Here is a 57,671-nt window from a genome sequence, read left to right as displayed (position 1 = left end):
GCAGCATGGTCGCCTTCCTGTTCAACCAGGAAACGGCGAACGAAAACAACCGCAAGGCCTTCAACGACGTGAAGTTCCGCCGTGCCGCCTCGATGGCGCTCGACCGCGGCACCATGGTCGACGTCGCCGGCTACGGCTACCCGACGCTCAACGAAGACCCGGCAGGAATGGGCGAGCTCTACAAGAGCTGGGCCGATCCGTCGGTCGCCGCCGATTTCGGCAAGTACGGCAGGTACGATGCGGATGCCGCCAAGGCGCTGCTCGACGAGGCCGGCTACGCCGACAAGGACGGCGACGGCTTCCGCGACAACCCGGATGGCAGCAAGATCTCGTTCTCGATCATCGTTCCGAGCTCCTGGACCGACTGGATCGACACGGTGACGATCGCCGTCGAGGGCCTGCAGGCCGTCGGCCTCGACGGCAAGATCGAGACGCCCGAGGAAGCGGTCTGGACCGGCAACCTCATCAACGGCACCTTCGATGCGGCGATCAACAGCCTGCCGGCATCGGCCTCGCCCTACTACCCCTACAAGCGCGCCTTCAGCGCGTCGGACAAGGGCAAGACCCGCTTTACCTCGCAACGCTGGTTCAATCCGGATGTCGAAGCGCTTCTGACCGAGTTCACCCAGACCGCCGACCCGGCCAAGCAGAAGGAAGCGATGAACAAGGCACAGCGCATCGTCGCCGAAAACATGCCGATGATCCCGGTGTTCAACAACCCGAACTGGTACCAGTACAACACCAAGCGCTTCAAGGGCTGGGCGACGGCGGAAAACCCCTTCGTCAACCCGTCGATCACCCGCAACAACCCGGCGCGTCTTCTGCACCTGCTGGCGCTTGAACCGGTGAAGTGATCCCTGATCGAAGGCGCGGCGCCCTTTCGGACGACGATCCGGGAGGGCGCCGCATCTCGATCGGCAACGGTGGCGGGCGCTTTTCGTCCGCCACGCAATCGTCCTTGGGGTCAGTCTCCACGGGCGGTTCGATAAGAAGACAGCCCTGCCGCCTGACGCGCTCTTGCGGCAGCCGCAGTCGATGGAGTTCCCGATGGCCTTTTTGCTTCGCCGCCTCTGCTTCTATCTGGCGGCCTTCGTCGCAGCGGCGACGATCAACTTCTTCCTGCCGCGGCTGATGCCCGGTGATCCGGTGCAGATCATGTTTTCGAGCGCCGGCGCTGAACTGCCGCCCGAAAGCCTGCAGGCCCTGAAACTCACCTTCGGCTTCGTCGATGGCCCGCTTTGGCAGCAGTACCTCACCTATCTCGGCAGCATCTTCAGCGGCGACCTCGGCCGTTCCATCAAGTATTTCCCGCTGCCGGTGACCACCGTGCTCGGCAACGCACTCGTCTGGACCGTCGGTCTGATGGGAACTGCCACCATCGTCAGTTTCGCGCTCGGCACCTTCCTCGGCATTCTCGCGGCCTGGCGCCGTGGCAGCCTGTTCGACGTCATCGTTTCCGTCGGCGCGATCTTCGCGACCTCGGTTCCCGCCGTCGTCACCTCGCTGATCGTCGTCTTCACCTTCGGCTTCACGCTTGGCTGGTTCCCGACCGGCTATGCCGCCGATCCGGCGCTCGATCCCGCCTTCACGTTCGAATATATCGGCAGCATCCTCTACCACGGCATCCTGCCGATGCTGACGCTTTGCGCGGTTCTGACCGGCGGCTTCGCCGTGACCATGCGCAACAACATGATCAACCTGCTCGGCGAAGACTACATCGTCATGGCCCGCGCGAAGGGGCTCTCCGACACCCGCGTGATGATCTGGTATGCGGCGCGCAACGCCCTGCTGCCGACCGTCTCGAGCCTTGCCATCGCCATCGGCACTGTGCTCGGCGGCTCGCTGGTGACCGAGGTGGTGTTCAACTATCCGGGCCTCGGCAACATTCTCTACCAGGCGATCCTCGCCCGCGATTACCCCGTCATCCAGGGACAGCTCTTGATCATGACCGCCACCATGCTCATTGCCAATTTCATCGTCGACGTCAGCTACGTGCTGCTCGACCCGCGACTGAAGAGGGCGTGATATGAAAACCTCCTCCTTTCCGCTCATCCACAACCGCAAGGAGATGGTCGGCGCGCTGATCGTCGCCTTCATCCTGGCTGTCGCGATCGCAGCCCCCTTGCTGACCTCCTATGACCCGGGCGCGCGCGTCGGACGGCCGCATCAGTCACCGTCGCTCGAGCACTGGCTCGGTACCACCCGTATCGGCCAGGACGTCTTCGCCCGCCTCATCTACGGCGCACGCACGTCGCTCGCCGTCGGCTTCGGCGCCGGGCTTCTCATCACCATTGTTGGCACAGCACTCGGCATCATCGCCGGCTATCGCGGCGGCAAGATCGACGAGGTCATCAGCTTCTTCACCAACATGGTGCTGGTCGTGCCGAACCTGCCGCTGCTGCTCGTGCTCGCCGCCTTCATCGGCCAGGCAAGTCCGTGGGTCATCGCGCTCATTCTCGGCTGCACGTCCTGGGCCTGGGGTGCCCGTGTCACCCGCGCAGAGACGCTGTCGGTCAAACAGAAGGACTATGTGAAATCCGCCGAGATGATGGGCGAGCCACGCTGGCGCATCATGACCTTCGAAATCTTCCCCAACCTCATCTCGATCGTCGGCATCAACTTCATCGGCAGTGTGATTTTCGCGATCATCACCCAGGCGACGCTCGAGTTCCTGGGCCTCGGCGATCCCAAGGTCGTTTCCTGGGGCACGATGCTCTATGCGGCGCAGAAGGCCTCCGCCCTTTCGGTCGGCGCCTGGTGGGACATCCTGACGCCCTGCTTCGCGCTCGCCTTCCTCGGCATTGGCCTGTCGCTGCTCAACTTCGCCGTCGACGAAATCGCCAATCCGCGGCTTCGCACCGGCAACCGGCTCGGCCGCTGGTCCGCGCTCATCCGTTCCGGGGAGGGCCGCCTGTGACCGCACCTTTGCTTTCGGTCAAGAACCTAACCATCGATTACATTGGCGAGACCAACGATTTCCGCGCCGTCGACAATGTCAGCTTCGACGTTGCCCCCGGTGAGGTCTTCGGCCTTGCCGGCGAATCCGGCTGCGGCAAGAGCACGATCGCCTTTGCCATCAGCCGGCTGCACAAGCCGCCGGCGCTGATCCGCAAGGAAAGCGCCATCCTGCTCGACGGCCGCGACGTGCTCGACCTCGACCAGAAGGATCTCGCCGACTTCCGCTGGCGCGAAGTGGCGATGGTGTTCCAGAGCGCAATGAACTCACTGAACCCGGTGTTGCGCATCGAACAGCAGTTCTACGACGTCTTGAAGACGCACAAGCGCATCACCCGCGCACAGGCGCGTGATCGCACCGCCGAGATGCTCAAGCTCGTCGATATCTCGCCGGACCGGATGCGCGATTATCCGCACCAGTTTTCCGGCGGCATGCGCCAGCGCATCGTCATCGCCATCTGCCTCGCGCTCGATCCGCGGCTGATCGTCATGGACGAGCCGACGACGGCGCTCGACGTGGTGGTGCAGCGCGAAATCCTGCAGCGGATCAACGAACTCCGGCGCAAGCTCGGTTTTGCCGTACTCTTCATTACCCACGACCTCGGGCTGATGGTGCAGTTCTGCGACCGCATCGGCATCATGCTCGGCGGCAAGCTGGTCGAACAGGGCACCGCCGACGCCATCTACCGGACACCGGAGCACGACTATACCAAGAAGCTCTGGGCCTCCTTCCCCTCGCTGCACGGAGGCGTTCTTCGATGACCGGCATGTCCGCACCCATTCTTACCCTGGACAAGGTCAGCAAGACCTTCGGCAATGGCCCCGCCGCCGTGCGCGCGGCGAGGGCTATCTCGTTCTCATTGCATGCGGGCCGGGCGCTTGCCGTCGTTGGCGAATCCGGCAGCGGCAAGACCACCTGCGCCCGCATCGCCATGCGCGAATACGAGCCGAGCGAAGGACGGCTGCTCTATAAGGGCAAGCCCGTCGACGCGGCCGGATCCAAGGAAATCGCCGACTATCGCCGCTCGGTGCAGATGATCTTCCAGGATCCCTTCGCTTCGCTCAATCCGGCCCACACCATCGCCTACCACCTGAAGCGGCCGCTGATGCTGCACCGTTCTGACATCAGGGGTGCGGCGGTCGACGAAGAGATCAAGGGCCTGCTTCGGCAGGTGAAGCTCGATCCTGAGATCGTCGCGCCGAAATACCCGCACGAACTTTCCGGTGGCCAGCGCCAGCGCGTCAACATCGCCCGGGCGCTCGCGGCCAAGCCTGAAGTCATCGTCGCCGACGAGCCGACCTCGATGCTCGACGTTTCCGTGCGGCTCGGCGTGCTCAATCTCTTGAGCGAAATGAAGCGCGAGATGAATCTCGGCCTGCTCTACATCACCCACGACATCGCGACGGCCCGCTACGTCGCCGAGGATATCGCGGTGATGTATGCAGGCCAGATCGTCGAATGGGGCAACACCGGCAAGGTCATCGACAACCCGGCCCATCCCTATACCAAGCTGCTGCTCTCGGCAGTGCCGGATCCGGACATCCGCTTCGACGATCCGAACGCGCAGGTGAGCTCAGCCGAAGCCGATGAAACGCGCCGGCGTTCGGCAGCGACCCAGGAGACAATCCGCGAAGTCGAGCCCGATCATTTCGTGCGCGCGGCCTGAGCCGCCCACCGACTGGCTAAAACAAAAACGCCCCGCTTACCCCGGGGCGTTTTTGTTTGGTCGCGAAAAGCGCAACCCCGTCGATTTTTGGCCCGGCGCCCTCGTGCGCCGGGCCATAAAATCAGGCGGCTTCGCGCTTTTCGACGTCGGTCGGAACGGTGGAGATCGTCTTCAGGATCTGCGAAGCGATCTGGTAGGGGTCGCCCTTGGAGTTCGGGCGGCGATCTTCGAGATAGCCCTTGTAGTCGTTGTTGACGAAGCTGTGCGGAACGCGGATCGACGCACCACGGTCAGCAACACCGTAGCTGAACTGGTGGATCGAAGCGGTTTCGTGCTTGCCGGTCAGGCGCATGTGGTTGTCCGGGCCGTAGACGGCGATGTGGTCGGCACGAGCTTCGGCGAAAGCAGCCATCAGCTCTTCGAAGTATTCCTTGCCACCGACTTCGCGCATGTAGGCGGTCGAGAAGTTGGCGTGCATGCCCGAGCCGTTCCAGTCGGTGTCGCCGAGCGGCTTGCAGTGGTATTCGACGTCGATGCCGTACTTTTCGGTCAGGCGCTGCAGCAGGTAGCGGGCAAGCCAGATTTCGTCGGCAGCCTTGCGCGAGCCCTTGCCGAACACCTGGAATTCCCACTGGCCCTTGGCGACTTCCGCGTTGATGCCTTCATGGTTGATACCGGCAGCCAGGCAGATGTCGAGATGCTCTTCGACGATCTTGCGGGCCACGTCGCCAACGTTGCTGAAGCCGACGCCGCAGTAGTAGGGGCCCTGCGGCGCGGGGTAACCGGCATCCGGGAAGCCGAGCGGGCGGCCGTTCTGATAGAAGAAGTATTCCTGCTCGAAACCGAACCAGGCGCCGTCGTCATCCAGAACCGTAGCGCGGGTGTTGGACGGATGCGGCGTCTTGGCATCCGGCATCATGACTTCGCAAAGGACGAGAACGCCGTTCTTGCGCTCCGGATCCGGATAGACGGCGACCGGCTTCAGCACGCAGTCCGAGCTGCTGCCTTCGGCCTGCATCGTCGACGAACCGTCGAAGCCCCAGAAGGGCAGCTGTTCCAGCGTCGGGAAAGCATCGAATTCCTTGATCAGGGTCTTGCCGCGCAGGTTCGGGGTGGGCTTGCAACCGTCGAGCCAGATGTATTCGAGCTTAAACTTTGTCATTTCGTTCTCTCACATGACGCCAGGAATGGCTTGGTTCCGAAGCGGTTGGGCAATCCAGACTGGCTGCCCGACGACCGATGAGCGTTAAGAAGCATTAATCGTGCCAACTCGGATTAAGCGTCGAGAATCCAGAAAAAGGGGTCGCTAGAAGCAGGTGCGAGCGCGGCCGAACCGATGGCACAGCGCAAGGAAGCAGCGATTCGCACAAAAAATAGGCAAAACCTGCCCGACTCCGCGGCAAAGCAGGGCGGCAAGTCTGCGATCAAAGATCCAGCGTCAGTAGATGCCGGCGATTGCCTGCAAAACGTGCAGTGGCGCAATGAACCGGACAGGTCAACTTCAGCGCCCGACGACGCATTGGCGCATGATCGCGGGCAGGACCTTGAACAGCCGCGCGTCCTCGCACTGGGAAACATTGAAGCGCATGAAGCCGTTGGCGGTTCCGGCGTGAGAAAAGACGTTGCCGGGCGCCAGCACGATTTCCTGCTGCAGTGATTTCTGCGCCACCTCGGCCGCGTCGATGCCATCGGGCAAACGGCACCAGAGAAACATGCCGGCCTGCGGCTCGATCCATGGCGTGATGCCGATCTCCCCGAGCCGCGCCGCCGTCTCGTTCATCGACCGTGCCAGGCGCTCGCGCAGTGCCTCCATGTGCTTGCGGTAGCTGCCGTCCTTGAGCATCGCAAAAACCAGCTCCGCCGCAAGGCTCGGCCCACCGAACGTGGTGGCGATCTTCAGGTCGACCAGCCCCTCGATCCACCCCCGCGGCGCGGCGATGAAGCCGCAGCGGATGGAGGCCGAGAGAGTCTTGGAGAAGCTGCCGATCTGCACGACACGCTCGAGCCCGTCGAAGGCGGCAAGCCGCGGCGCCGGCGTATGCTCGAAATCGGCGAAGATATCGTCCTCGACGATCGTCAGCCCGGCCTGTTCGGCGAGCTTCAGCAGACGATGGGCAACGACCGGCGAGAGCGTGGCGCTTGTCGGATTGTGAAGCCCGGAATTGGTGATGTAGAGCCGCGGCCGGTGGGTTGCGAGAACCTCAGCGAATTTCTCGAGATCGGGCCCCGAAGGCGTATAGGGCACGCTTACGACCTCTGCCCGATGGGCGCGCAGCAGAGCATGGAAATTGAAATAGCAGGGGTCGTCGACCACGACCGTATCGCCTGGCTCAATCAGGAAGCGGCAGAGCAGATCGATCGCCTGCGTCCCGGATTCCGTCAGGATGATCTGGTCGGGCGATGCCTCGACACCGTGCTCGCCGAGACGCCGCGCCAGAAGCTGGCGTAAGGGCCGATGGCCAAGCGGCGTTCCGTAGTCCGTCAGCCCGCTCGCCTCCAGCTTGGATGCCGATTTAAGAGCACGGCGGATTGCAGTTTCCGGCATCCAGCTCGGCGGCAGCCAGCCGCAGCCGGGCTTCAGCACGCTATCGCCCGTTTCCAGCGCCTGGCGCGACACCCACAGCGGATCGACGGCCCGGTCGAGCCGCGGACCGATCTCGGCCAAAGACAGAGGCGCCAGCGGCGCCGCCACGAAGAAGCCGGCGCCGGGCTTCGAGCGAATGACACCTTCGGCCACCAGCCGTTCATAGGCTTCGACGACGGTGGATTTCGAAACGCGCATGGTGTTGGCGAAGGCGCGGATCGACGGAAGCTTCGCCCCCGGCGTTAGGACACGCCCGGCGATCCGCTGCCGGATCGTCGACATCACGCCTTCGAGCAGCGTTTCGCTGCCGAGCTCCAACTCCTGAACCGTCATCCGTACTGCTCATACATCCAATACAGTTTTGCAAAACTGTACCGCATTGTCTCTGGCAGAGCCAGTCCGTTCGACGGATACAGACGAAAAAGGAGAATGCTATGGACAAGACGGCAGACGGTTGGATGAGCGGTTTTCTCGGGGTGCTGATCTTCAGCGGATCATTGCCAGCGACCCGCGTCGCAGTGATGGACTTTGATCCGGTGTTTCTGACAGTCGCGCGCGCGGCGATCGCCGGCCTGCTCGGCCTCTTGCTGCTTCTCATCTTCCGCCAGCCGCGACCGGCGAAGGCCGATCTCGTTTCGCTGGCAATCGTCGCCTTCGGCGTCGTGCTCGGCTTTCCGCTGCTAACCGCGCTGGCCTTGCAGCACGTCACCTCGGCGCATCTGATCGTCTTCGTCGGACTTCTGCCATTGGCAACCGCGATCTTCGGCGTGCTTCGTGCCGGCGAGCGGCCGCGCCCAGCCTTCTGGTTCTTTTCCTCGCTCGGCAGCGCCGCGGTCGTCGGTTTCGCGCTGGTGCAGGGCTTTGCCGCATCGCCCGTCGGCGACCTCCTGATGCTCGGCGCCATCATTGTCTGCGGCCTCGGCTATGCCGAAGGCGCCAGCCTTTCGCGCAAGCTTGGCGGCTGGCAGGTGATCTGCTGGGCGCTGGTCCTGTCCTTGCCGATCATGCTGGCGCTGACGCTCTTCACGCTGCCGGCCTCCTTCGCAGCCGTCACCAACGGCGCCTGGGCGGGCCTTGCCTATGTCTCGCTCTTCAGCATGCTCGTCGGCTTTGTCTTCTGGTATCGCGGCCTTGCGCTCGGCGGCGTCGCCGGCGTCGGACAGTTGCAGTTGCTGCAGCCCTTCTTCGGCCTGGCACTCGCTGCAACACTTCTCGGCGAGCCGGTCAGCTGGAGCATGCTGGCCGCGACCGGCGCGATCGTGCTCTGCGTTGCCGGCGCCAAGAAATTCGCGAAATAGGCGGCTTTTCACGGGGCGGCGCAGCCCAAGCCCTTCAGAGGCGGTCGAGCTTCAACCGCGCGCCGAGCAGATCGAGAAAGCGGCGGATCTTTGCAGATGGGGTCCGCCCTTCCAACCACAGCGCATGGATCGGCACCGGGGCCGGCTCGAAGTCTTCAAGCACGGTTTCGACCTTGTCGGCATCGATCAGATGTTTGATCTGCCAGAGCGGCGAAAAGCCAAGGCCGAGGCCCTGCTCCACCGCCGCATAGATCGCATTCATCGAGTTGGTGCGAAACCCGCCGCTCACCTTGACGGCGCGAGCCCGCCCGTCGATGCTGAACATCCAGACGCCGGGTCGCTCGTCGCCCGTGCGCGTGACGCAACGATGCGCAGCGAGTTCCTGCGGATGAGACGGCCGGCCGAAGCTCGCAAAATAGGCGGGCGAGCCGAAGACGACGCGGCGAAGCGCGCCCAGGCGCTTGCCGGTCAGGCCAGAATCCTGCAGATCGCCGATCCGCAAGACCAGATCGAGTCCGCTCGCTGCCAGATCGACGAAGGCATCGGAGAGGTCGAGATCGACCTCGACTTCCGGATATTTCGCCATGTACTCGGCGATCACAGGTATCAGGAACCGCGGCGCAAACAGATTGGGCGCCCCAAGGCGCAGCACGCCTGACGGCTCGGAGCGCCGCTGTGCGGCCTCCTCGCGCGCGTCGTGTATCTCCTCCACCGCAGGCTTGATGCGCAGATAAAAGCTCTCGCCCGCCTCGCTCGGCATTGAGCGGCGGGTCGTGCGATGCACCAGCTCGACACCGACATCGGCTTCGAGCATGGCGAGCGACCGGCTGATGGTCTGGAGCGGTCTGCCCAGGCGTTTCGCCGCGGCCGTCAGGCTCCCCTGCTCGACGATGGCCAGAAAGGCCTCCAGATCTTCGATGCGGCTCATTCGATAATCCCGTTTTGCTGGAGAATAAATCACATTTTGCGTCGATTGTCCGCATTGTTGTGCAGCACTAGCTTGAGATCGTCACATCACGACGGCTCGAAAGGCAGACCCCATGAACCAGCGCTCCAACACGATCCTTGTCGTCGGTGCCACCGGCCGCTTCGCCGGCCTTGTCCTTCCCGAACTGGCGCGGCGCGGCGCCAGGGTCCGTGCCCTCATCCGCGACGAAGCGCAGGGCACGATTGCGAAATCGCTCGGTGCATCGGAGATCGCGATCGGCGATCTGCGCGAGCGCACCAGCCTTGACCGGGCACTTGAGGGCGCTGACGGCGTCTTCCACATCGGCCCGGCCTTTGCGCCGGACGAGGCGGCGATGGGCGTATCGATGGTCGAAGCCGCCGTTCGCGCCAGCGTCCGGAAGTTCGTTTTCTCCTCGGTCATCCAGCCAACCCATGTGCGGCTGAAGAACCATGCAGCCAAGATCCCGGTGGAGGACGCGCTCTATTCCTCGCCGCTCGAATACACCATTTTGCATCCGGCAAACTTCATGCAGAACCTGCGGTCGGCCTGGGCGAGCGTGCTTGCCACCGGCAGCTTCGCCGAGCCGTTTCCGACAGCAACGCGCATCGCCCGTGTCGACTACCGTGATGTCGCCGAAGTCGCGGCCATTGCCCTCACGGAGGACCGGCTCGCCTATGCGACGCTGGAACTTAGCGCCGAGGGCCGGCACAACCGCGAGGAAATCGCCCGAATGATGAGCGCCGCGCTCGGTCGGCCGATCGTTGCGGCAACCATCGGCTTTCACGAATGGGCAAAACCGATCGCCGCGAAATACACCGACCACCAGCTGGAGCTGCTGTCCAAGGTTCACGCCCACTATGCCGAAGTCGGACTTGGCGGAAACAGCCTGACGCTGCGCGCCGCTCTTCAGCGCGAACCGCGCAATCTCGAGAGTTTCATTCGCGAGCTGGCGCAGGCCTAACGGTCGGCGGCCACACCTATTCCCTTACCCCCCGGAGTTCACCTCATGTCAAAAAAGCTTCCGCATCGATACCAGGCCATCGTCATGCCGCTTGTTCTTTCCGTCCTGATGTCGGGCATCGTCTCCTTCGTCTCGACGGCCATCGGCAACGGCATCCATCCCGATATTCTCGCACTATGGATCAAGGCCTGGGCTTTCTCCTGGCTGGTCGCCTTTCCGAGCCTGCTCGTGGTTCTTCCGCTCGTGCGCCGCATCGTGGCGGCGACCGTCGAACAGCCGCGCAGCAACTGACCGATCTCGCGCTATTCACCCCGAGCCGACCTTTCGGGCGCAACCGATATTTTTAGGATATCTAAAAACGATTGACAGGAAATCGGGCCGCGCCCTAGCTTGAGGAGAGACGAGAAGGGGACAGACAGTGACGACGGACCATGCCAGCGGCGCTTCGACCGGCGAGGCAGAAACGCCGCCGCTCGGCGATCGCCTGCGCCAACGGCGAAAGGCCCTGAAGATGACGCTTCAAGAGGTCGCCGACGAGGCCGGTTTTTCCGTCGGCTTCATCTCGCAGATCGAGCGCGGCATCACCGTCCCGTCGCTGACCTCGCTGATCGCTGTCTGCCGGACCTTGAAAGTCGAGGCCGGCAGCTTCCTCAATCCGCCGAAGGTGGCGACGCCATTTACCCGGCGCGAACACCGTCCGGTCTATGGGCTCGGCGGAGAAAGCGGCAAGGCCGTCTCCTATGAGCGGCTCTCCGCCTCCTTTCCCGGCAACGTGCTCAGAAGCACTATTATCCACGAGCCGCCCGGCCATCGCAGCGAGCCAATGTCGCATGAGGGAGAGGAAATCTTCTTCATCCTGAAGGGAGCGTTGACGCTGGAGGTGGACGGCGAAGCGATGGTTCTCGAAGCGGGCGATTCCGCTCATTTCCCGTCGCTGCGCACCCATACGATGTGGAACCACACCAGTGAGCCGACCACGATCCTGCACACCTGCACCATGGACGTCTTCGGCGACGGAGCGCCCTCAGGAAGCCCCACCGACAGCCTCGCCGTGACCCGGGCCGAGAACCGGCTCGAGGGGATCGCCGAAGGCAAGTGACGGGCGCCACAGCCAGCGCCGCCACGAGTTCTTAGAACATATCGCCCCATCGCTGGCCTTACGGCAGGAGCACCAAGGCGCCTGTCGTCTGGCGTCCTTCGAGCCGGCGATGCGCCTCGGCTGCCTCGGCCAATGGCAGTCGCGCGTGCACGCGGATATTGACCGCGCCGCGCGCGACAACGTCGAAGAGATCCTTGCTCATCGCCAGCACGTCCTCGCGTCGCGATAGATGCGCCGGTAACAGCGGCCAGGTGGCATAAAGCGATCCCTTCTGCGCCAGCGTCGTGATGTCGAAGGGAGGGATCGAGCCGGAAGCGGCGCCGAAACTGACGAAATGACCGAGGGGGCGCAGGCTGTCGAGCGAACCTTCGAACGTCGCCTTGCCGATGCTGTCGTAGACGACGTCGACCCCCTCGCCTTCGGTGATTTCGAGCACGCGCGTTGCAAAGTTCTCCTTGCCGTAGTCGATCACGTAGTCCGCACCATTGGCCCGCGCCAGTTCGGCCTTCTCCGGCGAACCGACGGTGCCAATGACCTTTGCCCCAAGATGTTTCGCCCATTGCGTCAGGATCAGGCCGACACCGCCCGCGGCCGCATGAACGAGGAGGGTGTGGCCGGCCTCGACCCGGAAGGTGCGACGCAACAGATATTGCGCCGTCAGCCCTTTCAGCATCATCGCCGCACCCGTCTCGAAGTCGATATCCTCAGGCAGATGCACGAGGACACGGGCCGGCACATTGTGTTCCTCGGCATAGGCTCCGAGCGCCTCGGCATAGGCAACGCGGTCACCCGGCTTGAAGCCCTCGACATCGGGCCCGACAGAGACCACCTCTCCGGCTCCCTCCTTACCTGGGATGAATGGAAGCTGCGGCGGCGGGTAGGCGCCGCTGCGCAAATAGATGTCGACGAAGTTGACGCCGATCGCCCGGTTGCGCACGCGCACTTCCCCCGGGCCGGGTTCGCCGAGTTCGAAATTTTCGTAGGCGAGCACATCGGGCCCGCCGTGCTGATGCACGCGGATAGCTTTCATGGATCTGGTCCTCTGGTTGAGTTGGCTGGTCCTGGCAGCCTCCAGGCGGCGGCCGATGCCGATCTGCCTGATGCTGCCTCGCCTTCGTCGCTGATCACATCTGACAGATAGCCATGCGTGAGTTACCCGTGTAGACTGATATCAATGACAACAGAGTTCAAACTTCATGATATCTGACCAGATTGGCATCGACCTCCTTCGCAGCTTCGTCGCGGTCTGCCGGCAGGGTAGCCTGAACCGCGTCGCCACCCAGACCGGCCGCACGCAATCGGCGCTGAGCATGCAGATGCGCCGGCTCGAAGATCTGCTCGGCCGACAGCTCTTCACCCGCACCGGTCGCGGCGTCGTGCCGACACCCGAAGGCGAATTGTTCCTCGGATACGCCACGCGCATGCTGGCGCTCGGCGACGAAGCGGCGGCGCGGCTGCGGCAGGCCGACCTGAGCGGTGGCGTGCGGGTCGGCCTGGCCGAGGAAGTGGCAACGACGGCGCTGCCCGAAGCGCTCGGTCGACTGCGGCGCGGCTACCAGGAGATCCGGCTCGACGTGGTGGTCGAGCAATGCGTGGCGCTTGGAAAGACCTGGCCCGAAGGCGACCTCGATATCATGGTCGTGCCGACCTCCGTGGTCGCCGCCGACGCCCTCACCACCTGGAATGTGGAGCTGCAATGGGTCTGCGCGACGGACTACGCCTTCGACGAGACCCGACCGATCGACCTTGTTGCCTTCGCCGCACCCTGCCTCTGGCGCCGCCGCATGATCGAGACCTTGGCCGACCAGGGCCGGGAACACCGGATCACTTTTACCAGCCAGAGCATCACGGCGCTGCAGGCCGCGATCGAGAACGGGCTCGGCATTGGTTTGCTTCCGCCGGAAGCGATACGCGCGGGCACGATGCGGGCACTGCCCGCCTCGCCAGCCGTACCGAAGCCGTTTGCCGTCCAGTATGGGCTTTTTGCCCGGGATCGGCGATCGGCCGTCGTCGATTGCGCGATCAGCGTGCTGCTCGAAGGCTTGCCGATCGCTTCAAGGACCTAACGTCCTTCGCGGCTGAGCGCGGCGCTCACCCGCCCCAGGTTGTCTCCAGCACGCGGATCCAGTTGCCGTGGCAGATCTTTGCGAGGGCCGCATCGTCATAGCCGCGGGTGCGCAGCAGGTCGACGAGCAGCGGCAGATCGGCCGCGCTGCGCATCGCAGCAGGGATGGCCGTACCGTCGAAGTCAGAGCCGAGCGCCACATGATCGATACCGATACGCTCGACGATATAGTCGATGTGGTCGACAAGGAGCGAGAGCGGCGTATCCGTGTTCCTGGTCCCGTCCGCGCGCAGGAAAAGGACGCCGAAGTTGATGCCGGCCAAACCGCCGGTGTCCCTGATCGCGTCGAGCTGACGGTCCGTCAGGTTGCGGCTATGCGGGCAGAGCGCGTGCACGTTGGAATGGGAGGCGACGAGCGGCGCCTGCGACAGCGCGGCGATGTCCCAGAAGCCCTGCTCGTTCATGTGCGAGAGATCAAGCATGATCTTCAGCTCGTTGCAGGCGCGCACGAGATCCTTGCCGGCCTCGCTGAGGCCTGGACCGATATCGGGTGAAGAGGGAAAGCGGAAGGGAACGCCATAGGCAAAGAGGTTCGGCCGGCTCCAGACGGGGCCGAGCGTGCGCAGACCCGCGGCGTGAAGCACATAGAGCACGTCGAGATCGGCGCCGACCGCCTCGATACCCTCGATGTGCAGCACCGAGGCAAAGGCACCCTTGTCCATGGCGGCGCGGATATCGGCAGCACTGCGGCAAATCTTCAGCCGGCCCTCCGACTGGCGTTCGATCCGCATCAGCAGGCTCGTCATGCCGAGCGTGGCTTCGAGTGCGCTTTGTTGATCGGGCGTTGCAAACTCGCCGCTGCCATCCTTGGCAAGGCCCGGCGAGGCGACGTAGACGGCGGAGAGGCCGCCGGCAAGGCCACCCGCCGCGGCCTTGTCGAGATCGATATGCCCGGTATCGACGCCATCGAGGAAGCGGCGCTCGGCAGCGCCGCCCGGCGAACGCCAGAGTCGCGACAGCACGTCGTTATGTCCGTCAAAGACCGGGATTTTCGCTTGCGTCGCCAATTCTGGATCGCCTTCTCAACCTGTTGTCCTCAAGTGCGACTCATGGATAGTCGCCGACGGACCATAGACATTGGGTGCGGGAACCGCACCCTTTTCCCCGCCGGCCTAACGCAATGCAGGCGGACCGGGCAAATGCAAACCGTGCATAGGCCCTGCCGGAATCGGAATTGGCGGCACGAGGTTCTGTCGTGCTTAGTCGGAGATACGCGTGGGAAACCACTGCGACCAGAATTGGAGAATGGACATGACGATGCCGGCACCGCTGGATTGGCAAGCCGCCGAAGCGGCTGCGAGACGCCTGACCGCACAATGGGTGGCAGACGAACCGGGCGGCGCGGTCATCGGCTTCGATGAATCCGGACCGCGCTTCTCGCATGCGGCCGGCGTCGAGAGCCTCGCGACATCCGCGCCGTTCACGCTCGACAGCGTCGTGCGCTATGCGTCCCTCACCAAGCACGTCTTCTCAGCGATGGTGCTCGCCCATGCCGACCTTATCGGTCTCGACGATCCGCTCGGCCAGCATCTTCCGGAACTGCGGTCGCCACTTGCGGACGTGACGGTCGGGCAGGCGCTCGACATGAGTGGCGGCCTGCCGGATACCCGCGAATGCCTGTCGTTGCTCGGCCTTTCCGTCTACACGGAGACCACGGCCGGACCGCTGCTGGAGTACCTCTCGCGCCTGGAGCGGCTGAACTTTGACGCCGGCACCGAGGTCTCATACTCCAACACCGGCTATCGCCTCATCGAAGCGGCTTTGGAGCGCAAGGGCTTCCGCTTCGACGATTTCGTCCAACGGGAAATCGCGGCCCCGCTTGGCATCGCGCTGAAGGCGCCGGATGTCTGGAACGATCCGGTGAGCGACCTCGTTCCCGGCTACTGGCACTCGGGCGAAACCTGGCAGCTATCTGCCGCTGGCCTGCACATTTCCGCATCGGGCAGCCTCACCGGCAGCGCCGGGGCGCTTGCCACCTGGCTGCAGGCGCTGCTCGGTGGCGAAGGCCGCTTCGCCGGTCTTCTGCAGAAGTTGCAGGCGCCCCGATATCTCGCCGACGGGCGACCAACAGGATACGGGCTCGGCCTGCGCAACTCGTCGCTCGGCGGCCGCGAATTCGTTGGCCATGGCGGTTCACATCCCGGCTACAAGACCTATTTCCTCCTCGATCCCGAAACGCGCGCCGGCTTCGTCGTGGTCTCCAACCGCGAGGACACCAACGGTTACAAGATCGCGCTCGAAAGCATGGCAGCGCTCACCGGCATTCCTCTGCCGACCCCGGCAACCGATCTCGGCGACGGTCTCTACGTGACGGAGGCCGGTCCCTGGTGGGTCGAGGTCAAGGGCAGCACCTGCACCTATCTCGATGCGGATGAGACGCTCTATGACGACGGCGACGGCTGGGCCTCGTCGCGCTCGGCCTCATCCCCTGTCCGGCTGCGCCGCGACGGCTCCGCCCTTGTCGGCGAGGTCGGCCATGCGGCACGGTGCTTCCTTCCAGCGGCGACGCATGAGCCGCTGCCGGCGTCGCTCTCCGGGGTCTGGCGCTCCGACGAAAGGGCGGAATTCACGGTCGAGAACGGCGCGGTCCTGATGGGCGTCGGCCCCGTACGTCAGACCATGAAGCTCACTCCCCTTGGCAATGGTCGCTTCCTGTTCACGCTGAGCGATGGGCCCTGGGTCAAGCGCATCTGCCTGCATCTCCTCGGGCCCGATCACCTCGAACTGGTGACAAGCCGAGCCCGGATGATCGAATATCGCCGCCGCGCCTGATTTTTCTTGATGACGCGCGGGCGCTGCCACAAAAGAAGTCCGGTCGCCGGCGAATGACGGACCGGACTTCAGGAGTGCATGCCCGTGGAAATCAAATGGCTTGAGGACTTTCTGGCGCTCGCCAGCACGCTGAACTTCTCAAAGGCGGCGGACGAGCGCCATGTCACCCAATCCGCGTTCAGCCGCCGCATCCGGCAGTTGGAGGCCTGGCTCGGCGCCACGCTCGTCGACCGCGCGACCTATCCTTCACGCCTGACGGAGGCGGGGTCGAAATTCGTGCCGGTGGCGCAGGAGACTCTGAAACAGCTCTACCAGGCAAGGCGCAATCTGCAGCAGGAGGAAGGCTCCGACGCCCGCACCATCAAGCTGACAGCGCTGCATACGCTCTCCTTCACCTTCTTTCCCGCATGGATGACACGGGTCAACGCCCGGAGCGGGCCGCTCTTCTCCCGACTTCGCCCCGATTCCGGCAGCATGGAGGAAAACCTCAACTCGCTTGTCGACGGCGAATGCGACTTCCTGCTGACCTACGCCCATACCCAGGTCCCGCACCTGCTCGACCCGCAGGCCTTCGAACATCGCGTGCTCGGCCACGAACGCATCATCCCCGTTTCGGCGGCGAATGAAGCGGGGGAGCCCCTGCACCGGCTGGAAGGCGGCACGAAGCCGTTCCCGCATCTGAGCTACGAAAAATCGTCGTTCTTCGGCCAGCTTCTGGATGATCTGATCGGGCGCGAGCTACCGCCGGCGCAAAGGGTGCACGAAGGCAGTATGTCGGTGGGGCTGAAAGCCATGGCCGAATCCGGCTGGGGCATCGCCTGGGTGCCCGAAAGCCTGATGACGGATGAGCTGGCGAACGGCTCGCTGGTCAGGGCCGCCGACCCGCGCTGGGACGTCAGTGTCGAGATCCGGCTCTATCGCGCCAAGGAAAACCGCCGCCCGATCGTCGGCCGCGTCTGGCAGAGCCTGGAAGCTGTCGCCTAAGCGACAGCCCTGGCCCGCACGGGCGAGCTAGATCGCCGTCTGTCGTGCGCGCTCCAGATAGAGTTCGCGCAGGCGCTTGACCACCGGGCCAGGCTCACCGCTACCGACGGCCTTGCCGTCGATGCGGGTGATCGGCGCAACGAAGTTCGAAGCGCTGGTGAGGCACGCTTCGCGGGCGTTGAGCGCCTCTTCGAGCGTGAAGGGGCGTTCTTCCAGCGTCATTCCCTGTTCGGCGGCGAGCGCGAGAGCGGCGAGCCGGGTGCAGCCGGGCAGCGTCTTTTGGCTGTTGCCGCGCGTGACGATGCGGTTGTCCGCGGTGACGATGTAGGCGGTGGAGGAAGCACCTTCCGTCACGAACCCGTCCTCGATCATCCACGCCTCATCGCAGCCTTCAGCCTTGGCGATGCGCTTGGCGATCACCTGCGGCAGCAGGCACACACTCTTGATGTCGCGGCGCGCCCAGCGCTGGTCGGGCACGGTCTTGACCGACAGCCCCTTGATGGGGGCAGTCACCAGCGTCTTTGCCTGGGTGAAGAGCACCAGCGTCGGCTTGATATCCTCGGAGAACAGAAAGTTCCGGTCCTCGGCGCCCCGGGTGAGCTGCAGATAGACCATGCCTTCGACAAGGCCGTTCTCTTCGATCAGCCGCTTTTCGATCGCGACGATCTCGTCGGTCGATACAGGCAAAGGCACATCGATTTCACGCGCGCAGCGCTCCAGGCGCGCCATATGCGATGCGCTGTCGATCAGCTTGCCCTCAAGCACGGCGGTGACCTCGTAAATGCCATCACCGAAGAGGAAGCCGCGATCGAAGATCGAGAGACGCGCCTCGTTCTCGGGCAAAAACTCGCCGTTGAGATAGACGGTGCGGATGGACGGCTGGGACATGTAGGCTCCGTAAAAATTGGTTTGGCAGAGGCGCATGGACCGCAACACCGAACGCGATCCAGGGGCACAAATCAGTGTTCGCTGAGCGCGCGAAGCCGTTCGAGCGAGATCGCCTCGACCGTGCTCGGCTTGCCGTTCGCGGCATTGAAACCATGCGTCGTGCGGGCCATGGTCAGCGAATTGAGGATGGCCTCCTCCGTCGCCTCGATGGCCGCTTCGAAGAGCGGCGATATTAGGTCGTTTGGAAGATCGGGATAGTCGGCAATCGCGGCCCGGCGCGCCTTGGTGCGACGAACGGCGGCAGCCGTCGAGAAGGCGAGCGCATAATCGCCGGAACCATTGCTGAGCGCGGCGCCGGTGCGGGCCAGGCCGCCGAAGGCGCGTTCGGCCAGACGCTTGAGGTTGCGGGAAGAGAGCGGCGCATCGGTCGCGATCACGATGACGATCGAACCGTCGCGGTCGTGTGCCGCCGGCGCCTCATAGGCACGACCGCAGACGGTGAGCCGGCCGCCATAATTGGATTGGACGAGCACGCCGAGCGTAAAGACCTCGCCTGCCGCCTTCACAAGTCGCGAGCTCGTACCGATGCCGCCCTTCAGCCCGAAGGCCACCGTGCCGGTTCCGGCACCGACAGCCCCCTCCTCGACGGCACCGGTCTTCGCGGCGGCAAGGGCAGCGCCGATCTCGTCGATCGTCGGGCGACCGGCGCGGATATCGTTGAGGCGGGAGTCGTTAGTCTCGCCGACGACCGCGTTCAGCGACACGACCTTCTCGTTGCCCGGCTGCGCCAGCGTCCAGCGATTGACGACCTCGATGGCGCGTCCCGTCGCCAGCGTGTTGGTGAGAACGACGGGCGTTTCCAGCTCGCCGAGCTCCTCTACCTGGGTGGAGCCCGCAAACTTGCCGAAGCCGTTGAGCACAGCGAAGCCGGCCGGCACCTTGTCCTGAAAGAGGTTGCCGTCATGAGGCAGTATGGCGGTGGCGCCGGTGCGGATGCAGTCGGCCTCGACAACGGTGGCATGGCCCACCGCGACACCCATCACATCGGTGATCGCATTGAGCGGTCCGGGTTCGTAAGCACCCGGGCGGAAACCGATGTCGCGAAGCCGTAAGCGCTTGATATTTGTCATTTTTCGCCGTTTTCCTCACCCATCACCGCGGTCGCGAAGCAGTCATTTCGTCGCAGGCGACCCTACCTGTATCGGCGGCAAAACGGCATCGCAAAAATGGAATAGTTTCATGAGAAGCCTGCAACGCCGCCCTTCGCGGTCGGTCGTGGAGCTATGAGCCGAATGCGACTTTTCCGCATGGGCCCATGGGTCAGCGCGGCGACTGATAGTCGAGTGAAATAAAGCAGTTGCAACCATAAGAAACAGTTCATAAGTTCGCCTCGTCTTTGGCAAGGGAGCCTCCCATCCATGACGAAGCCGCTTGATGCAACCTCAGGCAGGTCTCAGCAGACGACGCCCGAAATGGCGACACGGCCGAGCCTCGGCATCTGGGCTTGCTCCGCGCTCGTCGTCGGCAACATCATCGGCTCCGGCTTCTATCTCTCTCCCGCCGCACTCGCGCCCTACGGCGCCGCAGCCCTCGTCGGCTGGGTCGGCAGTTGCCGCCATGTGCCTCGGCCTTGTGTTTGCGCGGCTCGCAGGCGTCAGGCCCGCGACCGGCGGCCCCTACGCCTACAGTCGCATGGCTTTCGGTGCGTTTGCCGGCTTTCTGGTCGCCTGGGCCTACTGGATCTCGATCTGGGCGTCGCTGCCGGCGATCGCCATGGCCTTCACCGGTTATCTCGGCGTGTTCTTCCCGAACCTTCAGCATATGCCGGGCGGCTTCACGGCGGTTTCGCTCGCCGCCATGTGGCTGGTTGCCGCCATCAACATGTTCGGCGTCAGGAGCGCCGGGCGTTTCCAGATCGTGACCGTCGGATTGAAACTCCTTCCCTTCATCGCGATCGCGCTTCTCGGCCTCTTTTGGATCGAGCCGCAGAACCTGATACCCATCAACCCGAGCGGGCTGTCCATGCTCGGCCTGATCTCCGCGACCGCACCGTTGACGATGTTCGCCTTTCTCGGCATCGAGTCTGCCACCGTTCCGGCCGGCGATGTCGACGATCCGAAACGCACGATCCCGCGGGCGACCGTGCTCGGCACGCTCTGCTGCGGCCTGATCTTCATTCTCGGCACGCTCGTGGTCATGGGCACGGTCCCGCGCGAAACGCTTGCGCGTTCCGCCGCTCCCTTCTCCGATGCGGCCTTCGTGATGTGGGGCTGGTGGGGGAGCACGCTGGTTGCGGCCGCCCTTGGCGCGCTCAACGGCTGGACGCTGCTGATGGCTCAGGTCCCGATGGCAGCGGCCCGCGATGGGCTGTTCCCTCCAGTTTTCGGGCGCCTTTCCAGCCGTGGCGTGCCGCAGTGGGGTATCGTCCTGTCGATGCTACTTGCTTCGGCCCTTCTCGTTCTGCAGACCTCGGGCGTGTCGGGACTGATGGTCGTCTATAGGTTCGCCGTCGACCTTTCGACCACCGCAGCCATGGTGCCTTACGTCTTCTGCAGCCTCGTCGAGGGCGCGCTGTTCCTGGCACTCACACGTCCGCGTGACGGGGAATGGGGCGGCTTCCGCCTTGGCCCCTACAAGCCTTATGCCCTGGTCGCCTTCATCTTTTCGCTTTGGACGGTCTACGTCAGCGGACCTCAGGCGGGCCTCTGGTGCCTGCTGCTGCTGCTCGTGGCACTGCCCGTCTACCTGTCAGTCGAAAGGAAGGAGCCGTCCACTGGCTGACGTCAAAAAGAGTACCCCCACCTGCACCTAGCACCGAACTAGAGAGAGGATTGGATATGAGCATGTTAAACAGGGGTCACCGCCGTCTCGGCATGAAAGCACTCGTCCTGGATGACGAAATCAGCGAGGAAAGTGCTGCAGGCCGCGCCGTCCGGTCGCTGATCGCAGAACTCGAACGCCGCCAGATCGAAGTAGTCACCGCGGAAAGCGCCGATGATGGCATCGCGGTGATCCGGTCGGACCCCGCTCTCCAATGCGTATTGGTCGACTGGGATCTCGGGTCGGACGGCCACGAACAATCGATCGGCGTCGTCGAAGCGCTGCGCAAGCGCAACGGCACCGTTCCGCTGCTGCTGCTCGCCGACCGCAGCGTCGCCTCGTCGGTTCCGGCCGATATCATGGCGAAGGTCGACGATTTCGTCTGGATGCTCGAAGACACGATGGATTTCGTCGGCGGCCGCATCCAGGCGGCAATCGAGCGCTATCGTTCGACCGTGCTGCCGCCGATGTTCAAGGCGCTCGCCCAGTTCTCCCAAGTGCACGAATATTCCTGGCACACGCCCGGACACACCGGCGGCACGGGTTTCCTGAAGTCGCCGCCCGGCCGCGCCTTCTTCGAGTTCTTCGGCGAACCGCTGCTGCGCTCGGATCTCTCGATCTCGGTCGGTGAACTCGGATCTCTGCTCGACCATTCCGGCCCGATCGGCGCCAGTGAAAAATACGCTGCCCGCGTCTTCGGCTCGCACCGCAGCTATCACATCACCAACGGCTCCTCGACCTCCAACCGCGTCATCCTGATGGCGAGCGTCAGCCGCGACCAGATCGCGCTGTGCGACCGCAATTGCCACAAGTCGGCCGAACACGCGATGACCATGTCGGGCGCCGTGCCGACCTATCTGGTGCCGACCCGGAACCACTACGGCATCATCGGGCCGATCCCGCCGGAACGGCTGACCGCGGTCGCGATCCGCAAGGCGATCGACCAGAACCCGCTTGCCGCGGACCTTTCGGACAAGGAGCCAAAGCACGCCATCATCACCAACTCGACCTATGACGGTCTTTGCTACAACGTGACCCGCGTCGAGGAACTGCTCGGAGCCAGCGTCGACCGCCTGCATTTCGACGAGGCCTGGTACGGCTACGCCCGCTTCAACCCGATCTATCGCGACCGCCACGCAATGCACGGTGATCCGAAGGCGCATACGGCCGACAAGCCGACGGTCTTTGCCACCCAGTCGACGCACAAGCTGCTGGCGGCCCTTTCTCAGGCGTCCTTCATTCACGTACGCGACGGCCGCAAGCCGATCCCGCATGGCATTTTCAACGAGACGTTCATGATGCACGCCTCGACCTCGCCGAACTACGCGATCATTGCCTCGAACGACGTCTCGGCGGCGATGATGGACGGGCCCGGCGGCGCGGCGCTCACCAACGAGTCGATCGAGGAAGCCGTGGCGTTCCGCCTGATGATGTCGCGGCTGGCCAACGACGCGGCAGAGCGCGGTGACTGGTTCTTCGATTGCTGGCAGCCGGATACGGTGCGCGACCCGAAAACCGGCCGCACAAGCCCCTTCCATGAAGCCTCGCCGGAATCCCTCGCGACCGATCCGTCCTGCTGGGTGCTGAAGCCCGGGGCAGCGTGGCACGGCTTCGGCGAGATCGAGGACGGCTATTGCATGCTCGATCCGATCAAGGTCTCGATCGTCACACCGGGTGTTGCGCCCGGCGGCGGGCTGATGCCGGTCGGCATACCCGCAAGCCTCGTCACCGCCTATCTCGATGTCCGCGGCATCGTTGTCGAGAAGACGACCGACTTCACCATCCTCTTCCTCTTCTCGCTCGGCATCACCAAGGGCAAATGGGGCTCGCTTGTCAGCGCGCTTTGCGACTTCAAGCGCGACTACGACGCCAACCTCACGCTCGAAGTGGCCATCCCGTCGCTGATCGAGGACCACCCGGAACGCTACGCCGGCATGGGTCTCAAGGATCTCGCCGACACAATGTTCCAGGCGATGGACCAACTGAAGACCACCGCCTCCATGGCCGCCGGCTTCTCTGTCCTGCCACATCCGGACCTGAGCCCGGTGCGCGCCTACGAGCGGCTGGTGCGCGGCGAGGTGGAACAGGTGACGCTCGACCATCTGGCCGGCCGCACGGTCGCAACGGGCGTCGTGCCCTATCCGCCCGGCATCCCGCTTCTAATGCCGGGCGAAAACGCTGGGCCCGCCGATGGTCCAGTCCTCGGCTACCTCAAGGCGCTGGAGGCCTATGATCTCCGGTTCCCGGGCTTCACCCATGACACGCACGGGGTGGAGGTCGAGGACGGCCTCTATCGCGTCTATGTGTTGACCCGCTGACCCGGCTTCAGGAGCGAGAACAATGGCTGCTGTCGATACGGCTTCCAAAACCACATCCGCGGGCGTCGCGGAATCCGCCAAGATCGGCCTCGTGCCCGCGACCCTGATGGTCGCGGGCAACATGATGGGCTCGGGCGTCTTCATGCTGCCGGCGAACCTCGCCGCGGTCGGGTCCATCGCCGTCTTCGGATGGCTGATCACCATTGCCGGCGCGATCGCGCTGGCGCTGACCTTCGCCAAGCTCGCGGCGATCGATCCCGCCGCCGGCGGGCCTTACGCCTACACGCGCAAGGCCTTCGGCGACTACATGGGTTACCAGACCAACCTGATCTACTGGCTCGCCAATGTGGTTGGTAACGTCGGCCTTGCGGTCGCCGGTCTCGGCTACCTCACGGCCTTCTTCCCGATGTTGCGCGACCCGCTGGTCTCGGCGCTGGCGCAGGTGGCGCTGATCTGGTTCTTCACCTACGCCAACATCCTCGGCCCGAACGTCGTCGGACGGCTGCAATCCTTTACCACCTCCTTCGCGCTGGTGCCGATCCTCGGCATGGCGATCTTCGGCTGGTTCTGGTTCTCGCCGGCGACCTTCTCCGAAGGCTGGAACGTGTCGGGCAAGGACAGTTGGGCGGCGATCATGGCGACGCTCAACTTCACCCTCTGGGCCTTCATCGGGGTGGAAAGCGCGTCAGTTTCGGCCGGAGTCGTTCGCGACCCGCAGCGCAACGTCCCGATCGCCACCGTCGGCGGCGTCATCCTCGCCGCCGTCGCCTATATCCTGTCTTCGACGGTGATCATGGGCATGATCCCGAACAAGGAGCTGATCGCGTCTTCGGCACCTTTCGCAGACGCCGCGCGGTTGGCGCTCGGCGATACCGCGGGTGCGGTGGTCGCAATCTGCGCAGCACTCGGTTGCCTCGGCTCGCTTGCCGGCTGGACGCTGCTCGTCGGGCAGACCGCGAAAGCTGCGGCCGACGACGGCCTCTTCGGCTCGATCTTCGCCAAGGTCAATTCCAAGGGCGTGCCCTCGGCCGGCCTTGCGATCGTCGCCGTCATCATGACCGTGCAGGTCTTCGCCACGATGTCGCCGACCGCCAGCGAGCAGTTCGGCAAGATCGCCTCGATCGCAGTGATCATGACGCTGCTGCCCTATATCTACTCGGCGATCTCCATCAAGGTGCTCGGCTACAAGAAGATGCCGGCAAGCACCTACAATTGGTACGTCATCATCGGCCTTGCGGCGGCGATCTACAGCCTGGTGGCGCTCATCGGCTCCGACGGCGAACAGACGCGCTGGTCGCTGATCTTCGTGATCTCGACGATCGTGTTCTACTCGGCAGCGATCACCCGCAAGCGCGAGATCGACGAGAAGCACATCGATCCGGGTGGGCACGCCCCGACCTGGATCCGCTACGTTACCGTCACCGTGACCATTGCCGCGCTCGTCGCGCTCTTCTGGGTCTCGGTCGGCCGTCACCGCGCCGAAACGCTGCGCACCCGCTCGCCGGTTCCGCCTGTCGAAAGCACCGTCCAGCCCGCGGCCGGTTCGCCGGCGGCCGTGCTTCCGGCCGAGAGCCAGCCGGCGCAATAGCCAAAAGGAGGGGTGGTGGATGCAGCCACCGCCCCTTCTTGCATCGATGTCGTCGAGAACGCGCGACCTCGGCCGCGCGTGTTTCAGGTGCCCTCATCGCTGTCGCCGCGGCTTCTTCGACGAACCGCCTGTTGCCTGCCGCGATCCACCAACACAAATATCGGTTTCGGGCGACGAAATACGTCACCTGCCGTATTTTCCAAAGCAGGGTGCGCGACTAGCTTTCGCGCGCCCGCCTTGTGAATTTCCGTTTTTCTTCAATACCCTGCGCCACGGATGCGCCGCGATGCCGGGCATTGGGGAACTGCCTTGCAAAAGAACCGCCGAACCGCCGCTCACATCGCCACGCTCGTCGTGTCGACCGCGCTGTCATCCTCCGGGTTCGCACAGGATGCGGGCGACCCCGGCGATCTGGCAACGTGGCGTACACCAGAGTTCAACGCCCAGTGGGGACTGGCAACTATCCACGCTGAATATGCCTACATGCTGGGCTACGACGGCAGCGGCATCAAGGTCGGCGTGGTCGACAGCGGCCTCGACATTACCCACCCGGAGTTTGCCGGACGCTATGTAGAGGGTATCACCTATGATCCGGAGAAGCCTTGGACGTTCGTAGGGGAGGGTCACGGCACAACGGTCGCCTCGGTCATCGCCGCCAATCGCGATGGGGTCGGCATGCACGGTGTTGCCCCGCGCGCGACCATCGTTCAGGCAGGGGCATCCGACATACCGGGCTACATCAACAATGCTGCCGCCAACTACGGAATCCGTACACTCGTCGACCGCGGCGTGAAGATCATCAACAACAGTTATGGCGACGGCTTCATTACAGAAATGACGGCCGACCGGGCCGAAGCGACGCTCTCAAACAATCTGTCCGCCTATCGCTACGCGGTTTCGCGTGGTGCACTTCTCGTCTTCGCAGCGATGAACGACGGCGCGGCACAGCCGTCCATCGATGCGGGTCTCCCCTATCTTTTCCCGGAGCTGGAACAGGGCTGGCTCGCCGTGGTGGCGACCAGTCCTACACACATGCCCGATTGGTCGAACAGGTGTGGCGTTGCATTAAATTGGTGTCTTGCCGCACCTGGTGGAGACGACGCCACGCGCTGGGACCCGGAAAGAGGCGAATGGGTCTGGACCAATCCTCAGGACAACATCATGGTCGCCGTCCCCGGTGGAGGATACAGCAGGGAAAACGGCACATCCCTGGCTGCACCGTTCGTGGCCGGAACGGCCGCGCTGGTCGCGCAGGCATTCCCGTACATGACGATGGACCAGGTCCGCCAAGTCCTGTTGGGAACGGCCATCGACTATGGCGACCGGGGCGTCGATCCCGTGTTTGGCTATGGCATGGTCAACGCCGGGCGGGCAGTGCGAGGTCCGGGCAAGTTCGACTGGGGTGATTTCCACGCCGTGATCGAGGACGGCGAAAGCGCATGGTCCAATAACATCACCGGCGCGGGAGGGCTGATCAAGTCGGGCGACGGCATATTGATCTTGGCCGGTGACAGCACCTATCACGGCTCCACACGCGTCGATGGTGGCTTCCTGGCGATTGCCGGCAGCATTGCCTCCGAGACCTTTGCTGACGGAAACGGCATACTCTCCGGCAACGGTACCATCTACGGCAATGTCGACAACAACGGCGCCGTCAATCCGGGCTGGGGCCGCAGGGGCGGCACGCTGACCGTGGCCGGCAACTATCGCCAGTCGGGCGACGGCTGGTTCCTCGTCAATCTCGACGCACCCGATGGCACGAGCCGGCTCGACGTCACCGGCACGGCCGAAATCGCCGGTGCAGTCGACGTCAGGGTCCGGCCCGAAAATTACAAGGGCGACGGCCGCCACACCATTCTCTCCGCGGTCGGCGGCGTGACCGGGCGGTTCGAGGACGACTGCGGCTGCTACGCCTTCCTCGACCTCTCGCTCGCCTACGAGCCGAGCGCGGTCTACCTCGACGTCGCCCGCAACGGCGTTGCCTTCGCGGACTTTGCCGAGACCCGCAACGCCGCCGCGGCTGCCTTTGCCGTCGAGCGGCTCGGTATCGGCGGGACGCTCCACGATCTCGCCGTCACCCTCGACGGACAAACCGCAGCCGACCTCTTCGGACAGCTGCCGGGCGACGTTCACAGCTCGACCGTCACGGGCCTCATCGAAAACAGCCAGCTCATCGGCAACCGGATGAACGACCGGCTGCGTGCAGCCTTTGAGACTGTCGGCGCCACGGCGCGGCCGATCGTTAACACCGACGAGATCACCACGGCATCGATTTCTTCGCCAGAAACCATGGGCGCGTGGGGCTCGGCGTTCGGGTCCTGGGGGGATACCGACGGCGACGGCAATGCAGCCGACCTGTCGCGGTCCATAGGCGGCTTCGTCGCCGGTCTCGATGGCGACATCGGTAGCGACTGGCGGCTCGGCTTCCTCGGCGGCTACAGCCATTCCAGCTTCAAGGTCGACGACCGCCGCTCGCGGGCCTCGAGCGACAACTACCACCTCGGTGTCTATGGCGGTGGGACCTGGGGCGGTTTGTCGTTCCGATCCGGCCTTGCCTACACCTTTAGCGAGATCGACAGCAGCCGGCTCGTCGTTTCGCCAGCGCTCGTCGACAGCCTGACTGCGGATTACCGCGCCGGCACCACGCAGGTGTTTGGCGAACTCGGATATGATTTCAGGGCCGGCGATTTCGCGTTCGAGCCCTTCGCCAACCTCGCCTATGTCAACGTGCACACCAATGGGTTCAAGGAGAAGGGCGGTGCGGCAGCGCTCTCCGTCCATGGCGGTTCCAGCGACATGGCCTTCACCACATCAGGGCTTCGCGCGTCAGCCGATTTCGAACTCGGCGCGGCAAAGGCAACGGCGCGCGGTCTCATCGGCTGGCGGCATGCCTATGGCGACGTTACCCCTGCTCTCGCCCAGGCGTTCTCCGGCAGCCAGGCCTTCTCGGTCGCCGGTGCCCCGATCGCGCGGGATAGCGTCATTCTCGAGGCCGGTATCGATTTCGCGCTGACACCGGCATCGACGCTCGGCGTTTCCTACCAGGGGCAGATCGCCTCGACGGCGCGGGAACACGGGGTCCGGGCCGATCTCAACGTCAAGTTCTGAGGGTTCGCGACCGAAAGCGGATCACGATGCCAGCTGATCCGCTGACATCGTCAGGCTGCGCGAATGGCTTGGCGGCGCGCCCATGATCTTGCGGAAGGCGCGGCTGAACGACGCTTCCGAATCGTAGCCGAGGCGGTTTGCGACATGGGCGACGCGTTTGCCCTCGCGCAGCCACTGATGCGCCTGGTGCATACGCATGCGCGCCACGTAACGGGCCGGCGTCTCGCCGACCGTATCGGCGAACCGCTGGGCGAAACCGGAGCGCGACGCACCCATGAGCTTGGCCAGTTCCGGTACGGTCCAGTCCTTGGTCGGATCGAGGTGAATGGCGGCAAGCACGCGGCCGACCTCCGGGTGACGTACGGCCGCCAGCCAGCCGGTCGACGTGCCGCAGCCATGCTCCACCCAGGCGCGGATGATCGTGGCCGTCAACACGTCGGCAAGCCGTGCCAGGATGCCACCCGCACCGACGCGCTGCATCGCAGCCTCTCGCGTCATGGTATCGAGAAGCGACGGGATCGACGGCTCGCTCTTGGCAAGGTCGCTGGTACGCATGACCGACGGCATCAGCTGCAAGAGCGGATGCAGGCGGTCGACGTTGAATTGCATCACCGCGAAAAACAGAAGGTTCTGGCTGTCCGAGTTTGGGCATTGCACGTCGACGATCCCGTCGCAAAGCTGCCGTTTCGGCAGGTCGCGGATCGAGATCGTCGGCAGGCCGGGCTTGCTCGCAAGCACATGTGCGTCGCCCCGCGGCAACAGCACGGCATCTCCAGGCGTCAACTCCATCCACGACCCGTCAGGCGATTGCAGATGGGCGGAACCGGAGGCGAGAAAATGAAATCGTGCCGGTTCCTGCTCGGGATAGGCGGTCGCCCATGGCGCACAGGGCTGGCAGCGCCCATATTCGACACCGTCGAGCCTGAGGCCGCGCAGGATCTCGGTCAGCGCATCGCTCATCTTACATCTCACCTTTGGACAAACGGCACAGTGTTTTGGATTTTCTAGCATAGAAACTCCAATTGGCCATGCATATTTTCATCACCACATGCAATGGAGATGAAAATTATGGATGGTATTGTCGCCAAGCCCACGGGACAGGCGGATGAACGGGACAAGCCCTTGTGGGCGGCTGTCGTTTCCCTGTCGCTCGGGGTCTTCGGCCTGGTCACGGCAGAGTTTCTGCCGGCAAGTCTGCTGACGCCGATGTCGGCGGATCTCGGCGTGACCGTCGGCGCCGCCGGCCAGTCGGTCACCACTACGGCCGTGGTCGCGGCCATCGCCGGCCCGGCGATCGTCGTCTATACCGGACGTTTCGACCGCCGCAACGTGCTCTTGTCCCTAACCGCGCTGCTCATCGTTTCCAGCCTGATCGCCGGTTTCGCGTCCAGCCTTTCGATGCTGCTCGTCGCCCGTTTCCTCCTCGGCATCGGCCTTGGCGGTTTCTGGGCGCTGTCTTTGGCGCTCGCCATGCGGCTCGTTCCCGGCCGGCTGATGCCGCGGGCGATGGCAATCGTGATGTCCGGCGTCTCGATCGCAACCGTCTGCGCGGCCCCGGTCGGCGCCTGGATCGGCGCGACGCTCGGCTGGCGCTACGCCTTCCTGCTTGCCGCCGCCGTCGGCATCGTCACCTTCATCGTCCAGGCGCTAACGGTTCCGCGCCTGCCTCCCATCGGCACAACCGGCCTCGACACGATCCTCAACGTCCTGAAGCGCCCGGCGATCCGGCTCGGCCTTGCGACCATCCTCTTGGTCGTCACCGGCCACTTTGCCGGCTTCACCTATGTCCGCCCGTTCCTTGAACAGGTGCCGCAGTTCGGCGTCGAGGCGATAACCGCGATCCTGCTCGCCTTCGGCATCGGCGGCTTCTTCGGCAACATTGCCGGCGGCTTCCTCGCCGAGCGCAGCACGCGGCTCTCGATGATGTCGGCGGCCGCCGGCGTCGCTGCCACCACGCTGGTCCTGGCCCTGGCGGGCGCGCTGCCGGCCGTCGCCATCGTCGCCACGGCGGCCTGGGGCTTCGCCTTCGGCGCCCTGCCGGTCAGCGTCCAGTCGTTCTTAAGCCGTGCGGCCGGCGACGAGGCCGAAGGCGCGGGTGCCGCAACGCTCACCACCTTCCAGATCGCCATTTCCACCGGTGCGATCCTCGGCGGCCTCCTTGTCGAACTGCAGGGCCCGGCCGGCGTCTTCCTCTTTGCGGCGGTTGCCGCAATGCTCGGCACCTCACTGGTTTCGGTCTATCGCGAGCGGGCTCTTCAACCGGCGGAGTAACAACATCCGCGCCAGCTTGGTGCGAGAGTGGCAACTCGCACTCGCGCCTGCCGGGCTCGGAAGAGTCCGGCAGGCAAGAATGTTTTAGGTGCAGCGCGGCGATCCGTGACGTCTGGCAACAGGCGCTGCACGCAGTGGGGCGCTGTTGCGGAAGGGGGTTTGGTCAGGACAACGACATGCCCCCATCCGTGTCGGAAGGATCAATTCCCCGGAAGCCGCCGCTCCTTCCAGGCAGCTTTCGGCACTTCGCCACCGATGGCAATGCTGAAGGAGGTCACTTCGGTCGCATCTTCATTGACGACGCAATTGAAGTCGACGTCGTACCAGTTCGATTTATTCTGGTAGGCCCCACCGCTGGCGTCCATACGGTTTTTGGCGATAAAGCCACCCCGCGGCCCGAAGGGCACCAGTCCTTCGGGCGGGGTATCCGGCCGCTGGCTGCGGATCTGCTCCAGCGCCTCGAGATTGCACAGTTGCAGGATCCGCCTCTTGACCGGCAGGTTGATCAGGGCCTGTTTCACCCGCGGATCGGCAATCGACTTTGCAGAATAAAGTTCTTTTGCTTTCGTCAATTTGCTTGGAACGGGCTTGAGTTCGACCTTTGCCGCAGCATCGGCCGGCTTTGCCTTTGCCGTCCCGTCTTCCGATTTGACCGTCTGCGGCTTGGCGTCAGGCTTGGCTTCGGCCACCGTCGCCGCTGGCTTTTCATCCGCCTTCTGTGTGGCGCTGTCAGTGGCTCTCGCAGGCACGGCAAGCGTTGACGGGGGTTTCGGTTCCTTGACCGGTTCTTTTTTCTCGGTCGAGGACACCGTTGCCGGCGCATCCGCCGGCTTTGCCTTGTCATCCACGGCCTTTGCCGGCTCGGACGCCTCCGTCTTTTTCTCCGTCTCGCGCGCAGCCGGCGGAAGCTCTGCCTCCTTGTTGTCCTGCTTGGTCTTGGCCATGGCCGAGGCGAAGGATTGCGGCAGTTGCTGCGCCGGCTTGGGTTGCGGCTTCGGGTCTGCCTTCGGCTGGGGCTTGGGTTTGGGCTGCGGCTTTGGCTGTTCAGCCTTCTTCTCTTCGCCCTTTTTCGGCCCCGCCTTCTTCTGCTCTGCCTGTTTCTGCTCGGCCTTCTTCGGCTCCTTCGCCTCTGCTGGCGGCGGAACGAGCTCGACGTTGACGGTCTGCTCCTTCGGCGGCGTCGGCAGCTCGAAGGGCAGGTCGTACAAAAGAAAAAGGGCTACGACGAGGTGCAGGGCGACCGACACCGGCGCGCCCCATCCCATCCGTTCCCGCCAATTTCCCGCAAAAAGCTGCATCGCCAAGGAGATAAACCAATCGACGGGCGGAACCTAGGAGCTTCCGCCGATCTCAACAAGAGGCATAGGCCTGCATATGCAGCCGGAGGTTCGCGCTGCAGCTTGCGGGCCATCGATCGTGGGCGAATGAAATTGACGCCTTCGGGGGTCGCCGCCATCAACCGCTGGCTTCTTGTCAAAAACGTTCCCGGCAAAAACGAGGCGGCGAAATCTGTTTCGGGCCACGCGCCAATTTCGCACAAAAATACCTATTATATAATTTCTATAGATTTAATTTTTACTTACGCCCGAACGGCTTCGCCCGGTGGCGCAATGACATTCTTTTGGCTTTGGGGACCCTCATGCAGCGAACTTCCACTCACCGAAAACTTTTCACAAAAGCCTTTGCCGCGACGGCAGCGCTGGCGGCGGGCCTCATCGCCACCTCGGCGCTTGCCGGCGAAACGCTCGACAAGATCAAGGCGCGCGGCGTCATCAAGGTCGGCGTCGGCACCACGCCGGGCTTCTTCTCACCCGACAGCAACGGCCGCTGGCAGGGCTTCTTCGTCGATTTCGGCCGCGCCATCGCCATCACCGTCTTCAACGATGCCGAGAAGGTCGAATTCACCAACTCGTCGCCGCAGCAGCGTCTGCCGGCGCTGCAATCGGGCGAGTTCGACATCCTGTTGTCCGGCGTCACCCAGACGGTGAGCCGCGCCTTCAAGCTCGGCTTCCATTTCGGCCCCGTCGTCTTCTACGACGGTCAGGGACTGCTGGTGCGCAAGGACCTTGGCGTAGCCAAGGGCGAGGAACTCGACGGCGCGACGATCGGTGTCCAGAGCGGCACGACCGGCGAACTCAACATCGCCGACTTCTTCCGCAAGACCGGCAAGGCCTTCACGCCGGTCACGATCGAGGAAACCGGCGAGTTCCTGAAGGCACTTGACTCGGGCCGCGTCGACGCCCTGACCCAGGACGCGACCGACCTTGCCGCCAAGCGCACGCAGCTTTCCAAGCCCGACGATTACGTGCTTCTGCCCGAGCGCCTGTCGAAGGAGCCCTTGGCGCCGGCGATCCGCGCCGGTGACGACCAGTGGCTCGAAATCGTCAACTGGACGGTCTACGCGACGATCCAGGCCGAAGAGTTCGGCATCACCAAGGAGAACGTCGACACGTTCCTTGCGAGCGAGGATCCGGCGATCAAGCGCTTCCTCGGCGTCGATCCGTCGCTCGGCGAAGCGATCGGCCTTGATCCGAAATTCGCCTACAACATCGTCAAGACCGTCGGCAACTACGGCGAGATCTTCGAGCGCAACGTCGGCAAGGGCACGCCGCTCAACTTCGAGCGCGGCTACAACCAGCCCTGGACCGCGGGCGGTCTACTCTATTCGCCGCCGTTCCGTTGAGCCGTTTCATGGTCCTTCCCATGACACGCCAACTCCAACCGGGCCCTTCGGGGCCCGGACCCGTCTCGCGCCTCCTGTCCTGGATCGGACCGCTGCCTTTGCAGCAAGGCCTGCTCTTTGTCGGCGTGCTGCTGCTCTTTGCCTTTCTCGGCCAGAACACCGCCGAGAGCATGCACCGCATGGGACTGACGCCGGGCTTTGCCTTCCTCTCCCATCAGGCCAATTTCGAGATCGGCGAAAGCGTTCTTCCTTACGCGGCCGGCGACAGCTACGCCCGGGCGCTTGCCGCCGGCATCGCCAATACCGTCAAGGTCGCGCTCGTCGGATGTCTGCTTGCAACCGTGCTCGGTGTCGCACTCGGCATCTTCAGGCTGTCCGGCAATCTGCTGCTAGCGACCTTCGCCCATGGCTATGTCGAGCTTCTGCGCAACACGCCTTTGTTGCTGCAACTGTTCCTGTGGAGTGCGATCATCCGCGCGCTTCCGCCGCCGCGCGGCGCCTATACGTTTCTGGGCAGCGTCTACCTCAGCAATCGCGGCGTCTTTCTGCCCTCGCTTTCGGTCGACGGTCTGCCGGCCTCCGTATGGCTGCCCGCGGTGCTCCTGACCGTCTTCGCGGCACTCGTCATTTCCAGGCGCCTGCTGGCGGGCGCGACGTTCTATCTGCCGAAAACCGCCGGCACCGTACTCGGCGCGTTGGCAATCTTCTATTTCGCTCTCGTATCCCTCGGCTTCAGCGCATCGGTCGAAGTGCCTGCCAAGGGCGGCTTCAACATTCGCGGCGGCCTATCGCTGACCCCGGAATTCGCCGCGCTGCTGATCGGCCTCGTCGTCAATGCCTCCGCTTCGATTTCCGAGATCGTGCGCAGCGGCATCCAGTCGGTGGCATCGGGTCAATGGGAAGCCGCTCGCGCACTCGGGCTGAAGCCCGCGCAGATCATGCGCCTCGTCGTACTGCCGCAGGCGCTTCGGGTGATCACGCCGCTGATGATTTCGAGCTTTCTCGATCTGACCAAGAATTCGAGCCTCGCGGTCGCAATTGGTTACCCCGATCTCGTCAGCGTCGCCAACACGACGGCCAACACCACCGGTCAGGCTCTAGAAGCGATCATCATCATCGGCGTCGTCTACCTGACGATCAGTCTTGCGGTTTCGGCCCTCATGAACCTCTACAACCGGCGCGTCGTTCTGCGCGGAGAAGGAAAACGATGAGCCAGATCGAACTTGCGCCGCCGGTCGCGCCCGACTGGCACCGCTGGCGTGAACGCCTCTTCAACGGTTGGGCCAATGGCCTCGTCACGCTGGCGACGCTCGCCGCAATCCTCTGGATTGCACTTCCCTTTGTCCGCTGGGCCGTCATCGATGCCGTCTGGACCGGCACCGCGGCCGATTGCGCCACGGAAACGGCGGGCGCCTGCTGGGCGTTTGTCGGCGCCAAGTTTCGTTTCATGCTCTTCGCCTTTTTCCCGCCGCCGCTGCAATGGCGCCCGGCGCTGGTGATCGCCCTCATTGCTGCGCTCCTGACCGTCTCCACCATTCCCCGTTTCTGGAGCTTCCGCCTGGTGCCGGTCTGGTTGCTGGCGCTCGTCGGCATCTGGCTGCTGATGGCGGGGACGTCGGGCTTGGAACCGGTCTCGACCAATCATTGGGGCGGGCTGCCGATCACGCTCACAGTCTCGATCGCTGGCCTTGCCTTCGCCTTTCCGATCGCGCTGCTGCTGGCGCTTGCCCGCCAGTCGGACATGGGGCTCGTGCGCTCCCTGGCCATTGCCTTCATCGAAGTGCTGCGCGGTGTGCCGATGATCGCCGTGCTCTATGTCGCCATGCTGATCGTGCCGATGGCGCTACCGAGCGGCGCGGCCATCGACAAGCTGCTTCGGGCGCAGATCGGCGTCACCCTGTTCTTCTCGGCCTACCTCGCCGAGATCATCCGCGCCGGATTGCAGGTGATCCCGGCGGGTCAGAAGGAGGCGGCGCTGTCGCTTGGCCTCAGCCGGATCCAGATGCTCCGGCTGGTGGTGCTGCCGCAGGCGCTGCGAGCTGTCATCCCGGCCATCGTCAACCTGTCGATCGGCATCGTGCTCAACACCTCGCTGCTTGCGGTCATCGGCATCTACGATCTGCTCAATGCCGCCAAGACCTCGGCCACCGATCCCGCCTGGCTCGGCTTTTACAGCGAGGCCTATATCTTCGCGGCATTGGTCTATTTCGCCATCTGCTTTTCCGGTTCGCGCTACAGCCTGTGGCTGGAGAAGAAGCTCAACGGCGCCCATCGCCGATAGCGGCATCTGACGGGGGTTGCGTGCCACGCGCCGCCGGGCCAAGAGTGCGCCGAAGCGAAATCTGTGACCGGGCAAAGCGCATGGGACAAAAGAACATCGCCGTCATTGGCGGCGGACCGAGCGGCTTGATGGCCGCCGAGGTGCTGTCCGAGCGCGGCCACGCGGTCACCGTCTATGACAGCATGCCGACGGTCGCGCGCAAATTTCTGCTGGCCGGCAAGTCGGGCCTGAACATCACCCATTCGGAGCCCTATACGGCCTTTGCGGAGCGCTTCGGCAATGCCTCGCCGCGATTGCGTGCGGCGCTGGACGCCTTCACGCCCGATGACATCAGGCAATGGGCGGCAGACCTCGGAACCAGGACCTTCGTCGGCTCCTCGGGCCGTGTCTTCCCGGAGGTGATGAAGGCGTCGCCGCTCCTGCGCGCCTGGCTCAAGTCGCTGGAAAGCCGAGGCGTTCGTATCCTGACGCGGCACCACTGGACTGGCTTTGAAGGCAAAGCACCCGCGTTCGATACCCCGGACGGCAAGACGCTTGTCAGCGCAGATGCGACTCTGCTCGCCCTCGGCGGCGCCAGCTATCCGCGTCTCGGGTCGGATGCCGCCTGGGTTTCCTGGCTGGAACAGAGGGACGTGTCTGTCGCCAAATTCCAGCCCGCCAATTGCGGCTTCGACGTCGACTGGAGCGAGACCTTCCGCGATCGCTTTGCTGGCGCCGCGCTGAAGGGCGTCACCGCAACGTCGGAAGCCGGCACCGTCCCGGGCGAATTCGTCATCAGCAGGACCGGCATCGAAGGCAGCCTCGTCTACGCCCATACGAGCGCGCTCCGGGACCGGCTGTCGCGCGGCGAACTGGCCGACCTGGTGGTCGACCTCACCCCGGGACGTACCGTCGGGAGATTGGCAAAAGACCTTGGCCGCTTCGACACCAAGACCAGCTTTTCCAACCGCCTGCGCAAGGGGGCCGGGCTCGAAGGGGTGAAAGCGGCGCTGCTGCGTGAGGTTTCGCCTGATGCCGCGCGCTTGCCGCCTCCAGAACTTGCGGCCTTGATCAAGGCGTTGCCAATCCCGCTCATCCGCCCACGCCCGATCGCCGAGGCCATCTCCTCCGCCGGCGGCATCGCCTGGTCCGCGATCGATGACGAATACATGTTAAGAGCGCTGCCCGGCACCTTCGTCGCCGGCGAAATGATCGATTGGGAAGCGCCGACCGGGGGCTATCTGCTGACCGCCTGCTTTGCCACAGGCCGTGCGGCGGCTCGCGGCCTCGATCGTTGGCTTAACCGGCCAGCATAAAAGATCGCCGCGCCTTTGGCAGGCGCGGCGATGGTTTCAGGTGGCGTCAAAGCCTTACTGGTCGTTCAGCACCAACCCCTTGGTCAGCTCCAGCGCCTGGCGCTCGAAGAGACCGCGGTAGATGCCACCGTCGAGGCGGATCAGCGCGTCGTGCGTGCCCTCCTCGGCAATCCGGCCGTGGTCGAAGACCAGCAGCCGGTCGAGCGCCCGCACCGTCGAGAGCCGGTGCGCGATGACGAGCGTCGTGCGCCCCAGCATCAGCCGCTCCATCGCCTGCTGGATCAGCACTTCCGATTCCGAATCGAGGCTCGATGTCGCCTCGTCGAGGATCAGGATCGGTGCGTCCGCGAGGAACGCGCGGGCAATTGCGATGCGCTGGCGCTCGCCGCCCGAGAGCTTGACCCCGCGTTCGCCCACCAGCGTGCCGTAACCTTTCGGCAGAGCCGTGATGAAGTCGTGGGCGCTCGCAAGCCTTGCCGCCTTCTCGATCTCGCTCTGCGTGGCGTCCGGCCGCGCATAGGCGATGTTCTCCGACAGAGAGCGATGGAACAGGATCGGCTCCTGCTGGACGATCGCGATCTGCTGGCGCAGCGACGTCTGCGTCACCGATGCGATGTCCTGACCATCGATCCGGATCTCGCCGGCCTTCAGGTCATGCAGACGCTGGATCAGCTTGACGAAGGTCGTCTTGCCCGAACCTGAGTGCCCGACAAGACCGACGCGTTCGCCCTCCCGGATCGTCACCGAGAAGCGGTCGTAGAGCGGCTTGCGGTGCGCACCGTAGTGGAACGTCACATCCCTGAACTCGATGCGGCCGTCGGTGATGCGGATCGGCTTGGCATCCGCCTTGTCGTCGATGCCGAGCGACTGGCCATGGATGTCGACAAGCTCTTCCATGTCGTTGATCGAGCGCTGCAGGTTGCGGATGTGCTGCCCGACTTCACGCAGGTAACCCTGCAGGATGAAGAACGAGGTAAGCACGAAGGTGATGTCGCCGGGCGTCGCCTGGCCTTTCGACCAGAGGAACAGCGCAAAGCCGATCACCGCCGCGCGCAGGATGAGCAGCATGGCGCCCTGCGACGTGCCGTTGGTCGTGCCGCGGATCCAGGTGCGGCGCGTACGGTCACGCCATTTGGCGAGCACCTTGGCAAGGCGTGCGTCCTCGCGGCTTTCGCCACCAAAACCCTTGACGACGATGTTGCAGCTCACGGCATCGGCGAGCGCCCCGCCGAGCTTGGTGTCCCACCGGTTGGCAAGGCTTGCCATCGGCGCGACGTAACCAAGCGACAGCACGATCGTCATCAGGATGAAGACGATCGACCCGATACCGATGATGACGCCCATCATCGGCCAGTAGAACGACATCAGGATTGTCGATCCGACCAGCATCACGACGGACGGAAACAGGGCGACGAGCAAGGTGTCGTTCAAGAGATCGAGCGCCCACATGCCGCGCGTCACCTTGCGAACCGTCGATCCGGCAAAGCTGTTGGCATGCCAGTCGGTCGAGAAGCGCTGGATGCGGTAGAAGGCAGCCGACGCGATGTCGGTCATCATCTTGAGGGTCAGATCGGTGACCCCCAGGAAGGTGAGGTGCCTGAGAATGATCGCACCGAGCGACAGCGCCATCAGCATCCAGAAGGCGGCAAGCGCCGCATCCCAGGCAAGCTGATCGGTCGCCACACCGGAAACGACGGCATCGACGAGCCGGCCCGAATAGAGCGGCGTCAGGACGTCAGCGAGGGTCGACAAGAGAACCATGCCGAGAATGACGCTGATGCGCAGCGGCTGCGCTTTCCAGTGAGACCAGGTGAATCCAAGAACGCTGCGGAACGCACCGCCGCGCAGGTCAATACGAGTAAAAGCCATAACAATCGCCCGATGCGCGACGCATCGGCCTCAAACAAGATCAGAATGGAATATGCCGTTAAAAGGAACCCAGCTTCCGATGCGGCATCATTGGAGTGACCGAATCCTCCGGAGAGGAAGGGCCAAGGTCAGCGAAACGAAATCCGACCTGGAAAAGACGAAAAGGCGAAAATGCCCTTCCCGGCCCAGTTCAAGACTGCACGCCGCCCCGTAGGGAGAAAGAAAAAGCTGGCATCTTTTGAAACCTCCCTGATTGGTTGCCGGAAGACGACCTATAGGCGAATCGCGCGCAACCGCCAAGTGCAGAAATCTTGCCATGGCGCCAATCGTCGCGGCTGCGACCTGTTTGCAACAGTCTCCGACATGCCTCCCGGGGTTTACGGCGGTGGGCTCTTCGTAGCAGAGTACGCCGCGATCGCCGATCGTGCATGCACGAAACGGCGGCATCTTGGGGAGGGTCCGCGACCACCGGCACCGGCAATGACCGGACGGCGATGCGCGGTGGGAGTGAATTGACAAGGTTCCGGTTCGATATCGTCGCGGCACTGCTGCCGCTGATCACACTTGGCTTCATGGCGTTTGCAGGGCCCGCGCGTGCTGTCGAGAAGCAGGAACTCGTGGTGGTCACCTCCTACCCGCCCTCCTTCTTCGTGCCCTTTCGCGCCGCTTTCGAACGCGCCAATGCCGACATGCGGGTGACGATCGTGCAGCGCAACACGGCGAGCGCCAGCCGCTTCGTCATTGAGAAGGCGGACGTGCCGGCCGACATCTTCTGGGCCTCGGCGGCCGATGCCTTCGAGCTCTTGAAACGCAACGGAAGCCTGCGCCCGATCGCGCCACGCAACACCGGCGCACCGGATCATGTCTTCGGTTATCCCGTGAACGACCCACAGGGCTACTATCTGGGCTTCGCGCTGTCGGGCTACGGCTTCGTCTACAATCCCGCCCATCTCGCCCGGAGCAAACTGCCCGTGCCGGAGGACTGGCAGGATCTGCTGAACCCCGTCTATTCCGGCCAGATCGGCATCACCACGCCTTCCCGCTCGGGCACGACGCACCTGATCGTCGAAGCCTTGCTGCAAACCTACGGCTGGGAGAAAGGCTGGGCGATGCTGTCGCAGCTCGGCGGCAATCTCTCAACGGTTACCGCCCGCAGCTTCGGGGTTGCTTCGGGCGTGGCGCAGCGGCGCTTCAGCATCGGCATCACCATCGATTTCCTCGCCACCTCGCCGGATTTCGCCGGCGCCGGTAATGTCTTCGTCCTGCCGCCCGACACCGTGTTCGTGCCGGCAAGCATCGGCATTCTGTCCCGGGCGCGCAACGTGCCGGGAGCCGAACGCTTCGTCGATTTCGTGCTTTCGGAGGCTGGCCAGAAACTCCTGCTGTCGCCGGCAATCGCCCGTATTCCCGTCAATCCGGCGCTCAACAGCGGCCTGCTGCCGCAGGAAGACGGCGAGCGCCTGCTGAAATCCGGCGGCTTCGACGCCGCCCTGTCGGCGCGCAGATATGGCCTCGTCAATCTGATTTTCGACGACTATATCGTGCGCCGCCGGGCAACCCTTGCCCGCCTGTGGAAGAGGGCTGCGGATCTGGAGGCGATGAACATCGAAGACGCGCAACGGCTGAGCATGCTGGCTCGGGCGCGGCGGCTGTTGGGTCAGCCTCCGCTTTCGGCAAGCGAAGTCGCCAACGTTGCTGAGGCCCTGCAAGGCGAATGGCCCCGCGGCGTCGCCCGCTCCCCTGCCCACGCAGAACTCGCGAGCCGCCTGCGCGCACTGATCGAACAGAACCTCAACGAGGCGGAGCAGCTGCTGTCCTCGGCGGCGCGATCCGGCGGTCCCGTCAATCTCCATCCGTGGCGGCAGTGACGATGGCAGTTCTCGAAACGACCGCACCGCAGCCGCGCTGGCGCTTCGGTATCGGCGCCCGCCTCGTGCTCGCCTTTGTCGCGATCGTCGGGCTCGCTGTCGGCGCCTGCCTGGTCGGCTGGCTTTCCTACGAGCGGCTGTCGGGCGAACTGTCGCGCATGGCGGATGAGCAGATGCCGCAGCTCGCCTTCGCGTCGCGACTCTCAAAGGCCGGGGCCGACATCGGCTCCGTGACGTCGGTACTTGCCGGCGCCGAAAGCCGCACCGAGTACAACGAGATCCGCGCCGTCTACGCGACGCGCCTCCAGACCCTTCGCGCCCTGCTCGAAGAAAACACGGCGCAGTCGAGCACGGCGGCGCTGCTGCCGCTCGCCGAGGCCATCGGCACCAATCTGAAAAAGATCGACCTTGCCGCGGGCAAGCGCTTCACGCTGCGCGAGGCGATGCGGTCGGACATCGACGAGTTGCGCTGGGTCCAGGCCGATCTTCTGGAAGAAGCCGATCCGTTGGTCGACGACATCCGCTTCAACATCGAAGCGGAGACCCGCAAGGGTCAGGGTGCGGCCGCACTCGCCGAACAGCATAAGAGCGAAGCGCTGCTGACCGTCGTCTCCCAGGCGAACCTTGCGACAGGCCTGATCGGTCGGCTGGTCAACGCCACGACCGAAGAGGAAATGCAGGAGACCAACGCCTTTCTCGGCGACAGCGCCGACGAACTGGCAAGCCGCATCCGCTCGCTCGACAGCTGGCCCGACAGCATCACCGTTCGGCAGCTTGCCGGGCGCATTCTCGACCAGTCCAACGCCTCGACGGGCATACCCAATCGCAAGCGCTCGGAAATGTTGCAGGCCAGCACGCTTGCCGAACTTGCCGGCGAAAACAGCCGGCTCGTCGAGGAGCTTGGCCGCAAGATCGAAACGGAAGTGATCGCGATCGAGGCAAGCGCCGGGGACGCCGCCCGGCGCGCGGCTGCGGCAATCGAGACCGGGCGAAGCCTGCTGGTCGCGATCGCCATTCTCTCGGTGCTCGTCGCAAGCGCGATCGGCTATTTCTACGTCCACCGCAACCTCATTGCCCGTATCCGCCTGCTGGCGACGGCCGCCGGCGCGATCAGCGGGGGCCGGCACTCCACGGCGATCCCGCCGCCCGAGGCCGACGAACTCGGCGACCTCTCGCGTGCGCTCACCCTCTTTCGCCAGACCCGCGACGAGCTGATCCAGTCGGCAAAGCTTGCGGCCCTCGGCCAGATGGCGGCCGGCATCGGCCACGAACTCAATCAGCCTCTAGCCGCCCTTCGCGCCCATATTCACAGCGCCGCCACTCTAATCGGCCGCGGCAAGGGCGAGCAGGCAGTCAACAACCTCGACAAGATGAAGGGGCTGACGGGACGCATGGCAGACCAGATCAGCCATATCCGCCGCTTTGCCCGGCGGCCGGACGCGCAGCTGCGGCCGGTCGATCTCACCGCGGCGGTGCGGGACGCCCTCAGCCTGCTCGAACACCGTTTCGAGGAGGAGAACGTCGCCCTCGATCTTTCGTTGCCGCAGGACAGTTCGGCAATGGTCATGGCCGAACCGGTCCGGCTCGAGCAAGTCGCCGTCAATCTCGTCGGCAACGCGCTCGACGCCGTCGCTGTCCAGTCACTTCGGCGCGTGACCGTCAGCGTTGAAGTCACCGGCGGCGTCGCCCGGCTGATCGTCGGCGATACCGGGCACGGCATCGCCACGGAAAACCTGCCAGCTGTGTTCGATCCCTTCTTTACCACCAAGCCGGTAGGCTCGGGGCTCGGTCTCGGCCTGTCGATCTCCTACAACATCGTCAAGGATTTTGGCGGCGACATCACGATCCTCGACACCGGCCCGGCCGGCACACGATTCCTCGTATCCCTGAAAGGCCCGGAATGAGACCGGAAGTGGACATCATCCTGATAGACGACGACGCCAGCGTGCTTGAGGCCTGCTGCCAGGTGTTGGAACTGGAGGACTTCACAGTCTCCCCGCACGGTTCCGTCGTCGCGGCGCTCGCCGGCCTTCGCGCCGACAGCGACACCGTGATCGTCTCGGATGTGCGCATGCCCGATCATGACGGCTTCGACCTGGTCGCCGCCGTGCGCAAGGTCGATCCCGATATCCCGATCGTGCTGATGTCCGGACATGGCGATATCCCGATGGCGCTGCGTGCGATGCGCGAAGGCGCCTGGGATTTCCTGGAGAAGCCAGCCGATCCGGTGCACCTGATCGAAACCGTGCGCCGGGCCCGCGATCACCGTCGCCTGCTGCTGGAAAATCGGCGGCTGCGCCTCTCCGTCGACAAGGACGGCTGGGAGACGCGGTTGATCGGCCATTCGGCGCCGATGGTGGCGCTGCGCGAAAAGCTGCAGCGCATCGCTGCCGCCTCCGCCGACGTGCTGATCATCGGCGATACCGGCACCGGCAAGGAAGTGACCGCAAGGGCGCTGCACGATTTCAGCGGCCGCAAGGGCCGTTTCGTCGCCGTCAACTGCGGCGCCATCCCCGAGACCATGCTCGAATCCGAGCTTTTCGGCCATGAGGCCGGCGCCTTTACCGGCGCGCGCGAAAAGCGCATTGGCAAGATCGAATATGCCGATGGCGGCACGCTGTTTCTCGACGAGATCGAATCGATGCCGATCGCAGCCCAGGTGCGGCTGCTACGCGTCCTGCAGGAGCGCGTCATCGAACGGCTCGGATCGAACGTCGAACTGCCGGTCAACATCTGTGTGGTGGCGGCAACGAAAGCCGACCTGCACGATGCCGCGCGGCGGGGAGAATTCCGCGAAGACCTCGCCTACCGCCTCGACATCGCCCGGGTCGAACTGCCGCCGCTCGCGCGCCGCAAGGGCGATGTCGGCCTCCTGTTCCAGCACTTCCTCAGCCTTGCCGCAAAGCGCCAGGGGCGCACTGCGCCGCCGGTCGGCGTCGATCTGCTGGCCGATCTCAACGCCCGGCCCTGGCCCGGCAACGTGCGTGAACTGCGCAATGTCGCGGAACGCTTCGTGCTCGGGCTCGAAGAGCGCCCGGACAGCGAAGCCACGACCGCAGGCGGCGAGACGTTGGAAGCGCAGATGGACCGGCTGGAGCGGACCATTATCATCAACAGTCTCGCCAGACATGAGGGCCGCGTGGGTGCGACCGCCGATGCGCTCGGCATTTCCCGCAAGACGCTCTATCTGAAGATGCGCAAGTTCGACATCGACGCCCGGGCCGATGGCGACGAGGGGTAATGTTACCCTTTTGACCCCGCCTCGCCCGCCCCGATGTTACCTTTCTTACCCATCCCGACGTGAAACTGGCTGGTTTTGCCGGGTTTTTCGATCTGGCACGGGCCTTGCTCTCAATAGGACAGCCGCCAAGCACTGGCGGTCTATTGGGAGGAGATACCTATGTTGAAAACCATCGCAGCAGCGATGCTGATGTCGGCTGCCTTTATCGTGACGGCCCACGCCCAGGACGGTGGCAAGGTGACGATCGTCACTTCGTTCTCCAAGGACGTGACCGATCCGTTCAAGGCGGGCTTCGAGGCCGCCAATCCCGGCTTTACCCTTGACGTCCAGAACAAGAGCACCAGCTCGGGCGTGAAATACATCGACGAGACCAAGGTCAACAACCAGGTCGACCTGTTCTGGGCGTCGGCGCCTGACGCCTTCGACAGCTTGAAGAGCAAGGAACTCCTGGCCAAGTTCACCCCGTCGGTGACGGGCCTGCCCGAAAAAGTCGGCTCCTATCCGGTCAACGATCCGGACGGCTTCTATTTCGGCTTTGCCGCGTCGGGCTACGGCATCATGTCGAACGACCGCTACCTGGAAGCCAACAACCTGCCGAAGCCGGCCGAATGGGGCGACCTCGCCAAGCCGGAATACTTTGACCACGTCGCCATCGCCGCCCCGTCGCGCTCCGGCACCACCCACCTGACGATCGAGACGATCCTGCAGGGCGAAGGCTGGGACAAGGGCTGGGGCACGCTCAAGGGCATCGGCGGCAACCTGCAGCAGGTGACCGAGCGCTCCTTTGGCGTTCCGGACGCGGTCAACTCCGGCCAGACCGGCATCGGCATCGTCATCGACTTCTTCGCCTTCTCGGCTCAGGCAAGCGGCTTCCCGGTGAGCTTCGCCTATCCTTCGGTCACGACAGTCGTGCCGGCCAATATCGGCATCGTCGCCAATGCCCCGAACCAGGCCGGCGCCGAGGCCTTCGTCAACTACATCCTGTCGGAGAAGGGCCAGGAAGTCCTGCTCGAGCCGGCGATCCGTCGCCTGCCGATCAACCCGGCGCTCTACGCCAAGGCGCCCGAAGGCTTCCCGAACCCCTTCAAGGATCCGCGCTTCCAGTCGATGATCACCTTTGACAGCGACGTTTCGAAGAAGCGCACGGATGTCGTCGACACGCTGTTCGACCAGCTCATCTCCTTCCAGCTCGAAAACCTGAAGGGCGCCACCCAGGCGATCCATGCGGCCGAAAAGGCGCTCGCTGCCAACGAACAGCCGGCGGCCCGCGCGCTTCTTGACGAAGCCAAGGTCCTGGCTGCCGCCATGCCGATCACGGCGGAGGAGGCAGCCAGCAAGGAAACGCGCGACGCCTTTACCGGCGGCGAAGAGAAGACCGCACGCCAGGCGGAACTGGAGCAGAAGTGGGCCGCGTTCGCGACGGAGAAATATGCCGCCGCCAAGGCCAAGGCTGAAGAAGCCCTGAACCTCGTCGACTAACGCGCGACAGCGACCGCCTGCCCAACTGGCGGGCGGTCATGCTCCCAAAACATCATAGCTTCGCCGACCCTGGCGCGCCTTGCGCGCGCCCGGTTGGCCGAACTCATTCCGGAGTCTGCCCCATGGCGCTCGTCGCTTCCGTTCCCATCAGGCCCGCCGCGGCCAAACCAGGCCAGATCCTGGCGGTCTCGGTGATCGCCCTGTTCCTGGCGATCTTCCTGGTCATCCCCGCCGGCACTGTCATCTACACCGCCTTCACCGAGAAGGGCACCGGTGCGCTGACCATCGTCAACTTCATCGACTTCTTCAACACCGACCTCTTCCGCCGGTCCTTCTTCAATTCGGTCTATGTGTCCGGCATGTCGGTCGTCTGGGCGAGCGCCATTGCGCTGCCGCTCGCGGTGCTCACGACCCGCTTCGACTTCCGCGGCTCGCTCATCATCCAGACGCTCGGCTTCGTGCCCCTGATCATGCCGCCCTTCGTCGGCGCGGTGGCGATGCAGCTTCTCTTCGGTCGCAACGGCACGGTGAACCTGCTCTTGAACGACTGGTTCGGCCTCCGCATCCCCTTCATGGAGGGGCTGAACGGCGTCATCTTCGTGCAGTCGCTGCACTATTTCCCTTTCATCCTGATCAACCTGTCGACCAGCCTGCGCAATATCGACCGGTCGATGGAAGAAGCTGCCCAGAACCTCGGTTCCTCCGGCTTCCGGCTCTTCCGCCGCATCGTCTTTCCGCTTGCCATGCCCGGCTATCTCGCCGGCGCGTCGCTCGTCTTCGTCAAGGTCTTCGACGATCTGGCGACACCGCTGCTCCTCAACGTCAAGGACATGCTGGCGCCGCAGGCCTATCTCCGCGTCACCTCCGTCGGCCTCACCGACCCGATGGGCTACGTTATCTCGGTCATCCTCATCGCGGTCTCGATCTTCGCCATGTGGCTTTCGGCGGTCGCCATGCGCGGCAAGGACTATTCGACCGTGCAGCGAGGCGGCGGCGGCCTTTCCAGGCGCAAGCTCAGCCGCGGCGAAAGCGTCATCGCCTATGGCGTCGTTGCTCTGATCCTTCTCCTGGTGCTCTCGCCACACATCGGCCTGCTGCTGCTGTCCTTCGCAACCGTCTGGTCGTTCAGCCCGCTGCCGGACGCCTATACCGTTGCGCATTACGGCCGCGTCTTCGGCGAAAGCTCGCTCTACATCAAGAACACACTGATCTACGCCAGCCTTGCGGGCCTGATCGACGTGGTGATCGGCGGCGCCATCGCCTATCTGGTGCTGCGCACCAAGGTCGTCGGCCGCCGCTGGCTCGATTGGGCGGCCACCGCAGCGCTCGCGATCCCCGGCGTCGTGCTCGGCATCGGCTATCTCCGGACCTTCTACGGCATCACGCTGCCCGACGGTACACCGCTTGCAACGCTCTGGGTCATGGTGGTTTTGGCGCTTGCCATCCGCCGCCTGCCTTATGCGCTGAGGGCCTGCTACGCCGCCCTGCAACAGGTGTCGGAATCGCTCGAAGAAGCCGCCGAAAACCTCGGCGCGACCAAGCAGCGGACCATCCGCCGCATCGTCTTGCCGCTGATGACCGGCGGTCTGCTTGCCGGCTTCGTCACCAGCTTCTCGACGGCCGCCGTCGAGCTCTCGGCGACGCTGATGCTGATCCAGAGCAATTCGGACGCGCCGATCGCCTACGGGCTCTACGTCTTCATGCAATCGCCGGCCGGTCGCGGTCCGGGTGCGGCCCTCGGCGTCATCGCCGTGATCATGGTCGCGCTCTGCACGCTCCTGTCCCACTACGTCATCGAGCGCCGCCAGAAGGCGCTCGGGACGGCAAAATAATTCGGGAGGAAACAATGACAGTGAACATCAACAGCGCCGCACTCGCCGCCGACCCCGCCAAGGCGATCAGCATCAGTGACGTCAATCTCTACTACGGCGCGCTGCACGTCCTGAAGAACATCAATCTCGAAATACAGCCGGGGGAATTCTTCGCCTTTCTCGGCCCGTCCGGCTGCGGCAAGACCACGCTTCTCCGGCTGATCGCCGGCTTCAACGAAGCCCGCCAGGGCAAGGTGGTGATCGGCGGACAGGACGTGCTCGACATGCCCGCATGGAAGCGCGACATCGGCATGGTGTTCCAGTCCTACGCGCTCTGGCCGCACATGACCGTCGCCGCCAATGTCGCCTTCGGCCTTGAAGAACGGCGCCTGCCACGCGCCGAGGTCGACCGTCGGGTCAAGGCGGCGCTGGACCTCGTCGGCCTCAAGCACCTCGCTGATCGCCGCCCGTCGCAGCTTTCCGGCGGCCAGCAGCAGCGCGTGGCGCTCGCCCGCACCATCGCCATCGAGCCGAAGGTGCTGTTGCTCGACGAGCCGCTGTCCAACCTCGACGCCAAGATGCGCGTCGAAGTCCGGCGCGAACTGCGCGAGCTGCAGCAGCGGCTGCAGCTGACAACCATCTTCGTCACCCACGACCAGGAAGAGGCCAACACGGTCTGCGACCGGATCGCCGTCTTCAACGAGGGCAGCATCCAGCAGGTGGGAACGCCGATGGGGCTCTATGAGAAGCCAGCCAATCTGTTCGTCGCCAACTTCCTTGGCACCGCCAATATCCTCGACGGCAAGGTGGCAGGCAGCGGTGCCAGCAGGAACTTCGAGGTGGTTGGCGGCGGCTCCATCCCGATCCCGGCGGGCACCGATGTGCCAGCAGGCGCCAAACTCGTCTTCCGGCCGCAATATGCGACGATCGGCAGCCTCGAGCCGGGCGCCGTCGCGCTCGAAGGCATCATTGCGCATCGCGAATTCCTCGGCGCGACCGTGCGCTACGGTGTCAGGATTGGGGCGGCGACGGTGCTGATCGACGCGCCGTTCCATTCCGGCGACGCGCTTCTCGAACCCGGCGCGACGACGACGCTCGGCCTCAAGCCGTCGTCGGCGCAATGGCTCGCCCACTAGAGCATACGACGCGCGTCCGCCGGTCTCGCCGGCGGGCGCGAGCTTCCCCATTTCAAGCAGCGCCAGATCGCTGACACCCGAGTTCCGCATGAAAAGAGATCTTCCAAGCCTCATCCTTATCCGCCACGGCGAAACCCAATGGAACGTCGCCGGCCGCCTGCAGGGCCGCAAGGACACGCCGCTGACCGCCAATGGCGTGCGCCAGGCACTCGCCGTCGGCCTGCGCCTTGCCGAACGGATCGCCGACGAGGAAAAGAACCTGACCTTCTGGGTGAGCCCGCTCGGCCGCGCCCGCCAGACCGCATCGATCCTCGCCGACACCTGGTCGATCCCCTTCGATCGTTTTGCCGAGGCGGCTGCCCTTGCCGAACGCTCCTATGGCGCCTGGGAGGGGCTGGCCCATGACGAGATCGAGCGCGATCTTGCCGATCAGTACGATGCGCACAGCGCCGACCCGTTCGACCATTCGATGCCGGGCGGCGAAAGCCGGACTGCGCTTTCAGCGCGCCTTCAGGCCTGGCTCGACACGCTCGACCGCGGCCGCCGCCATGTCGTCGTCACCCATAGCGGTTGCCTCAGGGCCCTGCGCGGCATCTACACCGCCGCCTCGCGCGACGAGATTCTTGCCTATCGCGAGCCGCAGACCGCCTCGTTCCTTCTGACCGCAGGTCGCGAGACCATGCTCGACGTGCCCCTCAACATCCTGCGCGCCCTTGGCTGCGATGGCGCAGGAAGGACCGTCTGGATCTGATCGACAAGGCCGCCGCAACCAACCCGAAGAAACGCCGCGCATGAAAACCATGCGCGGCGTTCGATGTTCAGAGCGATGTGTTGCCGCCTCAGAAACTCACCTTCAGCTTGGCGTTGACGCCGTGGTCGGAAACGCCTGAGGCGATCTGGCCGGTGTAGTTGACGCCGAAGGTCGCGGCCGGAGCGATCTTGAAGTCGATGCCCGCTTCGACGAGTGCCGCATCCCGGGCAATCGGCGCACCGCCGACGGTAAAGCCCTGGCCGCCGGCAAAGGCAAGCGTGGAGGTCGGCACGGCATCGCCGAAGGCATGGCGCCAGCCGACGGTGCCGCTCAGAACCGCCGCCGTTTCGCCGAAAGAAACGTCGGTCGAGGTGCGCACGCCAATCGTCGTGAAGGTCGTGTCGTTGTTGTTCGAGCGGCCGGAGAGCGCCGCTGCCCCGCCCTTTTCACGGAAACCGTCCGTGTCGAGGTTGAGATAGGCGAGATTGGCGAAGCCTTCGAAATCGAAGCGACCGGCACTCGCGGCATAGCTCGCCTCGCCGAAGATCTGGGCGGTGCGGGCGTCATAGGTCGCCGACAGGCTGTCGTCGAAACCGCCGAAGGACGCGCTGCGCGTCGTTTCGATGCGATGCCAGCTATAGGTCGCACCCGCCGTCAGCGACAGCGCGCCAAGCCCGGTCCCGGCATAGGCACCGATGTGGTAGTTGTCGCTGTCCCCGGAGGAATGACGGTCGACCACATCGAAGGACGAGCGGCTGTAGCCGCCGAAGAGACCGGCGCGCCAGTTGTCGCCGACGAGGCCATCGGCGCCCATGAGAAAGCCGCCGACGTTACGCTGGAAGCCCGCCGCATTGCCGTTGCCATCCGTATCGCCCCAGATGCCGAAGGCCTGGCTCCAGAAGGCGAAGCGGTCCGTATCGGCCGCAACGCTTTCAATGCCGCCTTCGCCATAGGCGAGCACTGGCGTCGCCTTGGTGCTGTCATCGCCGAAAGCCGCGCGGATGCGGTTGGTGGCTGCAGCGTTCAGGAGCAGGCCGTCCTGCAGCAGCATACCCTTGGTCGAGGCATGGATTTCACCCGAGAGCTGGTCGAAGGCAAAACGCGCCTGCGCGCGGTCGTGGTTGGTGAGCGCCGAATAGGCTGCATTGGAGAAGCCGAGGCTTTCAGCGGCGATCGCCGTTGCCCGCTGGTTGGCGGTTTCCGCGACATCCGCGAAGCGGATGTCGTTGCGGCTGAGTGTCAGCGTCACGTTGTTGGCGTCGTAGCCGAGCGTCGGATCGAGGAAGACGAGGCTCGATGCGACGTCGGCAAAGGTACCGGTCACGCCGCCGGCCGCCGTCAGGATCGTGTAGTTGGTCTGCGGCGCATAGCTGCCATTGGCTGCGAGCGCCAGGACAGAGCCGCCGTTGAGCGTCGCCTTGCCTGACGCGACGATCTTGTCGCTCTCGCCCTTGTCGTTGGCCTCGACCTCATAGGTCGAGCCCGCTGCAAAATTGATATCTCCGGCAACGTTGAGCGTGCCGATCGAATTGCCGGGGGCAATCACGCCGCCGTCGGCAATCGTGATGCTGCCGAACGTCCCGATGCCGCCGATGGCGCCGTCCTTTTCGATGGTCAGGCCCGATGACGAGGCGATCGACCCTTGCACCGAAAGCAGGCCGGACTTGACCACGGTCGCGCCGGTATAGGTGTTCTGGCCGTTAAGCACGAGTGCGCCGGCGCCGAGCTTGGTGAGACCGCCGCTGCCGCTGATCGCCTTGTTGATGGCAACCACGTTGGCGGCGTCCGCCACGTCGAGCGCGCCACCGGCACCTTCGAGAACGATATCGCGGTTGATCTGATGCATGTCGCGACCGGCGATCCTGAGGGCCCCGCCATCGAGCCTCAGCTTCGCTGCTGCGCTGCCAAGCGCAGCGTCCTCTTCGACCACAACGGTACCTCCGTCGGTCACCAGCGTTTCGCCGATGAACGAATGATCGTCGATGCAATAGTCGCGGATCGCCTGCTGGAAGCGCGGATCGCTGCTCTTGCAATCAAGCAGCGTCTTCTTCTCCTGGTCGGTCAGACCGGCCAGAATTGGCAGGCCGTTCTCGTCGGCGATCTGGCCGAGATAGACGTCGTTGCGCATGTTGTTGCGGCTAAGGTTGAAGACCTTGCCCTTCTCGGCGAAGGTCGATGCCTCATCGCCCCAGACGATCCGGGTCCTGGCCGTCGCTGTCGCCGGATCCGTGTAGTTCTGCAGCACCGGACCGACCCAGCGCACCGTGTGGGCGACCGGCTCGTGGTCCGAAAGCGGCGTCTTCGATCCATCCGGATTGGTCACGTAGCTGACGTCGGTGATGACGCCCGAATAGGGATCCTTCGGATCGTCGGCCAGCGTCCACCACTTGCCGAAGGGACGCGACGCCAAGAAGTGATCGATCTTGACCCGGTGCCAGCTTGCCCAGGTGTTGGTGGCGTCTTCGCCGTGCGACGGCCAGGTGACACTGCCGTCGTTCAAGCCATGCGGCGAGAACTGCTCGCGCTCGTTTGGAAGCTGCAAGATCTGGAACTGCTTCTTCAGGATGTTCATCGTCTGCGGCAGGTTGCCGGCAACCGGATACATCTCGTCGGCAAAGAGGCCAGAGGGAACCGTCGAGGCGTTGATCGCCGAAGCACCCTTGCCCTTCCACTCGGCGATATAGGCGTCCAGCTTCTGCTGGTCTTTTGCATAGTCGCGCAGCAGGCTCATGTAGAAGCTGTTGGTCGGGTTCTTGACGTAGGTTTTCAGCAGCAATTCCTGCTGGCTGACAGAATGCAGGCCGCGCTCCGAGACGTCGCCGGCGTTGAAGTCGCCGGTGAGGATGATGGGCCGCGTCTCGGACTTGGCCCATTGATTGATGCCCTTGGCTTCGTTGATGCGGGTCGTCGGCGGGTCGTAATAGTTGAGGTGCGTGGTGCCGACGACCACCTGCGGCTTGCTGACGGTAGGGTCGACCACCGTGTAGGTCACGATGTCGCCGAGCGTGCTGGCGCCGAAGGTGCCGGGGAGACGCGAGAACACGCCGGTATCGCTGTCCTGACGCGTCGCGTAGGTGCCAAGGCCCGCATTCTTCAGGATGCCCGGGATGTCACGGGCGTAGGTGCTGTTGGCGCGAAACTCCTGGAAGGTCAGGACGTCGTAGTTTCCCTTTATGAAGAAGTCCGACATCACGCTCGGGTTGGCCTTGAAGCGGTCCAGCCAGGTGTTGAGCGTCAGGATCTTCATGCTGTCGTCGGCGGCGCGCGCCTCGGCCGCCGAGAGCGTCAGGCTCGTTCCGCACAGAAGGATCGCCGTCGCCAGGCGCAACGGTTGCGCAAGGCGCGCAAAAGCCCGCACCCCGCGGAGGTGGTGTCCACGTTGTCTCATATCTTGCTCCAATGTCGCGATGCGAACACGCTCCGTCACAAGACCTTCATGGCGATGGTATTGATGTGCGGAAGAGTTCACTGAAATGTACGATTACGGACATTAAGCGAGTCAAATGTCAGTTTTACAACATTTCATGGGGCGCCATAAAATTTCGCGCGGCCCATAGGTGCTGCGCTGATTTCCTTGGAGATCGGCGTCGGCCCTATGGTAGCAAAGCGTGCTGAGGGGCAATCAGGATGAGGGTGATGGACGATCGGGATATTTCGGATGGGGACAAGAAGACGCGCCGGCAGGCGCAGCTTCTCAGCCACCTCGAGAAGAACCACTATATCTCGATCGAGGAGATCACCGGCCTGTTCGGCGTCACCACCCAGACGGCACGGCGCGATATCATGGCGCTCGAACAGGAGGGCAAGGTGCGGCGCCTGCACGGCGGCGCGACCATTGCGACTCCGGTTGATCCCAACATCTACCGCCAGCGGCGCATCGACAACGCGGAGGTGAAGGAACGCATCGGGCAACTGACCGCCGAGCTTGTTGCCGACGGCGCTGCCGTCTTCCTCGACACCGGCACGACCTGCGAAGCGGTGGCGCGCGGACTGCTCAAGCGCCGCGATCTTCGTGTCGTCACCTACAGTCTGCGCGTCGCAACCACGCTCAGCGAAAGCAGCAGCTTTGCCGTCGCGGTGCCCGGCGGCTTCGTGCGGCAAGTGGATGCCGGCGTGTTTCGCGAGGAGACCGCCGACTATATCCGCAAGTTCAAATTCGACGTCGCCGTCATCTCGGTCAGCGGCATCGATCAGGACGGCGATATCGGCGACGACGACCATGCCGAAGTCGCCGCCGTCTCGGCCGCGATGCGCCAGGCCGAGCGGGTGATCCTCGCCGTCGACAGCAGCAAGTTTGGCCGGCGTGCGCTGGTGCGTCTGGCTTCGCTTGCCGATATCGATGCGTTGGTAACCAATGAATTGCCGGAGGAGCGTCTCGTCTCCCTACTGCGCGAACACGGCGTCAGCATTCATTGCTAGTGTAAGGGCCGAAGCGATGGAAGCCCGCGGCGATCTCTTGCCGGGGGCTTGAAACCTTGGGTGCGGCACCGCACATAGGCATCAGGAAATTGCCCGTGGAGCCTGACGGACATGATCAACCGAAGGCTCCGGGCGTAGTTCGCGCGCAAACGCTGACCACGGATGTACTGGCAGTGTGACGCAGCGAGCGGGAAAAGGTCGGCATTGCCGGCCTTTTTTGTTTTGAACGCCGGCGAAGGCTCATATGGCCGGCCCTACCAGCGAAGCGCCCAGCGGCCGCCCAACGCCCCAAGCACCGTCAGCATGAGGACCGCGATCGTGTACCAGGTCGCGACGAAAAGCGGTGAATCGTCCGGGCAGTGGGCCGCGTAGAAGGTCGCGGCGATGCCGCCGGCTGCGAGCCCTGCCAGGGCGCCTGCAAGCCCGGGACGCGACGGGGCGCCATGGCGCAGTGCGAGAAGGAACAGCGCCAAGGGCGCAACGCCGATCAGCGGAATGAAGGTCATGCAGACGAGATAGTTGGTTCCGACGAGTTTCGTCGTCCAGGTATCGGATGGCACCGCAAGAAGCTCGAGCAACACGCCGCCGACAACGAGCGCCGGCGCGACGGCAAGGTAGGGGATCAGCTTGCGCGGATCCGCGTCGGGCCATGCGGCAACGCGCATGGCCGCAAAAGCGGCCGCGGCGAGCGCTATCGTGACCACGAATTTGAACAGGAACCGCACCGTCTCGGCGGCAGCGGCGATATCCGGCCGCGGCCCGAGCAGGATCGAGAACACGACACCGGCAAGGACGAGTGCGCCGATGGCGACGCCGGACCATACGGTGTTCATCGGCAGGCCGGGTCGCCGATTGTCGGCTGCGAGAGCCTTGATGAGGTCGTTCGTGTCCATGGTCAGTTTCGTCCAAATCGGCGGGCGATTGCAGCAAGGCCTCGGTGAAGCGCCACCCGAACCGCCGTTTCATTCATGTCCAGTTTCTGCGCCGTCTCAGCCACCGTGAAACCCTCGATCGAAATCGCGTTGACCACTGAGCGCTGCCCAGGTGCCAGCCCTTCCAGCGCCCGGCCGATTTCCCAATCCCTGGCCTTTTCCGTCTCGACGCTTGCCAGCGTGTCTTCAAGCCCCTCAATGCCGACCGTCGGGCGGCGAGCCTGACGACGCACGGCATCGACGTGTTTGTGCCTGGCAATGGCATGCAGCCACGGGATGACCGGCGCATCCTCCCGCCAGGTGTGGCGCTTGACGTGCACTGCCAGCAGCGCCTCCTGCACGACGTCCTCGGCATCGACGCCTCCGCCGATGGTCCAACGTCGGGCCCAGCCACGGATCGCCTGCGCTGCGTCCCGCAGGAAGACGGCATAGGCTTTTTCGTCGCCGGCCACAGCCGCGCGGAGAAGTCTTGCGAGATGTTCGTCGTCCGCGCCGCTCACCCGCGCCTTTCCTCCCATTCGCCGATTCCCGGCGTTTGTTACACGGCTATCTCAAATTCGCGGCCGCTGTCTGCTCAGACCGACCTCGCGAGCCCATCACGAAAGCGTGTTGCCAACATTATGTAACGCCCGGTGTCGCCGCGGCGAAAGACCCGATGTGCGCCTCAGACAGGACGCACGGGAACAGTTCAACACGGAGATAATATGATGTCCATGAAGTCCACGATCAGCAGCGCAATGCTGGCAAGCGCGGTCGCCGCCGCCCTGTCGTCGCTCGCGGTTGCGAGCCCACTGACTGAAGCGCAGGTCAAGTCCGCCATGGATGCCGGCAAGGAGAAATGCTTCGGCGTCGCGCTCAAGGGCCAGAACGATTGCGCCGCCGGCCCGGGCACGACGTGCCAGGCAACATCCACCGTCGACTATCAGGGCAATGCCTGGAAATTCGTCGACGGCGGCACCTGCACGACGATGAAGCTGCCCGACGGCCGCATGGGTTCGCCCGAGGCGCTTTCGCGCGACATGCCGTCCTGATCGATCGCAATTCAGGAACGGGACGCGGGGCGATCGCGTCCCGTTCCGCCTCGGTTTTCGAGGGGTAGCGGTCCAGGGACGTTCCCACCCGCCATCCAGGGTCTCAGGATTATGACGGGATTGGCAATGCGCACATCAACGGACGACGGCAGCAGACTTGCCCCGGTAGGTCCTCACCTGCCGAAACACGAAATCACCGGGCTCGCCGGAACGAGCTTCAAGCATCAGCACCTCCAGGCGATCCTTGCCGATGATGCCTGCGGCGGCTTCTTCGAAATTCATGCGGAGAACTACATGGGTGCCGGCGGACCGCCGCATGCGGCGCTCGCCCGCATTCGCCAGGATTTTCCGGTGTCTCTGCATGGTGTCTGCATGTCGATCGGCGGCCCACAGCCACTCGACAGAGCGCACCTGGGCCGGTTCAAGGCACTGGTCGACCGCTATGAACCGGCCCTCGTCTCCGAACATCTCGCCTGGTCGACCCACGAGACCACCTTCTACAACGATCTCTTGCCGCTGCCCTACACCGAGGCCACCGTTGCCCGCGTATCCGATCATATCGACGAGGTCCAGGACGCGATCGGCCGCCGGCTGCTGCTCGAAAACCCGTCGACCTACGTCACCTTCCAGGATTCGACGATGAGCGAGACGGCGTTCATCCGCGAACTGGTGAAGCGCACCGGCTGCGGGCTGCTGCTAGACATCAACAATGTCTTCGTTTCCGCCACCAACCAGGGCTATTCGGCGCTTGCCTATCTCGATGACTTCCCACTTGAACATGTCGGAGAAATCCACCTTGCCGGGCATGCGGAGCAGCAAGACGACGAAGGCGACCTGCTCCTGATCGACAGCCATGACGGGCCGGTTGCCGACGCCGTCTGGAAACTCTACGACATCGTCATCGCCCGCGTCGGCGCCATCCCGACGCTGATCGAGTGGGACAGTGCCATTCCGGACTGGCCGGTCTTGAAACGCGAGGCCACGGCGGCGCAGACGATCCTCGATGCCTACGGGCAGCGGATATCGCGGGAGAAGATCCGTGTCCGCGCCTGACGGGTTGCTCCCCATGCCTCTTAACCGCATCGGCAATTATGCCGCCGGTTTCGTGCCGCCGCTGCTCGCACCTGACCGGCCGACGCCGGCTCTGGTCGCCGGCCCGAACGGCAAGGCGGCGGTGAAGCGCTTCAATGTCTACCGCAACAACGTCACCGTCAGCCTGATCGAAGCGCTGGCGGCGACCTTCCCGGCGACCGAACGCATTACCGGCGAAGCTTTCTTTCGCGCCATGGCCCGCTTTCACGTGCGCGAAACACCGCCAGTCTCGCCGCTGCTCTTCGAATATGGCCGCGACTTTCCGGGTTTCATTGCCCGCTACGAATATGCCCAATCCATGCCATGGCTTGCCGATGTAGCAAGGATCGAACGGGCCTGGCTCGACGCCTATCACGCCGCCGACGCCCCGGCGCTTCCGCCTTCTGCACTTTCCCTGATTGCGCCCGAGCAGCTCGGCGGCGTCGTCTTCGATCCGCATCCGGCGACCAGGCTTGTCCGTTCCGATTATCCGGCCGTCACGATCTTTGCCGTCAACCGCGAGAGCGGGCCGGTGGGGCGTGTCGAAACGGCTGATGCGGAGAGCGCGCTGATCACCCGCCCCGACCTGGAGGTCATCGTTCGCCGTCTCGCGCCCGGCGCCGATCTTCTGCTTTCGCGGCTGCTGGCAGGCATCCCCCTCGCCGCGGCTGCTGCGGATGCTGCCACGCAATGCCCCACGCTTGATCTCGCAGCCGCAATCGCCACCGCGCTCGAAGCGGGGGCCTTTACGGCAACTCATCACGGAGGATGAAACCATGATGTCCGCATCCAGATTTTCGCAAAACGGCCATACAGCCGATCTGTCGCAATGGACCCGTCGGGCGAACCGAGCCGTCGGCGCGCTCGCGCCGCTCTGGCTCTCCCAGCTTGTCCTGCGCTTCGGCCTTGCCGTTCCCTTCTTTCGGTCAGGCATGAGCAAGTGGGACGGGTTCCTGCAATTGAACGACGTGGCGGTCCTGCTGTTCAGCTCGGAATTCCGGCTGCATCTACCCGGCGGCCCCTATCCCTATCCGGCTCCCGCCGTGACGGCCTTTGCCGCCGGTTCGGCGGAAATCATTCTTCCCATCTTGCTTGTCTTCGGCCTGGGAACGCGTTTTGCCGCCCTCGGGCTGCTGGTCATGACGATTGTTGTGCAGCTGACCGTACCGGACGGCTGGCCCATCCACATCACCTGGGCTGCCATGGCGCTCGCGCTGATGGCCTCCGGTCCCGGGAGGCTGTCGCTCGACCACGCATTGTGCGCCTGGCGCAAGGGCGAGCGATAGGCCGCGCGCGATCCCGGCGCCTGCTTTGACCGCAGGCAGCGCCCTTCAATCCGGGCGCAGCCGAACCGGAGTATCGACGATCAGCTTGGTCCAGTCGTCAATGAACCGGGAGCGCTGCAGCCGGTCCTGCG

General features: G+C 64.2%; 47 protein-coding genes (2 of these 47 running past the window's edge). 33 read left to right on the top strand and 14 right to left on the bottom strand.

All coding sequences use genetic code 11. The features are described 5' to 3' along the window. The 5 genes from IB277_RS23745 to IB277_RS23725 form a co-directional block, all read left to right on the top strand. Positions 1-854: the 3' portion of an ABC transporter substrate-binding protein gene (locus tag IB277_RS23745; protein WP_192371954.1), read on the top strand. The gene continues 796 nt to the left of window position 1, outside the view; 854 of the gene's 1,650 nt are visible here — the last part of the coding sequence; the start codon falls outside the window, past its left edge; the stop codon is at positions 852-854. Positions 855-1,047: 193 nt separating this feature from the next. Further along, complete coding sequence (locus IB277_RS23740) at positions 1,048-2,025, top strand: ABC transporter permease (protein ID WP_060529168.1); 978 nt, start codon at positions 1,048-1,050, stop codon at positions 2,023-2,025. A 1-nt stretch (position 2,026) separates the two neighbouring features. After that, entirely contained in the window at positions 2,027-2,917 is an 891-nt protein-coding gene (locus IB277_RS23735) for an ABC transporter permease (RefSeq protein ID WP_192371953.1), read from the top strand. Then, complete coding sequence (locus IB277_RS23730) at positions 2,914-3,717, top strand: ABC transporter ATP-binding protein (RefSeq protein WP_034790084.1); 804 nt, start codon at positions 2,914-2,916, stop codon at positions 3,715-3,717. Before IB277_RS23735 ends, IB277_RS23730 begins: the two co-directional genes overlap by 4 nt. A 5-nt stretch (positions 3,718-3,722) precedes the next feature. Beyond that, a complete protein-coding gene (locus IB277_RS23725; RefSeq protein WP_060585826.1) occupies positions 3,723-4,622 on the top strand; it encodes an ABC transporter ATP-binding protein in 900 nt (299 codons plus the stop codon). A 121-nt stretch (positions 4,623-4,743) separates the two neighbouring features. On the opposite strand, the gene IB277_RS23720 is transcribed toward IB277_RS23725, so the two are convergent. Beyond that, on the bottom strand, positions 4,744-5,784 hold the full coding sequence (locus tag IB277_RS23720; protein ID WP_192371952.1) for a glutamine synthetase beta-grasp domain-containing protein: 1,041 nt from the start codon (positions 5,782-5,784) through the stop codon (positions 4,744-4,746). Positions 5,785-6,123: 339 nt separating this feature from the next. Continuing rightward, positions 6,124-7,539 carry a PLP-dependent aminotransferase family protein gene (locus tag IB277_RS23715; RefSeq protein WP_060519928.1) on the bottom strand — a complete coding sequence of 472 codons (1,416 nt, stop codon included), beginning with the start codon at positions 7,537-7,539 and terminating at the stop codon, positions 6,124-6,126. A gap of 101 nt (positions 7,540-7,640) precedes the next feature. On the opposite strand from IB277_RS23715, the gene IB277_RS23710 reads away from it, so the two are divergent. Then, positions 7,641-8,504 (top strand): DMT family transporter, encoded by an 864-nt coding sequence (locus IB277_RS23710; protein WP_034790119.1) that lies wholly within the window; start codon positions 7,641-7,643, stop codon positions 8,502-8,504. 34 nt (positions 8,505-8,538) lie between these two features. On the opposite strand, the gene IB277_RS23705 is transcribed toward IB277_RS23710, so the two are convergent. After that, positions 8,539-9,432 carry a LysR family transcriptional regulator gene (locus IB277_RS23705; protein WP_034790120.1) on the bottom strand — a complete coding sequence of 298 codons (894 nt, stop codon included), beginning with the start codon at positions 9,430-9,432 and terminating at the stop codon, positions 8,539-8,541. 112 nt (positions 9,433-9,544) lie between these two features. Here IB277_RS23705 and IB277_RS23700 point away from each other — a divergent pair, with 112 nt between their 5' ends. The 3 genes from IB277_RS23700 (at position 9,545) to IB277_RS23690 (ending at position 11,513) form a co-directional block, all read left to right on the top strand. After that, entirely contained in the window at positions 9,545-10,414 is an 870-nt protein-coding gene (locus IB277_RS23700; RefSeq protein WP_034790122.1) for an NmrA family NAD(P)-binding protein, read from the top strand. A 45-nt stretch (positions 10,415-10,459) separates the two neighbouring features. After that, the gene (locus IB277_RS23695; RefSeq protein ID WP_034790124.1) at positions 10,460-10,705 is read left to right on the top strand and encodes a DUF2798 domain-containing protein; all 246 of its coding nucleotides are present in this window, start codon (positions 10,460-10,462) and stop codon (positions 10,703-10,705) included. Between the two features lie 127 nt (positions 10,706-10,832). Further along, positions 10,833-11,513: a helix-turn-helix domain-containing protein gene (locus IB277_RS23690; RefSeq protein WP_063891316.1), complete on the top strand. Its 681-nt coding sequence runs from the start codon at positions 10,833-10,835 to the stop codon at positions 11,511-11,513. 58 nt (positions 11,514-11,571) lie between these two features. On the opposite strand, the gene IB277_RS23685 is transcribed toward IB277_RS23690, so the two are convergent. Then, a complete protein-coding gene (locus IB277_RS23685; protein WP_192371951.1) occupies positions 11,572-12,543 on the bottom strand; it encodes a quinone oxidoreductase in 972 nt (323 codons plus the stop codon). A 166-nt stretch (positions 12,544-12,709) separates the two neighbouring features. Here IB277_RS23685 and IB277_RS23680 point away from each other — a divergent pair, with 166 nt between their 5' ends. Next, the gene (locus tag IB277_RS23680) at positions 12,710-13,579 is read left to right on the top strand and encodes a LysR substrate-binding domain-containing protein (protein ID WP_034790128.1); all 870 of its coding nucleotides are present in this window, start codon (positions 12,710-12,712) and stop codon (positions 13,577-13,579) included. 25 nt (positions 13,580-13,604) lie between these two features. On the opposite strand, the gene IB277_RS23675 is transcribed toward IB277_RS23680, so the two are convergent. Continuing rightward, entirely contained in the window at positions 13,605-14,645 is a 1,041-nt protein-coding gene (locus tag IB277_RS23675) for a dipeptidase (protein WP_192371950.1), read from the bottom strand. A 250-nt stretch (positions 14,646-14,895) separates the two neighbouring features. Between IB277_RS23675 and IB277_RS23670 the strand changes: the two genes are divergently transcribed. After that, the gene (locus IB277_RS23670; RefSeq protein ID WP_060585824.1) at positions 14,896-16,410 is read left to right on the top strand and encodes a serine hydrolase; all 1,515 of its coding nucleotides are present in this window, start codon (positions 14,896-14,898) and stop codon (positions 16,408-16,410) included. A gap of 84 nt (positions 16,411-16,494) precedes the next feature. Then, on the top strand, positions 16,495-17,394 hold the full coding sequence (locus tag IB277_RS23665; RefSeq protein WP_034790308.1) for a LysR substrate-binding domain-containing protein: 900 nt from the start codon (positions 16,495-16,497) through the stop codon (positions 17,392-17,394). Positions 17,395-17,421: 27 nt separating this feature from the next. Here the strand turns inward: IB277_RS23665 and IB277_RS23660 are convergent, their stop codons facing one another. Together IB277_RS23660 and IB277_RS23655 are read right to left on the bottom strand one after the other, a co-directional pair. Further along, positions 17,422-18,282: a D-amino-acid transaminase gene (locus IB277_RS23660; protein WP_192371949.1), complete on the bottom strand. Its 861-nt coding sequence runs from the start codon at positions 18,280-18,282 to the stop codon at positions 17,422-17,424. A gap of 71 nt (positions 18,283-18,353) precedes the next feature. Further along, positions 18,354-19,412: a P1 family peptidase gene (locus tag IB277_RS23655; protein WP_060585760.1), complete on the bottom strand. Its 1,059-nt coding sequence runs from the start codon at positions 19,410-19,412 to the stop codon at positions 18,354-18,356. A 487-nt stretch (positions 19,413-19,899) separates the two neighbouring features. Between IB277_RS23655 and IB277_RS23650 the strand changes: the two genes are divergently transcribed. The 4 genes from IB277_RS23650 to IB277_RS23635 all read left to right on the top strand — a co-directional run bounded on the left by IB277_RS23650 (position 19,900) and on the right by IB277_RS23635 (position 28,116). Then, entirely contained in the window at positions 19,900-21,063 is a 1,164-nt protein-coding gene (locus IB277_RS23650; protein WP_246812806.1) for an amino acid permease, read from the top strand. A 62-nt stretch (positions 21,064-21,125) separates the two neighbouring features. Further along, positions 21,126-23,420, top strand: coding sequence for an Orn/Lys/Arg decarboxylase N-terminal domain-containing protein (locus tag IB277_RS23645; protein ID WP_210339661.1), 2,295 nt, complete (start codon positions 21,126-21,128; stop codon positions 23,418-23,420). Between the two features lie 22 nt (positions 23,421-23,442). Next, on the top strand, positions 23,443-25,008 hold the full coding sequence (adiC, locus tag IB277_RS23640; protein ID WP_060519942.1) for an arginine/agmatine antiporter: 1,566 nt from the start codon (positions 23,443-23,445) through the stop codon (positions 25,006-25,008). A 309-nt stretch (positions 25,009-25,317) separates the two neighbouring features. Then, positions 25,318-28,116, top strand: a complete 2,799-nt coding sequence (locus tag IB277_RS23635) for an autotransporter domain-containing protein (RefSeq protein WP_192371948.1) — start codon at positions 25,318-25,320, stop codon at positions 28,114-28,116. A 21-nt stretch (positions 28,117-28,137) separates the two neighbouring features. Here IB277_RS23635 and IB277_RS23630 read toward each other — a convergent pair whose 3' ends face one another. Beyond that, entirely contained in the window at positions 28,138-29,076 is a 939-nt protein-coding gene (locus IB277_RS23630; RefSeq protein ID WP_060585756.1) for an AraC family transcriptional regulator, read from the bottom strand. 108 nt (positions 29,077-29,184) lie between these two features. On the opposite strand from IB277_RS23630, the gene IB277_RS23625 reads away from it, so the two are divergent. Further along, complete coding sequence (locus tag IB277_RS23625; RefSeq protein ID WP_051659184.1) at positions 29,185-30,387, top strand: MFS transporter; 1,203 nt, start codon at positions 29,185-29,187, stop codon at positions 30,385-30,387. A 200-nt stretch (positions 30,388-30,587) separates the two neighbouring features. On the opposite strand, the gene IB277_RS23620 is transcribed toward IB277_RS23625, so the two are convergent. Continuing rightward, the gene (locus IB277_RS23620; protein ID WP_060606235.1) at positions 30,588-31,652 is read right to left on the bottom strand and encodes a DUF930 domain-containing protein; all 1,065 of its coding nucleotides are present in this window, start codon (positions 31,650-31,652) and stop codon (positions 30,588-30,590) included. 374 nt (positions 31,653-32,026) lie between these two features. Between IB277_RS23620 and IB277_RS23615 the strand changes: the two genes are divergently transcribed. The 4 genes from IB277_RS23615 (at position 32,027) to IB277_RS23600 (ending at position 36,646) form a co-directional block, all read left to right on the top strand. Then, the gene (locus IB277_RS23615) at positions 32,027-33,070 is read left to right on the top strand and encodes an amino acid ABC transporter substrate-binding protein (protein WP_034790164.1); all 1,044 of its coding nucleotides are present in this window, start codon (positions 32,027-32,029) and stop codon (positions 33,068-33,070) included. A gap of 20 nt (positions 33,071-33,090) precedes the next feature. Continuing rightward, on the top strand, positions 33,091-34,281 hold the full coding sequence (locus IB277_RS23610) for an amino acid ABC transporter permease (RefSeq protein ID WP_127890419.1): 1,191 nt from the start codon (positions 33,091-33,093) through the stop codon (positions 34,279-34,281). Then, positions 34,278-35,351, top strand: a complete 1,074-nt coding sequence (locus IB277_RS23605) for an amino acid ABC transporter permease (protein ID WP_192371947.1) — start codon at positions 34,278-34,280, stop codon at positions 35,349-35,351. Before IB277_RS23610 ends, IB277_RS23605 begins: the two co-directional genes overlap by 4 nt. Positions 35,352-35,431: 80 nt before the next feature. Continuing rightward, positions 35,432-36,646, top strand: coding sequence for a TIGR03862 family flavoprotein (locus IB277_RS23600; RefSeq protein WP_192371946.1), 1,215 nt, complete (start codon positions 35,432-35,434; stop codon positions 36,644-36,646). A gap of 54 nt (positions 36,647-36,700) precedes the next feature. Here the strand turns inward: IB277_RS23600 and IB277_RS23595 are convergent, their stop codons facing one another. Beyond that, positions 36,701-38,515: an ABC transporter ATP-binding protein gene (locus tag IB277_RS23595; RefSeq protein ID WP_192371945.1), complete on the bottom strand. Its 1,815-nt coding sequence runs from the start codon at positions 38,513-38,515 to the stop codon at positions 36,701-36,703. Positions 38,516-39,027: 512 nt separating this feature from the next. On the opposite strand from IB277_RS23595, the gene IB277_RS23590 reads away from it, so the two are divergent. From IB277_RS23590 to IB277_RS23560, 7 genes are all read left to right on the top strand, one after another. Then, entirely contained in the window at positions 39,028-40,383 is a 1,356-nt protein-coding gene (locus IB277_RS23590; RefSeq protein WP_192371944.1) for an ABC transporter substrate-binding protein, read from the top strand. A gap of 2 nt (positions 40,384-40,385) precedes the next feature. Next, positions 40,386-42,287 (top strand): ATP-binding protein, encoded by a 1,902-nt coding sequence (locus IB277_RS23585; protein ID WP_192371943.1) that lies wholly within the window; start codon positions 40,386-40,388, stop codon positions 42,285-42,287. Next, positions 42,284-43,624 (top strand): sigma-54 dependent transcriptional regulator, encoded by a 1,341-nt coding sequence (locus tag IB277_RS23580; RefSeq protein WP_112983757.1) that lies wholly within the window; start codon positions 42,284-42,286, stop codon positions 43,622-43,624. Before IB277_RS23585 ends, IB277_RS23580 begins: the two co-directional genes overlap by 4 nt. Before the next feature lie 159 nt (positions 43,625-43,783). Beyond that, positions 43,784-45,103: an ABC transporter substrate-binding protein gene (locus IB277_RS23575; protein WP_060519960.1), complete on the top strand. Its 1,320-nt coding sequence runs from the start codon at positions 43,784-43,786 to the stop codon at positions 45,101-45,103. Positions 45,104-45,225: 122 nt separating this feature from the next. Continuing rightward, positions 45,226-46,935, top strand: coding sequence for an iron ABC transporter permease (locus IB277_RS23570; RefSeq protein WP_112983758.1), 1,710 nt, complete (start codon positions 45,226-45,228; stop codon positions 46,933-46,935). A gap of 14 nt (positions 46,936-46,949) precedes the next feature. Next, on the top strand, positions 46,950-48,050 hold the full coding sequence (locus IB277_RS23565; RefSeq protein WP_192371942.1) for an ABC transporter ATP-binding protein: 1,101 nt from the start codon (positions 46,950-46,952) through the stop codon (positions 48,048-48,050). A gap of 88 nt (positions 48,051-48,138) precedes the next feature. Next, positions 48,139-48,801: a histidine phosphatase family protein gene (locus IB277_RS23560; RefSeq protein WP_192371941.1), complete on the top strand. Its 663-nt coding sequence runs from the start codon at positions 48,139-48,141 to the stop codon at positions 48,799-48,801. Positions 48,802-48,889: 88 nt separating this feature from the next. Here IB277_RS23560 and IB277_RS23555 read toward each other — a convergent pair whose 3' ends face one another. After that, positions 48,890-52,189 carry an autotransporter domain-containing protein gene (locus IB277_RS23555; RefSeq protein WP_192371940.1) on the bottom strand — a complete coding sequence of 1,100 codons (3,300 nt, stop codon included), beginning with the start codon at positions 52,187-52,189 and terminating at the stop codon, positions 48,890-48,892. Between the two features lie 248 nt (positions 52,190-52,437). On the opposite strand from IB277_RS23555, the gene IB277_RS23550 reads away from it, so the two are divergent. After that, positions 52,438-53,220: a DeoR/GlpR family DNA-binding transcription regulator gene (locus IB277_RS23550; protein ID WP_371813659.1), complete on the top strand. Its 783-nt coding sequence runs from the start codon at positions 52,438-52,440 to the stop codon at positions 53,218-53,220. Between the two features lie 254 nt (positions 53,221-53,474). Here IB277_RS23550 and IB277_RS23545 read toward each other — a convergent pair whose 3' ends face one another. Then, positions 53,475-54,113 (bottom strand): NrsF family protein, encoded by a 639-nt coding sequence (locus IB277_RS23545; RefSeq protein WP_060585739.1) that lies wholly within the window; start codon positions 54,111-54,113, stop codon positions 53,475-53,477. A gap of 2 nt (positions 54,114-54,115) precedes the next feature. Beyond that, a complete protein-coding gene (locus IB277_RS23540) occupies positions 54,116-54,652 on the bottom strand; it encodes a sigma-70 family RNA polymerase sigma factor (RefSeq protein ID WP_192371939.1) in 537 nt (178 codons plus the stop codon). A 207-nt stretch (positions 54,653-54,859) separates the two neighbouring features. Here IB277_RS23540 and IB277_RS23535 point away from each other — a divergent pair, with 207 nt between their 5' ends. The 4 genes from IB277_RS23535 to IB277_RS23520 all read left to right on the top strand — a co-directional run bounded on the left by IB277_RS23535 (position 54,860) and on the right by IB277_RS23520 (position 57,540). After that, a complete protein-coding gene (locus tag IB277_RS23535; protein ID WP_034790329.1) occupies positions 54,860-55,183 on the top strand; it encodes a DUF2282 domain-containing protein in 324 nt (107 codons plus the stop codon). A gap of 126 nt (positions 55,184-55,309) precedes the next feature. Beyond that, the gene (locus IB277_RS23530; RefSeq protein ID WP_246812805.1) at positions 55,310-56,236 is read left to right on the top strand and encodes a DUF692 domain-containing protein; all 927 of its coding nucleotides are present in this window, start codon (positions 55,310-55,312) and stop codon (positions 56,234-56,236) included. A gap of 13 nt (positions 56,237-56,249) precedes the next feature. Then, the gene (locus IB277_RS23525; RefSeq protein ID WP_060643982.1) at positions 56,250-57,026 is read left to right on the top strand and encodes a DNA-binding domain-containing protein; all 777 of its coding nucleotides are present in this window, start codon (positions 56,250-56,252) and stop codon (positions 57,024-57,026) included. A gap of 4 nt (positions 57,027-57,030) precedes the next feature. Next, positions 57,031-57,540 carry a DoxX family protein gene (locus tag IB277_RS23520; protein WP_060519972.1) on the top strand — a complete coding sequence of 170 codons (510 nt, stop codon included), beginning with the start codon at positions 57,031-57,033 and terminating at the stop codon, positions 57,538-57,540. Between the two features lie 45 nt (positions 57,541-57,585). Here IB277_RS23520 and IB277_RS38225 read toward each other — a convergent pair whose 3' ends face one another. After that, on the bottom strand, positions 57,586-57,671 hold the end of the coding sequence (locus IB277_RS38225) for an ABC transporter substrate-binding protein (RefSeq protein ID WP_371813664.1). The gene runs 487 nt beyond the window's last position; 86 of the gene's 573 nt are visible here — the last part of the coding sequence; its start codon lies off the right edge, out of view; the stop codon is at positions 57,586-57,588.

This window comes from Ensifer sp. ENS07, from assembly GCF_014852185.1.
In the GTDB taxonomy this organism is placed as follows: Bacteria; Pseudomonadota; Alphaproteobacteria; order Rhizobiales; family Rhizobiaceae; genus Ensifer; species Ensifer adhaerens.
This window is presented reverse-complemented; position numbering and strand designations above follow the sequence as displayed.

Coding starts and splice junctions, on each gene's coding strand:
- IB277_RS23605 (WP_192371947.1), top strand. CDS start 34,278: ATGAGCCAGATCGAACTTGCGCCGCCGGTCGCGCCCGACTGGCACCGC.
- IB277_RS23555 (WP_192371940.1), bottom strand. CDS start 52,189: ATGAGACAACGTGGACACCACCTCCGCGGGGTGCGGGCTTTTGCGCGC.
- IB277_RS23725 (WP_060585826.1), top strand. CDS start 3,723: ATGTCCGCACCCATTCTTACCCTGGACAAGGTCAGCAAGACCTTCGGC.
- IB277_RS23570 (WP_112983758.1), top strand. CDS start 45,226: ATGGCGCTCGTCGCTTCCGTTCCCATCAGGCCCGCCGCGGCCAAACCA.
- IB277_RS23705 (WP_034790120.1), bottom strand. CDS start 9,432: ATGAGCCGCATCGAAGATCTGGAGGCCTTTCTGGCCATCGTCGAGCAG.
- IB277_RS23520 (WP_060519972.1), top strand. CDS start 57,031: ATGATGTCCGCATCCAGATTTTCGCAAAACGGCCATACAGCCGATCTG.
- IB277_RS23630 (WP_060585756.1), bottom strand. CDS start 29,076: ATGAGCGATGCGCTGACCGAGATCCTGCGCGGCCTCAGGCTCGACGGT.
- IB277_RS23610 (WP_127890419.1), top strand. CDS start 33,091: ATGACACGCCAACTCCAACCGGGCCCTTCGGGGCCCGGACCCGTCTCG.
- IB277_RS23735 (WP_192371953.1), top strand. CDS start 2,027: ATGAAAACCTCCTCCTTTCCGCTCATCCACAACCGCAAGGAGATGGTC.
- IB277_RS23655 (WP_060585760.1), bottom strand. CDS start 19,412: ATGACAAATATCAAGCGCTTACGGCTTCGCGACATCGGTTTCCGCCCG.
- IB277_RS23660 (WP_192371949.1), bottom strand. CDS start 18,282: ATGTCCCAGCCGTCCATCCGCACCGTCTATCTCAACGGCGAGTTTTTG.
- IB277_RS23625 (WP_051659184.1), top strand. CDS start 29,185: ATGGATGGTATTGTCGCCAAGCCCACGGGACAGGCGGATGAACGGGAC.
- IB277_RS23535 (WP_034790329.1), top strand. CDS start 54,860: ATGTCCATGAAGTCCACGATCAGCAGCGCAATGCTGGCAAGCGCGGTC.
- IB277_RS23645 (WP_210339661.1), top strand. CDS start 21,126: ATGTTAAACAGGGGTCACCGCCGTCTCGGCATGAAAGCACTCGTCCTG.
- IB277_RS23550 (WP_371813659.1), top strand. CDS start 52,438: ATGGACGATCGGGATATTTCGGATGGGGACAAGAAGACGCGCCGGCAG.
- adiC (WP_060519942.1), top strand. CDS start 23,443: ATGGCTGCTGTCGATACGGCTTCCAAAACCACATCCGCGGGCGTCGCG.
- IB277_RS23545 (WP_060585739.1), bottom strand. CDS start 54,113: ATGGACACGAACGACCTCATCAAGGCTCTCGCAGCCGACAATCGGCGA.
- IB277_RS23565 (WP_192371942.1), top strand. CDS start 46,950: ATGACAGTGAACATCAACAGCGCCGCACTCGCCGCCGACCCCGCCAAG.
- IB277_RS23740 (WP_060529168.1), top strand. CDS start 1,048: ATGGCCTTTTTGCTTCGCCGCCTCTGCTTCTATCTGGCGGCCTTCGTC.
- IB277_RS23620 (WP_060606235.1), bottom strand. CDS start 31,652: ATGGGATGGGGCGCGCCGGTGTCGGTCGCCCTGCACCTCGTCGTAGCC.
- IB277_RS23560 (WP_192371941.1), top strand. CDS start 48,139: ATGAAAAGAGATCTTCCAAGCCTCATCCTTATCCGCCACGGCGAAACC.
- IB277_RS23670 (WP_060585824.1), top strand. CDS start 14,896: ATGCCGGCACCGCTGGATTGGCAAGCCGCCGAAGCGGCTGCGAGACGC.
- IB277_RS23530 (WP_246812805.1), top strand. CDS start 55,310: ATGCGCACATCAACGGACGACGGCAGCAGACTTGCCCCGGTAGGTCCT.
- IB277_RS23695 (WP_034790124.1), top strand. CDS start 10,460: ATGTCAAAAAAGCTTCCGCATCGATACCAGGCCATCGTCATGCCGCTT.
- IB277_RS23710 (WP_034790119.1), top strand. CDS start 7,641: ATGGACAAGACGGCAGACGGTTGGATGAGCGGTTTTCTCGGGGTGCTG.
- IB277_RS23585 (WP_192371943.1), top strand. CDS start 40,386: ATGGCAGTTCTCGAAACGACCGCACCGCAGCCGCGCTGGCGCTTCGGT.
- IB277_RS23680 (WP_034790128.1), top strand. CDS start 12,710: ATGATATCTGACCAGATTGGCATCGACCTCCTTCGCAGCTTCGTCGCG.
- IB277_RS23715 (WP_060519928.1), bottom strand. CDS start 7,539: ATGACGGTTCAGGAGTTGGAGCTCGGCAGCGAAACGCTGCTCGAAGGC.
- IB277_RS23595 (WP_192371945.1), bottom strand. CDS start 38,515: ATGGCTTTTACTCGTATTGACCTGCGCGGCGGTGCGTTCCGCAGCGTT.
- IB277_RS23600 (WP_192371946.1), top strand. CDS start 35,432: ATGGGACAAAAGAACATCGCCGTCATTGGCGGCGGACCGAGCGGCTTG.
- IB277_RS23575 (WP_060519960.1), top strand. CDS start 43,784: ATGTTGAAAACCATCGCAGCAGCGATGCTGATGTCGGCTGCCTTTATC.
- IB277_RS23580 (WP_112983757.1), top strand. CDS start 42,284: ATGAGACCGGAAGTGGACATCATCCTGATAGACGACGACGCCAGCGTG.
- IB277_RS23650 (WP_246812806.1), top strand. CDS start 19,900: ATGTGCCTCGGCCTTGTGTTTGCGCGGCTCGCAGGCGTCAGGCCCGCG.
- IB277_RS23525 (WP_060643982.1), top strand. CDS start 56,250: ATGCCTCTTAACCGCATCGGCAATTATGCCGCCGGTTTCGTGCCGCCG.
- IB277_RS23720 (WP_192371952.1), bottom strand. CDS start 5,784: ATGACAAAGTTTAAGCTCGAATACATCTGGCTCGACGGTTGCAAGCCC.
- IB277_RS23700 (WP_034790122.1), top strand. CDS start 9,545: ATGAACCAGCGCTCCAACACGATCCTTGTCGTCGGTGCCACCGGCCGC.
- IB277_RS23685 (WP_192371951.1), bottom strand. CDS start 12,543: ATGAAAGCTATCCGCGTGCATCAGCACGGCGGGCCCGATGTGCTCGCC.
- IB277_RS23615 (WP_034790164.1), top strand. CDS start 32,027: ATGCAGCGAACTTCCACTCACCGAAAACTTTTCACAAAAGCCTTTGCC.